The following is a 57,671-nucleotide window of genomic DNA, read 5'->3' as shown; positions in this document are numbered from 1 at the left end:
GACCCAACCAATCCTTTCTGCGGGGGGAAGCTCTCTAAAAGGTTTTAAATAGTTCATTAGAATTTTCTTAAATTCTTCTTTTCCTAAAAATAATAAGGACTGATCAAAATTCCCTTGAATCATTCTACTTTCGGTTTTAAAAATTTCTCTTAAATTCCATCTATGATCAAATCCAAAACCTGCAAGTGTGGTAATTTCTCGAATCATCTCAAAATGTATAGATGAAGTTCCTCTTCCATAATATCCGACCTTCCCAGGATAAAAATCGGACAAGGTTTTTATTCCCGGAATCACGATCTCTCTAAAAAGTTCAGGTGAAAGATCTCCTCCCGCGGTATCAAAGATTAAAATTAACTCTGCCCCACCTTCCAGTTGGATAGAAATATTTTCCTTTAAGAATTGGATTATCTTTTCTAAAAATTCTTTTCTTACTTCGGTCAAGGTTTTAGGAAGAAATAAATTTCCTTCGTGTTTTCCACAAACAGCGTATGTGAACAAAGTCCAAGGACCACCCACAAAACCAATCAGTGATTTTTCTTTTGGTAATTTTTCTAGAGTCCGTTGTATCGCCTTCTTTTGAAACTGCATAAAAGAAATTGAATCTTCTACTGACTTCAATTTGTTTAAATCCTCTTTAGAACGAATTTCTAAATCCAACACTGGACCTGAATCCGTATAACGAAGTCCCATTCCCAAGGCTTCTAAAGGAAAAAGTATATCAGAAAAAAGAATTGCCACGTCAAAGTCAAATTCGTCTACGGGACCGTAGGCGACTTCTGCGGCCAAATCTGGATTTTTACATAGTTCTTCGAAAGAATATTTTGTTCTGAGAGTCTGGTAGTGTTTATGATAACGACCTGCTTGTCTCATCATCCACACCGGAGGAATTTTTTGTGCGATTCCATTTAAAACGTTCGTATATCTCTCATTCGGCATTTTTGATTTCTCCGGTCCATTGATAACCAACTCCTCTCACGGATCGGATCACTTTTTCCCCTTCCTCACTGAAAGCTTGTCTGAGTCTTACAATCGAATTGTCTATCGTTCGATTGGTAGGAAAACTTTCTTCTCCCCAGAGTTTATCTAAAATTTCCGCACGGCTGACCGTTCTATTTCTTTCGCTTACTAAAAAATGAAGTAGGGCACAGTCTCTTTTAGAAAGAGGGAATTCTTCACCTCCTCTTTTGATTTGAAATCCTTGAAAGTCCAACATAAAATCCTTATATATAAATCTGGTTTCTTCCACGGAATGTTTATGAGATTCTAATACGTGTTTAACTCTTAGAAGTAACTCTTTGAGATGAAACGGTTTTGGTATAAATTCTTCGGCGCCTAACTCAAATCCCCTGAGTCTTTCTGGAGCGCCCGCCTGTGCGGTCAAAAATAAAAATGGAGGACAGTCTTTACTTTCTTTCAGCTCTTCTGCAAGAGCGAAACCATCTCCATCCGGTAAACGTACATCTAAAAGAATCAGATGAGGTCTTTCGTCCTTGACCAATTTTTTCGCAGAAACCGCAGAGACAGTCCAAAGAACCTCGTATCCTTCTTTTTCTAAACGTTCCTGCAGTGTTTCTCCAAGAGAACGGTCATCTTCGACTAACAAAAGTTTGGCTCTCATCTAACAGGCTCCTCCGGAAGAATCAAATCTACTCTAAATCCGGAATTTTGTGGTACGATTTGCATAGAACCATTCATCTTACTCATTAACTTTTTTATAATATATAAACCAATTCCGGTCCCGCTTGTACTTCCATGTTTTTGAAATGGAATTCCCAAATTTTTATACTTTCCGTCAAAACCGGTTCCATTATCCGTAATCGTTATTAAAATTTGATTTGATATTTGTTTTTTCGAAATCACTTTTAAAACGTTCGCCTTTCCGTGTTTTAAAGAATTTTCCGCGAGATTTTTAAAAATACTTTCCAATGCCTTTCTATCTGCAGGAACAAACACATCCTCCAGATGGGAAAGATCGATTTTTAATTCCGGAAAATCCTCACCTACAGAAAGAAACACAGAACGTACATTCGTTTTTTCTATATAAAGAATTTCTGATCTTGTTAGGCTCGCAAGATACATCGCACGATTCATTTGAGATTCGATTCTTACTGAGTCTTTAAGCAATCTATGAATAAGCTTATTCTCGTGATGATTTGGTAACTCTTCCTGTAAACTTTCCGCCTGAAGTCTAAGACTGGCTAAAGGAGTTTTCATTTCGTGTGTTACAGTAGAAAAAAAATCATGGATCATTTTGTTTCTACGAATGTCTCGATAGGATAACCAAATTAGTGTTATACCACCTAACAAAAGCATGGAGAGGAAAAAAGTACCTTCCATTTTGATCATTCTACTCTGTCTTTCTAAAACCAAAAGACTTTCGGAAGCCGCGGACGCGTCTAGTTTTGCACTGAGACCAGCCACCGTGTTTGTAAGTTTAAGACCGAGCAAAAACCACCATATTCCCAAAGAAACCGTGATCAAAAGCCAGATAATCGCAAAAAAGATCCTAGAATTTTTCCAAAGATAAAACATTAGAACGTTTTGAGAGCCTTATCCGCTATCTCTAAAGTTTTTGCTATAATTTCATCATCATGTGCCCAAGATAAAAACCCTACTTCGTAACCGGAAGGAGCAAGATAAATTCCGTTTTTTAGAAAAGTATGAAATACTTTTGCAAAACTTTCCTTATGTCCTTCTGGAATCAGATCAATTCTACGTATGGGTTGTTGTGTTTTTTTCCGAAACCAAAATAAAGAAGAATGAATTACGGCTTCCCATTCTTGATTCGATTTTTTGTTTAGAAGTTTGGTCATTGTATCCGTAAAAATTTTGGTCCTATCATCTAACACTGAATAAATGGAGTCTCTTTGTGCTTTTTTTAAAGTGGCAAGACCGGCCCTCATTCCAAACGGATTTGCGCTTAAGGTACCTGCTTGGTAAACTGGACCAGAAGGAGCAACCAGATCCAAAAGGTCTTTTTTACCCGCATAACAACCTACAGGAAATCCTCCGCCTATAATTTTACCATACGTCACCAAATCAGGCCAAATACCGAGTAAACCAGACATTCCTTGAAAGCCGACCCTAAATCCGGAAATCACCTCATCAAATACGACTAACGTCCCATATTTTCTGGCAGTTTCTACGATCTTTAAAAGAAACTCTTTTCTTTGAATCAACAAACCATAATTAGCCGGAAGAGGCTCTATAATCAAAGCGGCTATATTTTTTCCTTCTGTTTCAAAAACTCTTTCTACAGAAGCCTCATCATCCAAAGGCAACACTAAAGTATTTGCGATTGATGTTGCGGAAATCCCAGCGCTATCAGAAGAAGATTCTCCTGCAAGTCCGGAACCAGCCTTTACAAGAAGAGAGTCTAAATGACCGTGATAACATCCGTCAAATTTTAGAATTTTTTCCCTTCCAGTAGCGGCTCGTGCAACACGAAGCGCACTCATCACTGCTTCCGTTCCTGAATTTACAAAACGAACCTTCTCCGCCCAAGGAACTCGACTTGAAATCAATTCCGCCAATTCGAGAGAGTAGGGTTCTGCAGCCCCAAAACTCCAGGCAATTTCAGTGGTTTCACGAACCACTTCTTCTATTTCTGGATCTCTGTGACCCAAAATCAAAGGGCCAAAACTCAGACAATAATCAATATATTCTTTACCAGATATGTCGGTTAACGTAGCCCCTTTTGCAGAAGCAAAAAATACGGGCGTCCCCCCCACTGAGCGAAAAGAACGAACTGGAGAATGAACACCTCCGGGAGAAACTTTTTTTGCTCTTTCAAAAAGTTCTTCAGAGGTTTTCCCTTTCCAAAAATCGGAAATCAATTTAGAAGTTGGTTTGTTCTGGTTCAAGATAAAATCTCCTTACCTCTTCTGGCGGCATACGTAATTAGATAAGAAGCCCCCGCTCTGGAAAAAATCTGCCAAGTTTCGGATAACGCAGAATCAAAGTCACAAAAACCGTTTTGTGAAAGATAATGGATCGAAGCGTATTCTCCACTAACTTGATAAACTCCCGTGGGGAGTCCCGTTTTTTCACGGATCGGACCAATAAGATCAATGGAAGTCATTCCTGGTTTAACCATCAGAAAGTCCGCACCTTCTTCTTTATCACGTATAGAAGAAAGAACAGCGTCCTCCCGATTTCGAACGTCTATTTGGTACGAAGAACGATCCCCTTGAGCCGGAGCAGAATCGGCAGCCGCACGAAACGGCCCATAAAAGTTACTTTTAAATTTAGTAGAATAACTTAAAATTGGAATATTCGAAAATCCGTTTAGATCTAAAATTGAACGGTGGCTTTTAATTCTTCCGTCCATCATATCGCTTGGTGCAATCCCATCGGCACCGGATTGCGCGTAAACCAAAGCAATATCCGAAAGATGTTTTACAGAAGTGTGGTTATCGATACTTCCATCCGGATGCAAAAGCCCGCAGTGACCGTGAGTGGTAAGAGAACACATACAAGTATCTATCCATAAAAAGGATTCTGGAAATTTCTTCTTTAAAGAAGAAATAGAACGTTCATAAAAGGATTTAGGAATCTCCGAATTGGATTTAAGTTCCGGGATAAGAAAAAGTATAAAATGAGTCACTCCTGCCTTGAGATCCAATTCTACCTGCTTAAAAACAGAAGACTCCGTATCTCTAAAAACCCCAGGAAGAGAATCCATTTTTTCTTTTTCTTTTAAACCCTCCACGATAAAAATAGGCTGTATTAGTTTTTTTGAATTTAAACTTTCCGAAGACGCAAGATTTCTAAGTCCAGCGTTAAGGCGAATTCTTCTCTGTTTGGTTTCCAATTTTTTTTCCTTTAAATTCTTCCAATCCCAGACTTGCAAGCCAGGACTCGTAACGTATAAAGATAGATAAATTTGCAGATTCTCCCAGAACTTTTCGGATATGAGAGTAAGTAATTCCAGGGCCACAAGCATGAAACCCATTGCAGATTTGAGGAAAAATAGAAAGTGCCTTATCAAACTGAGACGCGCTCATCCAAAAAAAATGAGTTTTTTCGGAAAGATCCGGATGATCTTCCATCGCTTGAGTTTGATACGTAAGAACTCTTCCCAAGCCGGAAGCGATCTCAGTAGAACCTACATGAGTACATTTTATAAAGTCCAAAGGCTTTCCAAAAATGGAATGTTTTGGAAGTTCATCTTCCCCAAGAGCGTCCAAAGAACCATGAACCCAAATATCTCTTTGAGCAAGTTGGAACCAAGTTTTTAAACCGGAAGTCCAAATAAGACCAGTATGTTCCAAAGCGGGGCTTAAATTGGGAAACGCGTTGCCTCTAGTAACGAGCCAATCTTTTAAAATTAACTCTGTTGGAAAAATTGTTTTATTATTCTGGCCGTCTTCGGAAAATATCAATCCATTAGAAGAATCTAATGGAGTTCTTTTTTGTTTGACCGCTTCTCCAGGAACTGGATACACCTTAGACACAGAATCCGCAGGCGGAGCAAAAATTTCAGAAAACTGTTCCTCAACTTCTAAAACTTCACCAGAATCAGAAAGTCCCCTTTGATATAAAATTTTTCCATAAGCTTTTTGAAGAATAGAAACTCCTATCTTTTGATGGCAACCACCTCCAAAACGTTTTAGGATTTTTCTTTCTTCTTCTACAGCTAAAACAACTTCCGATTTACTCAAAGTTCGAATCCTATCTAAAACCCAATTATCTTCGGTCCGCACTTCCGCAGCAATCGCACCTTGCCCAGGAGCGGTAGGGTTCAAAGAAAGAGGAAAAATCTGATAGACGGATTCATCCATAGAATCTTTTAAAAACTTTCGTATTTCTTGATATTCTAATTCGTCCGAATTAAAAAAGTCTTCCGACAAAAGACGATCCAAGGCAGCCTTGGCGAGAACTAGACCGTCTGAATCCGATTCTTTCCATTTGCGAATTCTGGTCTGAATATTCCCTCGGATGGGCAAAAAAACAAGGGAAGAATTGGTATAACGAGAAGGTAAAGAAAAACTTAAGAATTTCCTTAAGTTATATTCTCTTCTCGGAGAAGAAGTATGAATTTTTAAAACCGAAGGAGAATATTTAGAAAGTGAAGATTTTTTCCAAAGAAGAACGTCTCTTTGATCTGCACGATCTAAAACTCCAATGATCGTAGTATCCGGATGCCCTTCTAAATCCAAGTCCTTCCAAGAATGAATGACTATATCTACTTTTTTTTCTACAAGATCCGCAGTAAGGTCTTGTGTAAAAACTCCTTTGGTTCCCATTTTCCAAAGAGGAGTTTGTAAGTCCTGATCCCCAGAGGCTTCTCGGAAAAAAAGTTCCACTTGGATTTCAGGAAACTTTTTTTTTAAGGCTCCGAGTACAAGATACGTTTGAAGTTTCGCAAGTGCGCTTTTACGGGAACCAATCTTTAAAATGCGGGACAAGTCAGTTCTTCCCAACCGAAAATGAATTGCTGAGCTTCTAACTCTCTTTCTTTTACAAGTTCGTCCAAAAACGGCTGAAGCATTTTTCGAATCTGCCAAGTTCTTTCTTCGGTTTCACGAATAGAATCCAACATTTCGGCGAATGATATATATGAAATCGCATTAGACCAATTTTTTTCCAAAGGAACTTCTCTAAAATCTACTACAACCGTACCACTTGTAATCGAATTCATATAACCACTAAGATTGATAGGAGCCGCGATCACGATCGCCCCCTTGGTAGGATTCCAATCATTTAACAATTTTATAGTCACGTTGAATTGTTTAGAAAGTTCTAATAGACGTTTTTGATTTCGACCCACAAGAAGTATGTTTCGATGTTTTAACCAAGGAAGCACTTTTTCCGCAAGTTGTCCCGTTCCTAAAACAGAAACGAAATCGTGATCCTTGAGATATTTATTTGCAAGTCCTCCATAAGATTGTTCTCCTATATTTTGAAGATAACGAGAACGGATACTTCTCGAATCTTGAATGAGAGAATCTCTGAGTCTTGCAAGATATTCTCCAAAAGCAGAGGAGGGGAGAACTTTAAACTTATTTCTAAATTGAGCAAGAACTTCCGTCTCGCCTAAAAGTTTAGAATGAAGACCGGAGATAACCTCTAGAACAAAACGGTATCCTTGATAACCGGAATATTTTTCTAAAGTAACTGGAAGATTGGAAGGTTCACGATGAATTCTACTGTCAGTGATCCAAATCGTACGCATACAAGTAGACCAAAAATAAGAACCCGGAATTTTTAAATTTTCCCGGTCTTTTTGAATCGAATGATAAACTCTCAGAGTGGACCACATATCAATAAAAGAACTATACCAGTTTTAAAGCGTTGATTGTCAAAGAAGTGTCATTCTTATAAAAAAGTTTCTGTTGACTTTATTGAGACTAATTTTCAATTTAGGCTTATGCACCTAAGTCTGCAAATACAAGATTGGATCGTATATGGAATCGTTAGCCTAACGGTAATTCGGCTTTTTTTTCCATTATTGTCCGTTTTTCGAGAACTGGTCGGCAAACCGACCAATTCCAAAGAAGAAGACTTTGGTTGTTATAACGGAGCGTGTAAAAGTTGCAACGCCGCACCGTCTTCTACTTCAAAAAATAACGACCCTATTTTCCACTAAAGCCAGGGCGACTCCATCTTCTTCATTGCTATATCGCGTAACGTGTTTTGTGGAATTTTTGATTTCAGGAATCGCGTTTTTCATCGCAAAACCGACACCGGAATGAAGAATCATTTCAAGATCATTCCTTTCGTCTCCAAAAGAAATCACACCTTTTCCATCCAAACCTTTTAAGGAAAGAAATTTGGAAATTCCAGACCACTTAGATACAGAGACATTGATGATTTCTACACAATAAGAAACTCCAGGAATTTTAGTGAGAATACATCTAAGTTCACAGGACTCCGGGAGAGAATGGATTTTACAAATAAGAGAATCCAAATCTTTTTTATGAAGAGAAAGAAAACAGATGATTAAAATTTTTTCGAGATCTGTGGAGAAAAAATCTCCGATTTCCTTTGTTCTGGAATGATCTCCACCGGAATAATTATGATACATCCGATCAGTAATTGGAATTTCGGTAAGCATATCCACACCTTCTTCAAATTGATCCACGTGCAAGATAGGAGGTGTATGAAATTCTTTTCCTATTTGAAGAATTTTCTGAACGACTTCTAACCCCAGATAACTTTCGGAAATTCTTTCTGCACTCGGAGACTTACGTAAGATCTGCCCGTTGTTGGACACTACATGAAGTTCTCCTTTGAATTCTTTTGCAAAACCAAAAGTAGAGTAAAATCTTCTCCCAGTAGCGATCACTAAATTTTTTCCTTGGTCAATCGCCTTTTGAAGGACTGCGTGAGTTAAAGAAGAAATTTTACTTTTAGAATTGAGAAGGGTTCCGTCTAAATCGACTGCAATGGTATGAATTTGAGTAGGGTCAAAAGACATGGATTTTTTCAATTCACCAGAATCTAAAAATTTAGAGAATGATTTTTTTCTCCAAAAATCCAGGAGTTATAGTTAAGATTAACCCAGGTTTCTTTTTTAACGTCCTAGTAGTAAGCGCAAAATGCTAGTTCCTTTGTTATATAGTTATCAATAAAAAGCCTGATTTTAAAAACAGCGAAATTCCCACATGAACCCTACTTTGAAGTTTTAAATTAAAATCTTCCCTAAAAAAGTCGTATGTGGGAACTACCACATTTTACAAAAAGTTCATCTGTAAAATAATTGTAAGAAGATACTTTCTTTTTAAGACAAAAAATTTAAACTTAGTAAAAACATTATGGAATTCAGTTTAGCCTATTCTCCTTGTCCAAACGATACATTTTTATTCTACCACCTAACAACAGGCAAGGCGACAAAACAGTTTCAAGTTCAGGAAGAACTTCACGACGTAGAACGATTAAACCGAGCAGCTCTACAAGGGAAATACCAAGTAACAAAACTTTCTTTCGCAGCGTACTTTTCAGTAATGAATCAGTATTCCATATTAGATTCGGGTTCTGCACTAGGCAGAAATTGTGGGCCTATACTCGTTTATAAAAAAGAAAAAAAAATAGGAAACCCCAAGGGGAAAAAAATTCTCATTCCAGGGGAATTGACAACTGCGAATCTTCTTTTAAAACTTTTTCTAAATAACGATTTCCATCCGGTTCCGGTTCGTTACGATAAAATCATTCCACTTCTTTTATCAGGAGAATCAGACTTAGGAGTTTTGATTCATGAAGAAAGGTTTACTTATGAAAAACAAGGCCTATCCAAATTACAAGACTTAGGCGAATGGTGGGAAGAAACAACAGGCAAACATATTCCGTTAGGCGCTATTGCATTCCAAAGAGAGATAGAAAAAGAATGGAAGGAAAGTTTTGATTCCGCTTTAAAGTTAAGTCTGGACCTTGCTTATAAAAATCGAGAAGACACTTACGAATACATACTCAAACATTCTCAAGACACTACACGAGAAGTTGTAGACTCACATATCGATCTTTATGTGAACCAATTCACTCGTTCCCTTGGAACCGAAGGTAGAGACGCAATTCTCGCATTGTATCAGAAAGGTGTAAACGCAGGTTTTTTACCACCTGGAAAAGAAAAAGAACTCTTTTAAATCAAACAAAACCAGTCATTTTCAACAGTAGATTTCTCCTCCATTAACGTAGAACTATTGAAAAATCTACAAACGATTTTATCCATTTGCTTCAATGAAAAAACGAAAGAAAACTAACTTTAAATAACTCTCATATATTTTAACGTGAATTCAATGTAAGGAATCCGTTTTATCCTAGGTCAATTTCTTTCGTAAAAAATAGACGTGGGGACTCTCACAAATCGTGGGTTTACAGTTAAACTTTGAAAATTGTCGGAACTACTAAATACAAAAGAATTATCGTCCAATCTGATTTTTGCACAAAACCTCTGTTTTGCGAACATCAAAATTTAAATCCTATTTTAACGTGAGTCCGACCTAAGAAAAAATTTTCTAAAAGTAGCAGTTCGTAAAATTGTGGTTTGTGGGAGCTCCCACATCCTAGGCTTTAAGATAGTCTGGCCTAATCCTACTTCCAAAACAAAAACTCGTATCAAAATTTATAATAGAGTTATTGAAAAATTCCATAACCTATAGCAGCAATTAACAAAACTACTTCAATCGATCATTTCATGAAACAGAAGCAAGACCGAAAATTAATTTTTAAGCAACTCTAATGTTCAATTCTATAACAAAAGGGAACAACACAGGATACAAACCTCTAAGCAGATTCACCTTTGAGTTCCCTTACGATGTCGTAACTAGCGTGTGATTGATTGAGAGTATAAAGATGAATTCCTGGAACTCCCATCGCCAATAACTCTCTACATTGTTTTACAGAAAAGTTTAAACTTCTTCTGTAAAATTCTTCGGGACGATGTTCTACTTCTTGCAAGTCTTGGATGAGAGAAGAGGGGAATTCACAACCGGCCATAGAACGAAATCTATCAATCTGAGAAAAAGAAGTGATTGGCATAATCCCTGGAATAACAGGAACTTGAATTCCGACCTTTCTAACTAAATTCAAAAAGTTTTCAAAAATAGAATTCACAAAAAAAAGTTGAGACACTAAAAAGTCAGTCCCTGCATCCACTTTCAGCTTTAAATTTTCTACATCCTCTTCTAAAGTTTTTGCATTCGGATGTTTTTCGGGATAACAACCACCTCCAATGCAAAAGTCTAACTTCTCAGAACGAATAAAAGAAACGAGCTCCGTTGCATTCCCAAAACCATTTTCTACTTTTTTAAATTCTCCTTCTCCTTTTGGCGGATCTCCACGCAATGCCATCAGGTTTAGAATCCCGGATGATCGAATCCCTTTCAAAGTTTCAAGAATCTGATTTTTGTTAGCTCCTACACAGGTAAAATGAGAAACCGTAGGGAAAGAATAATCCTTAGAAATTTGAGACAAAATCTGTACGGTTTTGTCTCTTGTAGAGCCTCCAGCTCCATATGTAACCGTAACAAAATCAGGATTGAGTAAAGACAATTCTTTCACGGTCTCCATCAATTTTGAATCTCCTTCCGGAGTTTTTGGAGGAAAGAACTCAAACGAATACACTGGCCCCTTTGCGGAACCGTAAATTTCAGATACCTTTTTCATAAACTCCCGATTATTGAAAACAAAGAAGAATTTGGATTTGTCCTCGGCCACTACGAAGAGAAGTTAGAGCTTTTCCAAAAAGTGAACCTGGACGTAAAGATTCCGCCGAAATTCGAACAGCATGTCCACCGGTCAAACCAGTCACCAATAAATTTCCAGGTTGAATCGGGTAAGCAGATGCATCCGCATTTACGGTTGCAACTCCTGAAACCGCAACTAACCAATGAGGTCCATCAGAAGAAGAGGGTTGACTACCAAATAGAAGAGCCGCCGATTTCACAGCTACTCCGATCGTATGTGTTGCGTTAGCCGATTTTGCTTTTTGCAACCTACCATCTTCTCCCATCACTAAAATATCCCCTTCAGAAATTACATCCGATGGATTTACAGGAAAAAATCTTGCGATACAATCCGTATTTTTTCCTGTCGAAATTCGAACAGTACCTAAAAACTCAGATTCGCCTTCTGCTACCAGAGCCTTCCCGGATCCAGTTTCTCCCAAAGAAGGAATTCCTTTGCCTGACGCCAAAAGGGCAACTCCTGATCTAGAATGAAAAATTCCACCAAACCCACGTTTGGCGAGACCGATAACACCTGCGGAATCTTTATCTACAGAAGAAGAATCTCCTCGAACCCCAAACTTTTCGCCATAACCAATTAACCCCGTGTTCCGTGCAACACCTACAACACCAGCTCCTTTTTCACTTTCATTTCTTCCGTAAATTGGAGAATGATTTTCTGGAGGAGGAGAAATATTTGTATAAGCCGCTTCGGTATTTCCCTTTACTTTCAGTAGACCAGTATGAGAACTAAAATCATGGCCGATAGGTGCATAATCGTGAGTATGAGGTTTAGGATCTCTTTTATCAGATAATCTAGGGTCGTCTGCAGAAACAACTTTCCCAGGTACTGAATTGCCAAGAGTTGCAAATTCTACAATTCCAGGATAAGAGGTAGTGGCATTCCGAAGTCGTTTATCATTTCCTTGAACCACAACTCCTTCTTTAGATTCCCCTGATTGCGCCAATTGAACAATTCCATATGTTTCGGTTGTGGCGTGTTTTAGTCGTTTATCATTTCCTTGAACTGCAGCCTCTGAAGATTCTTCTCCATTTTTTGCAAAACGCACAATCCCAGGAAATTCAGTAGTGGCATTTCTCAATCTAGGATCATCTGCAGTAACTGCCTTTCCCGGTTCAGCTGCACCTGGTTCCGAAAGAATTGCCAATCCATATTTTTTAGACGTGGCAATTTTCAATCGATCGTCGTTTCCTTGAACTACAACTCCCTCTTTTGTTTCTCCATTCTCTGCCAGCTCTACAATCCCAAGACTGGATACAGTAGCTGTCCGCAAACGGTCATCATTTCCTTGCACAACCCGTTCTGCCCGATTTTCGCCATTGGAAGCCAGCCGGACCAAGCCGTAAGCCAGCTCAGTGGCGTGTTTTAGTCGTTTGTCATTTCCCTGTACAACTAATCCTTCTTTTTCTTCTCCGTCTCCGGCAAGTTCTACAATTCCTTTATATTCAGTAGAAGCATCTCTAAGTCTTCGATCGTTTGATTGAACCGCAGCACCTTCTGAATTTTCCCCATCTACTGCAAGACGAACCAGACCAGACCTCAGAACCGTGGCGTAGGGTAGAGGCTCTGCGGTGGGCTTGTTTGTCAAATCGTTGAGATCTGGCGTCGCATACAATTCTAACTCTACAATTTTGGTCTGGTAAAATTCCTGATTTTTTTTCTCTTTTTGCCGAGCAACTAACTTCAAATAACGTACGTTAGTTGGCAAAAATCTCCATTGATACCAAACTCCTGGCTCCGACAAGAATTGGTTTTCTTCCAATAATTGATTCCAAGAAAGATCATCTTCACTGTAATAAACCGTAAAACTTTCCGGAAAAAAAGTTGGGTCGAGGTTTGGAGTCAGGAGGCGTAATTCGTTGACTCGACTGATAGACCCTAAATCGATCAGTAAAAATTCTTCCCCCGGTTTTGAAGTTTCTTTAGATGACCAACCATAGTCAGGTCTTTGATCTATTAGATTTTCTTTTACCCAAAATCGATCTTGTTCAGAACTGACTTGAATCTTAACGATTCCTGAAATTCCAACTTCCAATTGACCGAGAGAAATTTTGTATTTCCCTGAATTATCTTTTTCGGAGACTTGACTGATTAATTTCAAGTATTTTGCTTGAACGAGTGAAAAGTTCCATTGCCCTGTTTTTTGATTTAAGCGTTTGAATCCTGTCTCTTGCAAAATTGGTTCCCAAACAATTCCGTCCATGGAAATTTCAAATCGAAACGTATCTGGAAAAAAAGCAATTTCTTGAGAATTTGAATGAAGACGGATTTGATTGAGACTGGAGACACTATCGAAATGAAGTGTTAATGAAGAGATCCCTGGTGAATTTTTAATTTCGGAGTAGCGGAGTAATTTTCCATCTTTTAGGTCATAAGTTCCTGTCGATTTGATTTCGCGGATTTTGATCAAATCGGGGTGGCTGATTCGAATTGATTCAGAATTCATTCAAGATTTTCCCTGGTTTTTCTTTTTTAGTGTTTTGTGGAAGTAATTCGATTTTCTTCGTTTTTCGCGGAAAATATAACCAATATCGGAGGACGGATTTCCTCTGTGAAGTACTTTGCTATAATCATCCGTAAGGATTCTGTAACTGGATCTAAGATACAAAGTGTTCTTCCATCTGGTTCGACCCTAATTTTTTCCAGGGTCTCTATACTGGACTTGGTCAATCGATCTTTTGACCAACGCAAAAAACCATTCCAAGTTGTTTCTTTTTCATAAGGTTCTCCTTGGTTTTGATTAAATTCCGGCACAAGGCTCTCATTTGTTTTTGTTAAATTCTTACATATTCCTTTTACATACCTTAGATTCGTTTCCATTCCACGTCCTTTGGCTATAGCGAGCGCTTCTGTTAGAGTTGCCGGTCCGTATTCTTTTCCTAATTCATCTAAACTTACTTGTTTTTTTGTTTTTTCTGGTTCTTGGTGCTGGTTATTTGTAATTGTTATATTTATATGGTTTGGGGTTACTTCTCCAGACCCCTGAGAGCCATTTTTCCCCACCCCCTGGGTTTCTTTTTCCCCACCCCCTGGGTTTCCAAAATTATACCCCTGAGGTGGAATTTTGGATCCGGGGTAGTTAAAGCAAAAATAATAACGTGAACTTGTATGTCCGGTTCCTGGAGTAACTTGAAGTAGTCCCGCTTGAATCAGATCTCTTTTTCCCTGTATGATTGATTTTTTAGTTTTAAAGCCCGTTAATCTTAATAGTACTTCTGTGCTCGGCCAGACTGGTTTAAAATGCTGATCACTAAATTTAAGCAATACTAAATAGAGTGTTTTAGCTGCTGACGATAAATTGGCCCAGGCCCCAGATTCTATAATATCTGCAAAAATTTTTATGTATGGATAATGCTCACCCATCGGCTTTCGGAATCCTTCCTTATTAGAAAGTACATTAATTTTAAGCAAAAATCCCGAAGATAGTTGACATTATCCGACATAATGATAGTTATGTCTCATCCAACAACATTCCTTCGGGAGAATCCGGCCCCTGGTTCAGGCCAGGGGAATTTTTTTGTCCGGATTTTAATAACGTAAGTTCGATTTCAGCTGAGTTTTAAAATTTCTCAGTCTATTAGTGGATTTGATGATTCTCGGTTAATTTTGTTTGTGATTTCCACATTCATTTTTTATCGAACTCACGCTAAAATAATATCTTTAAACCTCTCTCGCTGGAGAAAGGTACTATATTTCCGTTTACTATATTATGTCACATTAAACATTTTAAGAGTGGGTTTGTCAACCCATTGGTTTATTTTTCTCTTGTTTTTAGTTTTTCTTTTACTAAGTACTTGTATGTACTTTAATGTCGCTTAATCATTTTGTTAAGCGACATCAGATTTACGTGTCCCCGAATTTTTTGCGAATTTCTTTTTTTATCAATTTTAAAATCTCGCCTAACAATGCTTCGTCGTGAGAAGTAATTTGAATGAGGCCTTGTTTTTTGGTAATTTTATATTCTGTTAGTTTTGAATTTGATGTTTTAGAATTTGTGTTGGTTGCAATTTTAGGTGTAAATAAGTTTTCTTCTTCCCGGTTAAAAGATTTTGCATCTTTTACGGTTTTTAACGCACCTGTCTGAAATAAATTTAAGAATTCGAAAAAAGTCCCTTTTCGAGATGCGGCAACCGCTTGGATTAGTAAATTTTTACCTTCAATTCCCGCTTCTTTGCAGGATCTAAGTTCTTCTTTGCTTAAGCTGGAAATTCCAAGGAGTTCTGTCATGTAACTTCTGCTTTTTCCAAAAAGAGTTCCTAATTCTTGATCCGTATATTTGAAACTTGTCTTTAAATGTGACATGGCCTCTATTTCTTCATAGGGTGATAAGTTTTCTCTTTGGAGGTTTTCTATGATAGCAAGTCGGAATGTTTCTTTTTCGTCTCGGTCTAAAATTTTACATTCTACTTCTGTCCAGTCTAATTGTTTTGCTGCGTGATATCTTCTTTCTCCAGCTACAATTCTATAGTTTTCATCTTCTGGATTTTGTTTTGTTACGATAATTGGTTGTAAAAGCCCATCTTTTTCCAAACTTCTTGCAAGGTCGTCTACACCTTTTTTTCGGTCTTGCCTAGGTTGGTTTTCCGACGGAAGTATTTTATCAAGTCGAATTTTTCGAACGGTTCCTTCAAGTTTTTCTGCTTGGAAAACATCTGCGAGAGAACCAAGTCGTTTACTTTTTGAGCTCATTTAAAAACTCCTCTATAAATCCTTCATATTCTTGGGCTTGTTTGCTCGTTTTGTTATATTCAAATACAGATTTTTTAGCTAGATGGGATTCTCCGACTGCTACTCCGTCTGAAATGCTCGTTTCAAAAATTCGAAAATATTTTGTCAAAACGGGAACAATTGTTTTTGTCAGTAAGGTCTGGGGTTTGAGTTGTGTAACTAAGGCACCTAAAATTTCTAGATTTGGGTTTATTCTTTTTTTTATGCTAGTGATTGTTTGTTGGAGTCCTACAATTCCATCGACCGAAAATTTTTCAGCTTGAAGTGGGATAAGTACATAATTAGAGCCAACAAGTGCGTTGATCGTAAAAATGGATAAACTAGGCGGGCAGTCGATGATGCAAAAATCAATTCCTTCCAATCCTTGTAGTGAGTCTCTTAGGATATAAGGCGCGTCTACTGAGCTTCCGGAAAGTGTTTCTACTTCGGCAAGATTCATTTTAGAAGGTGCCAAAAAAAGATCAGGTTGTCTCGTTTCTATCATGATTTCTTTGATTGTCATTCTTGAGTTAAAAACTCCGTGCATAGATTTCTCTAAATTTTCCGGATTGGTAAAAATGCCGGTTGAATTTGCTTGGGGATCTATGTCGACGAGTAGGGTTTTTTTTCCTCTTCTCGCCAGCCCCATGGATAAATTAAGAGAAGTTGTAGTTTTACCTTCTCCGCCTTTTTGATTTGCTATAGATACGACTATCATGAATTCTACCTTATGTTCTATTGTCGGATATCCGACATTGAATCCTTATCTTTGCCGGATTTGATTTGCAGAAATTTTGTTTTAAGAATTAAATAAACCGTCTTGTCTCGATCTTATTTCCAAATGGGAACATGCTTTTTTTATATTCAATCATTTATCTAAAATTGATATTTTTTCCTACAATTTCTTGTAATTTATTTAAAGTGTCGGATGTCCGACATGGCCTCTGTACTTAGTTGACAAGATGCTTAATTTTAAACATCTTTCTTTTGTGCACCCGTCTTTATTCAATCTATTCTTTTCGGAATATTCTTCCTCTAAAAGTAAAAAGGAAGATTTTTCCAATGCTTTAGATGAATGGATTCGTATTTCCAACGGAGTTTGTGGAGTTCTTACTCTGAGTTTTGACGGAGGTAAATCTTTGGAAGAAATTTCCAGCGTTGGTTATGGCGAAGACGGCTTTTTTTATTCTTTTTTATCTAGGCCTACTGGAAATTTGGATAGGCTTAATTCGAGTCCTGATTTTTTTCCATTTTGGTTTTCTTCTACTGAACATGATCTTTTTCATCCGAACTCTGTTGGTTGTTTAGTTGGTGCTATTCGAGGAGATTCTTTTTTAGAAGGTTTTTTTCTAGTCGAATTTTTAGAAAAACCTTCTGACGCAATTATTACACTTTGGGCTTTGCTTTCAAAGATAATGTCTGAGGGTCCGCGATCAAATATTTCTGTTTTGCGTGCTCATTCTTCGTCTTCGATTCGTACCGATTTTAAGAAAGAAGGTATTGGGGAGTTTTTGGCCGAGGCGTGTGGGATTTTGTCTTTACCTGATTGGCTCAAAAGTAAAAATTCTTGGGTTAGGATTTCGGGTCCTTCTGGTTCTGGAAAAAAAACTTTGGGCAAATGGTTGCATCGAAGTCTGAGTCCGGAAAAAGGAATTTTAGTCATTGGCTTTTTACCAGAACAAATTTCTAAATTGGAAAAGTCTTTAGACGAATGGATCCGTATGACCGATTCCGGTTCAATTTTAATTGAAGGTACTGAAAAATTTTCTTCCATTCATCAGAAGTTTTTTTTCAAACTTCTTTCCGAAGGTACTGTTGATTCTAGGTTGATTTTTACGGAAACTCAGGGCGTTGAATCTTTTGAAATTTTCAAACCTTTTCGGGAATTTTTGCTGCAGAGGACGATTTTTATTCCTAGTTTGGACTCATTTCATTCTCCACAAATAAATTCTTTGGTTCAATTGATTTTGGAAGAATTGAAAGAATCTATGGGCCGTGAAGATCTTCGATTATCGGAGAAAAATTTGCAAAAGATTCTTACGATGAATTTTGATAAAAATCTTTCTAGCTTGCGTAATCTTTTAGAAGAATCTATTTTGAGTTCTTCCGGTTCAGAAATTGAAATTTTAGATCGAAAAGAAATTCGAGATCGGGTTTTAACGATTCCGGATTCTGAGGATCTTGACCTCCGAACGGCGGTGGAAGCTGTCGAAAGGCAGAAAATTCTTCTGGCTCAAAAATTATTCGGTGGAAATCAGATTCGAATGGCTCGTGCCCTTGGTATTTCCAGAGGGTCTTTGCAGTACAAACTTAAACAATTGGAGATTGGTTAACGTGGATCTCGATTCTCTCTATGAAGAACGAAAAACTCCTGGCGGATTTTTAGTCAAAGTTCGTCTTGCAAAAATGACCTATGTCGTTTTTACCCAAAAAGGACCAGAGGTTCCTCGCGGTTCCAAAAATAATTCGATTGTAGTTTCGGTTCCTAGGATCGCTTTTTTGGGGTCTCAATTTAATCTTTCTCATTTTCGTTTAGGCGAATTGAGTTTCGTAAATGTAAAACAAAGTAAGCTCGTAATCCCATATCAACATTCTAATTCCGGAAACGAAGTTAGAACTATTTTTTTAAATAGTGGGAGTGATTGTGACGTTCTTCCAGTTGTGGTATATCATTTTCAAAATAGTGAAGGGTTGATTCGATCTAAAGATGAGGGTATAGAAATGCATCATCTTGTTTTGGATGAGTCTTATCCACGTCAAGATCTGATCGCGCTGAAAATTAGGTTTCCTTCTTTGAACATGTTGATCGTTCGGAAAAAAGTAGTTTCTCATAAAACTCCTGAAACTTCCACCGAACCGGATAAAGGGAAAGAATCTGGAATTGTGGATTTTAACAAAGTTCGAGCTGCAGACATTATGGATTCTGGAAATTTAAATATTCATTCCGGAAATCCTGTTTTTTTAGCTCGGATCCATTTAAGAAGAATGGATCTCGAAAAAGTAAAACAATTACTTTTAGATTTTCAATTAAAGCCGGAAGAGGTTTCTTTTATTCGAACTTTTTTTGCGGTGATGATTCGAAACGAGTTTGAAAAAGACGAGTTAAAACAAGTAAAACAAAAGCTTCTCAATTTGGACGAAGGTTTTCGTCTTGCGGAGTTAATTCTTGAAATGAAAATTCACGAATTTGAAGTGGAGCTTGAAAAAAACTTTGGACCTGAAATTGCAAGTATGTGTTATGCGCTTCTTGAAAAAGAACAGGATCGTGCACAAGAAGAAGAAAAGGGGATTATCCTTTGGGAATGGAAACTCCGGGTAAAGCGTCTTTTTCGCAAAAGCGCCTGAAATGATTTCTTAAAAAACTTTCAAAAAATACTAAAAAAAGCTTCCTTTTTCTTGAAAAACAGGCAAATTATAGAAAATTGCTATGTTTTTTAGAATCAAAACATCATTTTTGGCACGATTTTTGCTCTTATTTTTGGGGCTCGGTTTGTTCCATACATTGTACGCTTCTAAAAATGATGTTTTAGAAATTTCGGATGTTCTTGTTCATCAAACAGAAGTGAATCGTGTTTTATCGATTTCTGTTTCCGATTCACTTGTAGCTTTAGACCAAGAAGATTTCCTTGTTTTGAATTCAGATACTGTTGTCGTAACAAAAAGTAATCATTCATCGAATTCGGCTCACAGAAAAGTTTCTCCTTTGGATTTAAAAGATCAAAGATCTCCAATTTTGATTGAAAATAGGTTTTTACATTTATACGGTTTTAATTTTGGTATTCCCTTTTTCTTTTACGGGAGTTCACAAAATTTTATTTCTCCAGTGGCAGTTTTAACAAAGAATTTAGTTTCAATCTTAGAAAAAACCGATGTTTGTCTTTTTATCTTAGATAGAGGTCAGCCTTTTGATTCAAAAAACTGTATGGCCGTATTTTTATTCCAGAAAGATCCATTTAGTCCAAAACTATTTCTAACATTTGAGGATTCTCTTTTACATTCCATTGAATTAGAAAAAAAATATATAGCACATAGCAAATTTTGTTTAGTTCAAGACCAAAGATTTTGGACCAATTCTCGCCAAAATATTGTAAAAGTAGAGAGGCTGAAATTTCTGCCAAGGCTTGAAGAAAAATTTTCTACTGCAGATTGGAAACGGGAGAATGATCCATCTGTGTTTTGGCAGACCTGGGGAAGGGGTTACAACCTTGTCGATCGTTTGTCTTGGAAATTAAGAAGTGATGGGATTGTATTGGCAATAATATCCGAACCAAAGGGTCTTTCTATTAAAATTGAAATTCTTTCTTTCAATGTTCAATCATCATCTATTAATGAATCTACTCGTTTTCAAAGTCCCGCTTTTCAATTCAATAATTTCTTCTATCAGAATTCTGTTGTCGGATAAAATTCTAAATTTGTTTGTTTTTCAAGCCGCAGTTGAAAATCTTTGTTTATGGCTTCTAAAGTGAAACGGTCATCTTTTCAAAAATTGCTAAACGCGATGAAAAAGATGTCTCTTGAAGTAAACGATTATGAGATTTGCAGACGTTTAGAAACAATTATGATGACGAGTAAAGAGGATCTAAGCCAAGTTGTTGTAAAATCTCTTTTAGACAATCCGTTGGACTTTGATCCCAAAACTTTACCCGAGCCTTACGGGCAGTATATTCGACATTTTGTATATATGGTTAAAAGAAATAAAAAACAAGGTATTGATACAAATTTTGATTCGCCAATAAATAATCTTAAGCCTCCTGAAAAACAAACACAGACAACTGAGATATTAAAAATGCCTTTCAAAAAAGAAGGATCTAAAAAAGCCCCAAAACGTTAAAAAAGCCCTGTGCTGACTACAGGACAAAAAATAAAAATTTAAATGCCGGATAATCGTCATTAAGTGACGAAAAAGCTTACCAAAAAAGGGAAGGTGTTACAAGCGAGGGCTTGGGTGGGCAAATAAATAAATGTCCAAAAATAAGCATGCAATATAGACGGCATATAAAAGAAGAATACTGCGTTTGAAGACATAAAAATTAAATCAGTATTAGGAGAATTTTCCTGTAAAATTAGTATAAAAATATAAGAACTTCTATTTGTTTCTAATGCTTTTATAATTGGTGTCTCAAACAAATAGAAAAGAAAAGGAAGTATATCTTAAAATAAGTGACCAAAAATAAGCAAATGTAAATAGAGTGATTCAAATTCTTAAAAATCCTTACGGATTAGAATTTTAAAACAAACAAACTGAGAAAACTTATAAACTTTGAATAAAATAAAAATTAAAAAGACCTGTTTATTTATAGGCATTTCATTTCTATATTTTTGGGGCGTATAAGCTATCTTGTAGCAAGTAAGGCTGATTTTAAACTCACAATAGAGTGTGCACGAAACTATGCCAATTTGTCATGAGTAGTCGAAATCCATGGGGATGCAAAAGTGACAGAAAAAGGTTTACGAACTATTTGAATCTACGAAAATAGAAGCTAAAAAGTTATGGCTGAAGTAATTAAATTGCGGGTAAAATGCCACGCTTGTTCTTATATGATAGAAGGTTCTGCTAAATATGGGGCGGGACATTATGTGCCTGAAGGGGTAAATTTTGAATTTGTAGCAATCGGGAAAATAGAAACAGCAAAAGGTCGAAGAGTAAAAGCTGAAATTTCAGCAATTTGCCCTAATTGTGGAGTCGCAAATAAATGGACAATATAAGTAATCTCAAATAATTAATTAAAAATAATCTTTAATTAGCATACTCAATGATATTGGAAAGTATTATATTTTGAACTAAAATTAATCATAAAAAATTGCTTAAATTGTATATAATCAAGTTTGACGAGTATTTTACCTTAAATTAAAAGTGATATTTCGAGAAAATCATACGAATTACCATTTAAGACTAAAGTGAAAATATTAAATATAAGTTCGGCTGAATAAAGATTTTCTAAAAGTAATAGCGCATCCAATTTTAAAATTTGTTAGTAAAATCGTGACTTACGACAATTCTCACCATAAATTAATCTGTAAAATTCAAGTCCAATTTTTAGAACCATAGGTTTCTTTGTATCAGGCTCACGTTATTTTAGAAAAAACTACATAAACTCAATAAAATTTATGATTTAATTTAATCATAAAAATAAATCATAAAATATAGATTAAAAATAATCTTAAATAATAAATTAAAAATAGTTGATTTTTTGATTGCGGCACATATTCGGTACTTTGGTGAAATATTAAATAACGTGAGTTCGGCGTATGATTCATTTTTCTGAAAAAAATCAGTAACCATCGATTTTGTAAAAATGTAAGAAGTCTGTATAACTTTGAATCTAAGCCAGAAATTTATGGTTTTTTGAATGAAGATTCACATTCTAACTTTTAGAAAAAAACTTATACCCAAAATTATATGACAAAAGTGCCTATTATTTTACACTCAAATAGGCCTTGTGATAAAGGTTTGAGGAACTTAATTTTGTAGAATCGGTAGTATTATTTCATGTGATCGAATCGTAGATGCCGGAATTGTTGAAAAACGGCTGAAGAATTTTTGTTTTACCCGGATTTTGGATACGATTCAAATGAATTTTACTACTCCGCAATACTTTCTTTTTTTTGTAATCGTTTGTTGTATTCGATGGATTCTTACTTGGGTCTTTCCCAAAAAAAAATCTATCCTTCTTTATTTTTTACTTTGTGTTAGTTATTTCTTTTATTTCTCTTGGGACTACCGATTTGGAATTTTGATTCTTTTTACTACGGTTTTAGATTATTCCGTGGGAATGGCTTTGAATTTTCAAGAAACACTTTCAAAGCGAAAACTTCTTCTTATACTTTCCTTATTTGGAAATCTTTCCGTTTTAGGTTTTTTTAAATACTTTCATTTTTTTACGGATTCGTTTTTGACTTTATTTCATTCTTTAGGTTGGGAGTTTTCTGCACCGAGTTTGAAGGTGATTTTGCCGGTTGGGGTTTCATTTTATACGTTTCAATCGTTGAGTTATTCTATAGACGTTTATAGAAAACAAATTCAGGCGGAAAAAAATTTTTTCCAATATGCGTTGTTTCTTTCCTTTTTTCCTCAACTTGTCGCCGGTCCGATTGTGTCCGCGAGAATCCTTTTGCCTGCCTTACAAAATATGTTCTCTTGGAAATACATTCCTATTCGGGAAGGACTTTGGCTAATTCTTTCGGGTCTCGTAAAAAAAGCCGTGATTGCGGATAGAATCTCTACTATTTCTGACTTCGTTTATCAATTTCCAGAATCAGTTTCGACCTTTTTTGCTTGGATGGGAGTTATCTCTTATTCGATTCAGATTTACTGCGATTTTTCTGGTTATGCGGACATCGCGATTGGCTCGGCTCTTCTTTTAGGCGTTCGTTTACCTGAAAATTTTAGACTTCCTTACACAGCTACGAGTTTTTCGGATTTTTGGAAGAGATGGCATATTTCTCTTTCTGGTTGGCTTAGGGAATATCTTTATATTCCTCTCGGAGGAAATCGTATTTCGAATCTTATCACATATCGAAATCTTTTGATTACTATGATTTTGGGCGGACTTTGGCACGGAGCGAGTTGGAATTTTATCGTATGGGGTTTTTTACATGGAATTTTTCTTGTTTTGGAAAAATATGTGCAAGATTCGATTGATCTTCCTTGGAAAGAAAATTCTTTTTTAAAACGCGGTATCAACTTAGTATATCAAGTTTTTGTAATTCTTTCCATTTGTTTGATTTGGGTTTTTTTTAGATCGAGAACTTTTTCTGGATCGATTGAGCTTTTAAAAACTCTATTTTCATTTCATGGGGGGATTGAGCCGACTTATACAATGCAAAGTCAATTTTTAATGATTTTTTTCTTTGTGTTTTTGGCTACTTGGATTGGAAAAAAAGAGGAGTTATACGGGGCCTTCTCTCGTTTTAGAGAGAATCTCCCTTTGGTTTTATTCGCTTTTATAAGCGTTTTAGGTTTTATAATCGCTGTGGTTTTAACTGCAGAATCAAAACCGTTTCTTTATTTTGTTTTTTAAAAAAGGTCTGCGTAGGATCTCTTTAATTTTTTGATGATCCTTATAGAGATAAAGTTTTTTTTCTCCACATTTGGTTATAGAGAATGGTGTTCCATAAATTTCCAATACACGATCCTCTCCTAAGCCTTCCGTAAAAACCGCGATGATCCCCGGAGCATCTTTAAAATACCACTCTCTATTTGAAATCGTATGAGAACCTTCTAATGTTCCATACGAAACATGAATCGACTGAATTTTTTCTTTAGAAAAGACTCGAATCTTTTTTGAGGTCCAAAAATCGGAAATAACAATAGAAATAGGGCTTTTTCTTGTTATTTGGTCCATACACAACGCTTCCTGTGGTATCGTCCGGAAAAGTTTAAAAAACGCATTTTCGACGTTTGTTATCTTTTTTGATCCAATTATGTATAAGAAGGTAATAAAAATCAAAGGTGTTAGTATTCGTTTTGGAAATCCGGCTAAAAAAATCAAAAAAAACGGAGCTAATATTAAAGATGGTGTCGCATAACGGAGGCTATATTCATCTATATAAGATCCGGTTAGGATTGGAGAAAAAAATAGTATCGCTAAAAAGAAAAATAAAAAAGAAATCGTTTTTGTTTTTTGAATTTTTATGAAACCGACTATCAAAGAGATTAGTAGAATCAAAATTAGAATCGCGGCTATTGGTATGTTTTCTTGAAATCCGGAAAGTATCCAGGTTTGTGCTTGGGTTAAAAAAAGAGTAACGTCTTTTGTTGCCTGCATTATGGAAGTTTGGATCGAAATTCTTCCCGGTTTTTCTATAAACAAAAAAGATTTTAAAATCCTATGTAAAATTAAACCAGCAATTCCGGATATAAATAAGATCTTTGAACTTTCCGGTAAAAAGCGTTTCCATTTAGAGTCGGTTCTTGTTTCAGTAGTGAATGAAAATTGCGGTTGTAAAAATCCCGCTAATATTCCTGGAATGATCAATTCTACGATTAGAATTTGATCGGATGCGGTCGTAAAAGTGATCCATAAAGATAAAATCCATATTTTACGTTTTTGGAATGTTTTATGTATTGTCGGCCAGGCATATAACGAAGTCAAGAAAGCGCTTGAATGTATGGAAGGTAAAAATAGGATATAAAGAGCTGGAAATTTTTTTGTCATCAAAAGTATAAAAGACACTAAGACCAATACCCAAGATTTGATCTGTCTTGTTTCTTTTAGATTCAATGATTTTTGTTTTATTTCTTCTTCCGCAAAAATCCAAAATCGTTCTATTAAAATCAAGAACAAGACCGTTTGTATAAATGCGAATGCAACTAACGCTTTTTGTGCGTTTTCGAAGATCAGTAATAAAGCGGAAATGATCGGAAGGTCTGGAAAGAAATAAGGGGAAGGCGTGAAAGACCATGAAAAAAAGTCGCCTCCGTCTCTAAATACGTCCAACACAAGAGTTGGAAGATAAAGTATGTCTGAATTGAGGTATATTTTTTCCGGACTGAAGGCTAAAGAAAAAAAGAGAGAAACTAAAAATAAAACCAGACTGAGTGTATATTGTAACATTCTGTTAAAAAAGTAATACTCGATTTGTAAAACGAATCTCTTTTTGAGTCCAGTTCAAGTCAAGGGTAAAGCTAAAAAGAAGTTCCTGGACATTAAGTTTAATTCTAATAATTTGTTGTTTTGCTGATCTTTATAAAATTAAGGACTGTGAATTTTTCACTCAAACTTTGTTTGAATGAAAATGTTAGATACTCTTTATATAGTTCCAAATAGTAAAATTTTATAAAGTGACTCGGGGCCGATGTGAAAACGACTGAATATTTAAGCTAAGTAGAACATTCGATCTGTTGTGTTTGACACTACTAAAATTGTTGAAAAATTCCTTAGCAGCGATTAGCAGAATTACTTCAATCGACCATTTCATGAAACAGAAACAAGATGGAAAATTCATTTTTCAACAATTCTATTATTTGTAATAACTCACCAAGCAGAATGTCTCTTTGTGAGTCGATATTTCAGGAAATTACGTTTTCACTTTATGATGAAGGTCGCCAAACAACACTTTTACGTAGAGATTTATAGGATTTTTTATAAAAAGGAAATTATACTTTGGCTCAAATAAAAAATACGATTTTTAAAACGACTTCCAAACGAACCAATCATGGATTTATTTTAATCGTTGGGATTTTAATTTTATTTCTTTTGGATTTTTCTTTCTTCCGAGTTTTGATTTGGAAAGTTCCGAACGAATCTCCTTGGAGTTCTAATCACTTCTATAATTTTTTATACGAATATTTTTCTCTTCAAGAAAAACAAAAGAAAAATTATAGAATCCTAATCGTAGGTTCTAGCATTGCTCACTATTCTTTTGATCGAGAAGCCTTTGGGAAAGAGATTCTTGAAAGAATCGGTAAGAATGTGGAAGTAGAATTTCTTTCTTACGCGGGAATGACTCCTTTGGATGCTTGGCTTTGTCGTCAGAAAATCGTGGAGTTAAAACCAGATTTTGTAATTTTTCCGATTAACTTTATCGATTGGAGGTTACATCGTGCATATTCTCTAAATCCAGAGTATAAAAACGAAACGATTGATTCGAAAATTCTGCTTTTGGACGCGCTCGATTTTTTTGAAGCTCCTCAATCTAGATTTATCTTTCCTTTAGAAACTACGATAGAATTTTTTGCGGAACTTGGTTTTGCAAAAACCAGTGAATACATTTCTGCTTTTCTTTTTGGTTTTTATCGTTACAAAGATATTTTTTGGAAAAATCTTCGTTCTCTCTATGATCATCGTTACGGTAGAAATATTAGTTATCACGGATACAATGGAGTTCAAATTCCAGAAAGAGTAACTTCTTTGGGTTGGACTGGTAAAAATTTCTCTTTTATTCTTACAGAAAAAATGAAAACGGAAGGTTTTTTAGTTCAAATCGTACCTGAAATTCTTGCATCCGGTCCTCTCAAAATCACATTCAAAAAAAAGAATAAAGTTCAGTCCTTTTCTTTTATAGAACCCGGTTGGAAGAAAATCCTTTTGGACAACTCCTTTATGGTCGAAGATCCAAGTTTGCTAATTACTGCGGAACTTTCCTCCTCCTGGATTCCCTTTTTTGCGGTAGGAGAAAACAAGGACTGGAATTACGACCGGTTAGGGGTTCGGCTTCAACAAACCTTTGGAACCGAGATTCCTAAAAACGGTATGCAATATACTAGAGAGGAAAGGCTTGAAGATATTCGTTATTTATATATGAGTGATCTAGAATATTCTAAATATTTTAATTTTAGATTACTCGAAGATTTTGATCAAAGACCCGGGATAGGTTACTTGATTGCACTCAAGGATGCGAAACTTAGAATTCGGGAAGAAAAATTTGTTCCAGTTTTACACTTTCAATATTTGCGAAAGTTTTCTAGTTTTTTAAAAGAAAAAAAAGTCCCTCTTTGGATCATAAACAATCCTGAAAATCCGATTAGTTTAGATTGGTATGTAAAGTCAAATTGGTATAAAGATCATCTTTTATTTTTAAAAGAACTTTCGGGAGATTTAGTTTTCTTTAGTGATTTAAAAGATTCTTTGTCTATGCAGGATTTTAGTGACTATCATCATTTTACATTTCCGGGTATGATGAAAATGAGTCCAATTTACGCGAACGAATTTGTTAAAATTTCTGAAAGACAGAGTAAGAATCTTTTAAAACCATGATCTATAGCCGTATTTGGTGAATTACAGTTTGAGAGGCGTTTCATTTTATTTATGAGTAGGGTCAAAGTTGCCGTTTTAGGCGCCACTGGTTCCGTTGGTCAGAGGTTCATTCAATTGTTGGATCATCATCCTTTTTTCGAAATTACGCATCTTTGCGCTTCTGAGAATAGTGCCGGTAAAACATACGGTGAAGTAATGAAAACCCGGTGGAAAATTTCTTCCGATATTCCTGCTTATGCTAAAAATTTAGTAATCACTACTCCTGATCCTGCTAAAACGAAAGACGTTGTATTAGCCTTTTCTGGTTTAGATTCGAATGTCGCCGGTGAAGTGGAAAAAAATTATGCAAACGCCGGTATTCATATCATTTCTAATTCTAAAAATCATAGAATGGATCCGACGGTTCCGATTCTTTCTGCGGAGGTGAATTCTTCTCATTTGGAAGTTCTGACTTCTCAAAAAACGAAAGGTAAGATTATTACCAATTCGAACTGTACGATCATGGGTGTTACAATTTCTCTCAAACCTCTTTTGGATCGTTTTGGAATTGAGTCCGTTATGCTCTTTTCTATGCAGGCGATCAGCGGCGCTGGTTATCCTGGAGTTCCAACGATGGATATTTTAGGAAACGTAATTCCTCATATCGGAGGTGAAGAAGAAAAAGCGGAGATAGAACCTCTTAAATGTTTGGGTAAAGTCGAGAATGGAAAAATTTTACACGCCGATTTTTCAATTTCCGCACATTGTAACCGTGTTCCCGTTTTTGACGGTCATACGGTTTGTGTTTCCGTTAAGTTTAAAAAGAAACCTTCTAGGGAAGAAATTATTTCCTCTTGGAAAGATTTTTCCGGAGAACCACAGACGTTAGGTCTTCCTTTAGCACCAAATCCGGTTATCCTTTTTAGAGAAGAAGAAGATAGGCCGCAACCTAGGTTAGATTTAGATACCGGCAAAGGAATGACTACGGTGATAGGTCGTCTCAGGCCAGATCCTATTTTAGATTGGAAATATGTCGTTTTAAGCCATAATACAATTCGAGGAGCGGCGGGTGCTGCATTATTAAATGCAGAACTTCTTTACAAAAAAAAATTCTTGGGATAATAATGTCATTCCATGCTGGAACCTCAATCCCCTGAACTCAAAGTGGCGGATTACAATACCGCACTACAATTGACTCAGTCGCTTGAGGCCAGAAATGACTTTCAATATAAGAAAATTCATAAGCTCTTACTTATCATCTCTGATTGGACAGATAAGTTCGTAGCAAATAAAGTGCTTCCTAATGTGGATCAATTATCCAAGGAATTGGGTCTTGAGAAAGACAAGACGTTGCAATTTCTGAAAGAACTTTGTACAAAATACAACCCCCCGATCATTAAAAAAATCTGCATGGTGGATTTGAATCCTAACGGGGATATATCTGACGGTACGATCGAATCTTGTCTCAAAATGAATCCGGTATTCGCCAGGCCACAGTTGGCAGATACTTCTACAAGCCATCGTTACGTAGACGGTGTAAATCAACTTACATTCAATTCGATTTCGCGTTGGATTCGTGAAAATAGAACTTCTTTAGGTAAAAATGAATTTATTAAATGGATTCATTCCGCAATTTCGGAAAATAAACTTTCTAGTACGTACGCTTCGACGGAAATCGGTAATCTTTTTAAAGATCCATTCGACGTCAGTCCCGAATTAAAACAAATCACGATCAATATACATCTTAAACCCGTTCTGAAAAAATTGGTGGAACAAAAAGTTCTGTTCTTTTTTAGGAACGAGCAAGCGGTTAATCCAGGAAATCGTTCCGTATTTTATTATAATATTCATACAGAGATTTTAAATAGGATTGAAGCGTATAAGGTTTTTCTAATGGATCGTATCGTTCCAGAGTTACAAAAGATTGGTGCGATAGGCGTTTTATCTGACGAGGAAAAAGAAAATACTCGTTCTCTTGTCAATTCTATCATGCCATATCTAAGTCCGGCGTATGGGGATCAAAAAACAGCGGTAGAAGAATTGATGGTTCTACTTCATGTTGAAGAAGAAGATAAGGAAAAAAAAGAAAAAGAAGAGAAGAAAGTTAAGTTAGTAGAAATCGTGGATTACATTAAGTCTGCCAATCGCCTCGTGGATTTAAACTTTTTACGCTTTCGAGGCCAACAGATTGAAGAAGAAATTCGAACTTTAGTCGCCAATCACGATCAGATTCTTCATACAGAGTTTGCGGATAAAAGTACTCTTTATCATTACGTTCTTCATAAACTTGCTATTTCTGGCGCCATCGAGGCGGCGAGAAAAACCTTTGCTTCCACCGGAAACGATAACGAAATTCGAATTTTGGATCGAATGAGGATAAGGGACTTTATCGAAGATAAAGAATTAGTGACATCCTTTGATAAATTAGAAATTTCTAGTCTATTTAAATATCTTCCTTTTTTTACGAGACTTTGGAGAAATATTTTCGGAAACGTTACAGTTCATAAATCCGAAGTCGATCAAATCAAGGCTCATAATACGATCGAGTTGAATAAAAAGATCGTGGAAGTTAGGAGTAAAAAAATTCAAGAAGATGCGACTAAGCTCGCCGAGAAAAGACTAAAAGAAAAAGATGCTAAGGAACTTGCGGAAAAAAACGTTCGTAAACAGCAAGCTGCAAATCTAAAACAAGAAAAAACTCAAACTACTCCTAAGGAAATAGATCCACAAGGTGCAAAACTTCTAGAAAGAATTTTAGATATTTTAGACGACTATTGGTCCAATCAACAATATCCGGATAGAAACATTCTTTTGTATGAGATGGATGGGGAAATAGACGAAGACGGTTTGATCAATTTTCTTAAAAAATTCGGGAAAAATGATATTTATTCTTTTATGGTAAGAAATCAGGAAGATAAATATACATTTCCGATTTTGATTACGAAACGTTATTTAAAGAAAAAAGGAAGGGAGCTTTTGGAAAAAGCTTCTTCGGTCATAGACGAACAAAAAAACGCGAGTATGCCCGATCAAGACTTGTTTGACTTTTGTATTTCTCTCGAAGCCTTTCTGCGTAAAACCCTACCTAAAATCTGAATTGTCCTAAGTTGCGCTTTCCCGAATAAAGGTATTTCATGAAGAGCGAATCCTCCGTTTTTAGAAAAACCAAAATCATCTGTACGATTGGTCCTGCGACCTCAGATAAAAAAATGATTCAGGCTCTTGCCGAAGCCGGAATGAACGTGGCACGATTAAACATGTCTCACGGAAACCACGATTTTCATAGAAGTATCATTCGTAATATTAAGTCCCTCAATAAGGACGTGTTGAAAAATCCGATTGCGATTTTACTCGATACACAAGGACCGGAAATTCGAACTGGAGATCTTCAAGTAGATCATCTGGATTTAAAAGTAGGTGAGACCTTTACCTTTCATATCATTCCGGGGGAAGAATCTGAAGAACAATCCGTATTTGTAAACTATAAGGATATAGTTAAAGATTTAAAAGTAGGCGATCCAGTAACCGTAGATAACGGTTTAATCAATCTTGTAGTAGAGGAAATCAATGATTCTGCTCTTAAGTGTAAGGTGTTAGACGGTGGAAGACTAGGTTCTAGAAAACACATTAATCTTCCAGGAATTCGGGTTAATCTTCCCTCGATCACTCCAAAGGATCATAAGGATATTCTATTCGGATTAGAAGAAGATGTAGATTTTATTGCACTTTCTTTTGTTCGTTCTGTGGAAGACATTAATCAATTAAAACAAATTATAGAAGAGAACGATGGACACGCGCAGATCATCGCTAAGATAGAAGATCAAGAAGCGGTGCGTAATATGAAAGAAATCGTGGAAGCCGCAGACGGTGTGATGGTTGCGAGAGGGGATTTGGGGGTTGAAGTTCCAATTGAAGAATTGCCGATCTTGCAAAGAGCTATCATTAAAGAATGTGCTCTCAAAGGAAAAAGGGTGATCGTAGCAACCCATCTTTTAGAATCTATGATTCATAATCCTTCGCCTACGAGGGCGGAGGTGACCGACGTCGCTAACGCGATTTATGAAGAAGCGGACGCGATTATGCTTTCTGGAGAAACCGCGGCCGGTAAATTTCCGATTCGTTGTGTGGAAATGATGGATAAGATCGCACAACGTGTAGAAAAGACTGGCGGTGTAGATTACGTTAAGGATAAAATTCCACAGGATAAAAAAGAGCAGATGGCAAGGGCGGCTGCAAAACTTGCAGATTCTTTAAAGTGTCCGGCGATTATAGTAATTACAAGAAGAGGGACCACCGCGTTGAACGTGGCGGGTTTTCATCCTCATTATCCTTTGATTTATGCGTTTACGAATATGACAACTGTTAGGCGAAAGCTCTGGTTGACTCGAGGAGTGATTCCGCATAGAATCGATTTTTCCAAAGATCCGGAAAAGACGATTCGACTCGCGATCGAAACTTTGAAGAAAACGGGAAGGATCGAGGATGGGGATCAAGTTGTGATTCTGTCAGACATCATCGCGGGCGAAGATCGTGTGGAAACGATTCAGATTCGAGAAGTAAAAACGTATTTTAATGTGGAAGTGGAAAAACTTTGAAATTAAGAATTCCTTTAATTTTATCTTCCTCATTTTTAAGCTGTTGTCTGTAAAAATCGAAAACCTTTTGATTTTTAATATGCTAATACCAAATCAGTAATAGAGTTTTTGAAAAATTCCCTATTTCCGATTAACAAAACTGCTTCAATTGCCCGTTTCCATAAAATAGAAACAGATGGAGAATTAATTTTTCAACAATTCTAATGAAGTACAATATCCTACACACTAAATTTTATTTTGTAGAGTTCGATTTTTGAAAAAACTTTTTCTAGTGATGCTGATCTTAATAGTCGGTTCTCCGTTCGTGAGTCGAGCTGAAAATACAATATTATTAACCTGCGTCGGCCTCATCGGTAAAGAAAATCGGATCGTTGTACTTGAAAATATAAATTCTACATTGCAAATGCAGGTTAAAATAGATTCAACAACGGTCTATGTGAAAAATGTTACTCGTTCTACTTTGCCGGATCGAATTGTTTTTGAATCAGAGAGTTTCAAGAATTTAAGAAACGCACCTTCTGGTCTATTTCTTCAGGTATGGAAAAGTGATATGGGAGGATTCACCGGAGAGTTTTCGGAAATCTCTTACCTCCCTCAAATTGAGATGGGTAGCGTTGTTGTCTGTAGATAAATCGAACAAGCAAAGAAGTACGGTTGTCTCATGTCATACTTGCGTAAGTTATCCCGGAGAGTAATTCCCATTATTTTCTTAAAGAAATCGTTGAACGTCGACTTGACTTCAAATATAAAGGTTTGATTTTCCGATTCGTTGTGTGTAATGGATTCAGATTCGAGAAGTAAAAACGTATTTTAATGTGGAAGTGGAAAAACTTTGAAATTAAGAATTCCTTTAATTTTATCTTCTTCATTTTTAAGCTGTTGTCTGTAAAAATCGAAAACCTTTTGATTTTCAACATGCTAATATCAAATCAGTAATATTTCGTAATCATCAATTTGAATTTCGTAAAAGTTTAAAAACGGAATCTGAGATTACAGAATTTAAAAGCCAATTGATGTTTCTTGAGAGGGTTACTGGAATTCCTCAAAATTATGGGGAGAATTGGACACACAAGATTGACATTGAAGCAGTAGACGACGATCGCAGAGTTTATAGTGGTAGATAGCTTTATGATTCTCGTGAAGGTAATTTTGCATATCTTAATTATCAATTAGAGCCACGGTTTAAGCTGAAAAACTATAAAGAATTTAATGAATATTTAATTCAAATAGGCGTTGTCCCATAAAAATCCCTGCGCTTTGAGTATATTAAAAAAACATAATGTCATTTTTTATATCAGAACCCGTCGAGCGCCCATAGAAGCGAGGCGCCTGAGTTACCAGCTTGATCTTTCTGGCAAAGTAAAAAGAAACTAAAGTGTCTCGCTCGAAATGTTTTGGGACACATTGTAAATCATTTCATGATTTCTTAAATTTATAACTGAGTTTAAAGCCATTTACAATGGTTATCAGTAAAGTTCGTTTGATCAATTGGAAAAATTTCCTATAAGTTGGTTGTGTATATATGTGCTTTTAAAATTGTAAATGTGTAATTAAATAAAAATCAAATTAAAGTTGGGATCTGAACTTTACAGATCGATTCTTTCAATGTGGGAACTACCACAGTTTATAAAAATTGAATCTGTCGTATTCAAGTGTGCGAAACTACCAACAAAACTTAGGTTGTCTCTAAAAATGATGTGGGAACTCTCACAAATCATGATTTTACGAACAAATTCTAAAATTCTAGGAACTCATACTTTTAGAAAATTTTTCTTACGTCGAACTCAGATTAAAATGGGATTTAAATTTTGGTGATGGTCATAAAGCAGCGGTTTTATACAAAAATCTGATAGGATGATGTGTTCTTTTTGTACTTTATAGTAGTTCATACAATTTCAAAGTTTAACTGGTAAATCCACGATTTGTGAGAGTTCCCACATTTATTTTTTTACGAAAGAATTGACGTAAGATAAACAGATTTCTTACGTCTAACTCACGTTAGTTTACTATTCTATGAACTAAATTTGGGGCATTTACTTGTCTTGATAAACTGATTTGTTAAGTTTTTCTAAAATCATCTTTAAAAGCTTCAGTATTTGAATTCACATTTTTATCAGAACTTATACCGATTTCAGGATAATTACCACTCAGGCGCATGAAAATGGCACCAGAAATTAACCGTCGATTTTATAAAAATGCAGAAGTCCTCAAAAATTACATCTAATCTGAAATTATTGGCCTTTTTTAAAGTAAGTTGTATATTCTAAATTTTGAAACAAGCTCATGGTAGTATTATTTTCATTTGTCCGAATCGTAAAATCCACATAGTCTTAGATTGTGACTGGTTCTCGTATTAATGCGTTCCGTTTAATTGTCTTTCCCTCACATTTATTTCTAAAATATATTCCAATAATTTAAAATTCAATTGAAACAAATGCGAGGAAAAACGGGAATCATCTCCAGTAAGAAAGAATCATCGCAACTGCTTGAAGAGCGATTAAGTTGTAACCAGCACCGATGAAAAAAAATCTCCAGGATCTGCCTTCGAAAGCGACCATATTGAGAAAAACGGGAAGATAGAATCCGATCCAAGTATAAATTCCGGAATAGAATCCGTATACCCAGGCGGCTTGGTCTTCTCCCGCGTTCCAAGAAGAGGCCCTCCATACGTTCGTAGTGTAAAACAAAACATAGGCGGTGAAAAACGAACCGATTACCATAATTCCCATCGCTTTGAACACTTCCTTTTGTTCGGGTTTGAAATCTAAAGGAATATTCATCTCCTTTCTCCAAGCCTTACCGAAGATCGGTCCGTACCAAAGAGATCCTATGATGAAGTTGACAATAACCGCGACTAATACCGCTAAAAAGTTGATATGTAATTCTGGATGCATAATTATTTTTCCTTTTTAAGGAAATATTCGTAAAATGGAATGAAGCTGGTGTCAAGTTCTTCTTTCGAAGAATTCAAATCAAAAATTTTCTTAGTTATTAATTTTCTAATAATTATCTTTTCAGAAATCATAAAGTTTTTTAATTTAGAGCTTTTCCTAAAACTTCGAAAGACATAAAAATAATCCTTTAGAAGTTTTTAATAAAGTGTGGTAGTTCCCACGTCTTTCGCAGTTTCAAATAAACTTTATTGTTTTAAATTCACCTAGGGCTTTCTACATCCTTGTGAAACTCAATAAACATCTTTCTACAGGGCGGTGGAGACTCAGCGTCTAGCTTCTATGGGTGCTCGACAGGTTTGGGGATAGATTCTTAAAAAAATTCAAATACTTTTGTTTAGAAAATTAAAATTATCTAATGCTTTTGGCCATAGTTTATAGGATATGATTTAAATTTACATCGAAAAATCTTAATTGTCCTTTGCAAGGAATCGGAAAAAACAGTATTGGATCTTGCAAAGCATAACCATATTGCCAATGAAAAATTTTGACTTAGATTCCGCTATACAGCTGGAAAGGATTGTATGTTCAATAACACATCTTCGATCAAAATTTTCAATTACAAAGACCAGAGTTTGCTGAATTAACTTTAAACCTTTATGATCAAATTTGAGACTTACATGAATTAGAGTTGTTGAAAATTCAATAATGAAGATTAACAAAACTACTTTAACGTGAATTTGGTATAACAAATGCGAAAGCGATTATTATGCTGCGATTTGTAGAAAAGCAGCATTGAGTTTTCCCTATTTTTAGGTGGGGGACGGAGGTGGTAAGGTTCGGAAAATTTTTCTCTATCAGAAAAACATACTTTTTGCAAGTAAAAAGACTCATTCTTGTCGGAACACTTGAATGTGCCTTCTGATTCTAAAATCCTATTCAATTTGTGGGTTGGTTATGGCTCTCTACGGATTGTGTTTGAAACTCAGTAAAACGCTTTCCTATGGGTCGCGTTTTAGGTCGTGAGCCATTTAAACTATGAAACCCGCAGCTGTTGCGATGCAACTCAGCGAATGCCTCTCTAAGGATCGGCATTCAGGGAGTCGTTACATTGAGTTTTTATTCACCCAGATTTCCTTACGCCGAACTCACGTTACTTCAATTGTCCATTTCAATGAAACCGAAACAAACAGAGAATTTATTTTTCAATAATTTTCTTAATAATCGTCCTCGGAAATTAATTTTCGAAAACTGCTTCAGAAATATGGCGCAAACATATTATGCTTGTTTTAAGCGTTTTTTATAATAGATTAAAAAAAGAAATATCGCGATACCATAACAAGGAATAGCCCAAGCAATCCATAACAATCTTAAATGCCACATTTGGATTCCATCGAACAAATAACCTCCGCATTCATAATCGACATATAGATTATGAAAGGGTATAACAGGAACAAAATAAGTCAGCACATCGGCAGCATGATAAAATCGTTCCCTTAAAAAAATATACCACAAGGAATTTCCTAACGCGCCAATTATGAAAAGCAAAAGTAAAAATTGGAAAATACTTTGTAATTTAGACATTAAATTAACTCTACTCCAGTGAAACAGAAAGGCAAATCCTGTTATGGTAAGGGAACTTACTATAAAAACGACTGCGAAGGAAATTCCTCCAAAAATGATATAAAAAAATAATTCTATGAACTGTTGCAAAAGAGTATCAATTAAAGTATTCATATAAAGCATTTAATAAGTTGATTGAATCTTATACAATTAATTGGCGTCATGAATTTCCAAACTTTGTATTTTCATTATATAATCTCAAATACTTATCCGGAATCGTATTAAAGTTATTGAAATTTATTTTCTTCCGTTGAATTTACGTTATCCGAAACTTTCAAGAAAGATTGAAGAAATTCTCCCATCCCTAACTTTTCGAGTGCATCTAAAACCATACCAGTATAGTTGATTGAAGATTGGAACTTTTCGAACTCCAAACGCACTCTAAGTTTCTGGATATGTAGATAGAGTTTCAATTCTTCTAAGCTCATATCGGAAGGACTTTTTCCAAGAAATTGATCGCTTCCTTCAAATGGATTAAGATCCGGAAATTCTTTCATAACCGATCCTTTATCTTAAAAGAAGAGGCTGCGAGCCAAAGAAAAAAGAGAGAGAGGAAAAAACTCACAACCCCAACTCCTAAGCTGGAGAGTAAAAGATCTCCTCCTGAGATTCTATGTAAAAAAACAAAAAAGGCTCCTAAAAAGCCTAAAGAACCAAATGCAAGAAAAAGGAATCCGATCTTCAAAAAAATGTAAGCTTGAATTCCCGCTTGAAATCTTTTCGTTAAGAATTTTTGTCCGTAGAGAAGAAGGGTTTGGAAGTATTCCAAAATGGAATCTACCAAAGCGAGAAAGTGCGATTTGAGATCGTTTCCTCTTTTCGTATATTCGTCGTTATACGATTCCTTTGTGGAATCTGATTTTCTTTTTTTTGCCATTGGTTGAAACGATATTTTATTTTCTGCGGATGAGCATTCCTACAAGCAGTCCGATACCAAGTCCTACTCCTAGTCCGATCAACGCCGCTTTTTGTGGATTTTCTTTGATATAAGCTCCGGTCTCGTCAATGATTTGTTTAGCCCTTTCGGAAGTGTCACCGGAGATTTGTTTGATTTTTTCTTTAAAATCAGATACGTGTTCCAAATATTCTTCGCGGGCTTTTCCGGTGATTTTTTTTGCTTTGTCTTTTAAAGACTCTACTTCCTCGTTAAAATCTTCCGTTTTGGATGCCATTGTTTGATTCCTCCCGATTCTTTTTCTAAGTTTTCCGTTGAGGAATCAACTACTTTCGTCGTTTTGGAGGTAGGTTTTTCTCTCGAATTTTGAGGTCTAATAAAAAGGATGGAAAAATTCATCTAAGAAAAAACGAAATGTCTCTAATGATTGAATCCTAAAAGAGTTTCTATCAGATGGAAACGTTTCAAGGTGAAAAATTTTTTGCAAAAAATCATCCTAAAATCGGGACAAGCGTATGAATTGGATTATGAAATTGATTCGTCTGAGAAGACGTCAAAAACAAAGAATCTTCAATAAAGCCTACAGACAAGCGTTGAAGTTAATGAAAAAAGAATTTAAGGCAGAGAGAGATCGTCATCTACAAGCCGAAAAAGAACTGGAAAAGTATTATAGAAAAGACGTGGACAGCGAGGCTAAAAAAACCAGAAAGAAAATTCAAGAATTAGATAATTTTAAACTCTTATTGGAAAGAAGAGAAATGGAGTTAGATTCTAAAATCGTATTTTTAAACGAACAACTCCAAAAAATAGAAGAATTAAAAGCTAGAATGGATGGAGCGGTCAATCTGATGGCAAGAGCCGGTTCTCTTTCTAATGGTGCTATAGACGACGCTGAAAAAATCAAACAAACTCTCAAAAAAGTTTTTTAAGTTAGACGAAATCTTTGCTGATTGAAACAAATTTATCATTTTGATTTTAGAGTGAAATGGATCTTAAAGATCGATGTTTTATTTTAATGCTTCAGAATGGAAAGCAACGAATGAGTCGGAAAGCACAAAAAGGAGTTTTAATCGTCAGCATCATACTTTTTGTCGTGTCCTTGTTTACTCCTTCGCTTGAAGAACTTAATTTCGGTACCCATCGCGAGATAATGCCTGGTTATTTAGTACTCGCCTGGGGATGGAATGCTATGATCTTTTTTCATCCTGCGTGGTGCGCTAATATCACCTGGGCCGTTGGCAACATTCTTTTCTTCAAGGAAAAGTATCGCGCCAGCTTTTACCTGAGCATACTGACGTCGTTACTTTCGTTAGACAGTTATGCGTATCCCGCCAAAATATACCTTGGTTTTTATCTATGGAATGTTGCGGTAAATATACCTTTGGCGGTCGCCCTTGCTGCTAACCGACTGAAACCAAAACCTGGCGACTGAACTCTCAATGAAATTTATACTTCCGATCATTTGCCTTTCACTCCTGGTGTTTTGTTCCTGCAGTTCGGGCAAAAATGAAATTCAGTCTGCGGAAAACACCACGGCAATTTCGGCAATAGCCGTCGGGGAATTATTGTTAGATTGGTATATTAAAATAACGTGAGTTCAACGTAACAAAATCGGGCGAATCCGGCAGCCATAGGCAGCCGGACCGGGCTCTCCGCTCTGGTCAAGTTATTGTGAAATTCCAAAACCAGATTAAATTTTTATAAAATACCAATAACTTAACCTTACAACGCGCCTCATAGGAAGCGTTGTGCTGAGTTCATTCATCGATCCCTTTCGCGTTATGCTGAATGAACTTTCCGAATTCTAAAAGTATTTTAAATGACGAACTTGTGGATCAAAGAATCGAATCCTTCATAAGAAATACCTGATCAATGATCCAACGGCAAGTATTCAGATCTTCCGTTTGTGCTACTAACGCGTCAAGTTCGCTGGACCATCGAATTCTTTTTCGATTTCTGCGGGCCGCCAGTTTGAGTTTGTCCTCTATTATCTCGTTATCCAAGCTTTCTTGATCCAAAATTTCGTCGGATACGTTAGACGCGATTTGAAAGTATGTTTTTTCTAAAGTTGTAATTTGTAGTATGTCGATTCCACGATAGATCTCTTCCAGTTTGACGTGTTTCGTTTTCGACGAAACGGATTCCCGTCGAATGAATCTGCATCCTATGAAAGGATTCTCAACCGCAAATCGGATCCAAACATCCCGATATTCCAGATCACCTGGAATAGTGAAACGTTTTAGAGACCGAAGCGGTTTTAGGAAATCCGGACCGAATGGTCGCGCGTTCAAAATCGTAAGCGATTCTAGAGTATTCGCGCGCGCAGAAAGTAATTCGCCGAATTTTTCGTCGATATGTATATTAGAAACATATAATTCTCGGATCGGCGCGTCTTGAATTGCGGCCAATCCAGCATTTGAAGAGGTGATTTCATATCGGGTTTGAATTGGCTGGTAAGAGACCGAAAATCATCTCGAGGCGCCGACATCGCCGCGCGCCAACGAGAGACCTTTGGGTATTCCAATCGATAAAGCGCATAATATTCCTCGAACGTCGCGTCCGCAATCGCTTCTGCGCTTAAAGGCAAACCTCCATAAGTCGTTTCGTGATATTTGGTCGGATCGACGGTTTTGGATATGATTTCATGTATATACGATTCCTCTCCCGTCTGATTTGATTATCTATAAAAAAATATAAACCGACATATTTTATTACGCGAAATCCGCTTGTCTTTGTTATAAGCGGTTTCTTGTTTTGATAAGAATGGAGCGACGCGTCGCAATTATCATAGCTTGATTTTTGAAGGAAGTTAAGATAAATCTTAAGGTAAAACTGAGTAAGGCAATTTTATCTAAGAAAAAATTTTCGTCTTTAATGGTAATGGACGCAATTTTTGTTTTAAAATTTTGCCGATTTTACGCCGATTGATTCCATTGTTATTGAATTACGATCCCTCTCGGATTTTATTTATAGATTGCATCCTAGTCGAAAATAAAACGACAACACTTTGCGGGAGATCTTTTATGAGTGATTTAAATAACGCAGACTTAGAGCTTTTCAAACAAAAAGGCTGGGAAATCAAATTTCGAACAGAAATACCGTTATTATCTAAAACTTTTCTCTTTCCAACTTATTTGAGCGGGTTGGAGTTTGTAAATTCGCTTGCACATATTGCTGAAAGATTGGACCATCATCCGGATCTTTTTCTAAGTTATCGAAAAGTCACTGTGGAAATTTTTACACATTCTAAAAATACAATCACCGATTTGGATCTTCGTTTTGCGGAAGAAACCGAAACAATAATACGCCAGGGCTAAAAATGTTACAATTTTTGAATACGATTGAAGTTAATCCCTATGACTATTCTGAAAAAGAGTATGATATACCGGATACAACTAAAATTGAAAATCCGGAAGAATGGAATGAATTTTGGCTTCAGTGTATCTCCGATCGGAATTTAGGAAATTTAAAGTCGATTTATCAAGGTTCTTATTTAGTGGATATAAGAACAATCGACGACTTAGAATTAGAAACCATTTTAAAAACGGAACTAGAAGAAGTTAAATTTGACGAATGTGAAGATCAAGTTGGAAGTTTGGACGGAGGAATTGTTATAAAAAGTGAAAATTCAATTATCATAACTCCTATGTGTTGTGGAGATATTGGGAATCTTAGAGAATGGGAGAAAATTTTAGAATCACAAAACAACATTTGGAAACAATTGTGGATCGGACATCCTTGGATATTTTACAGAAGAGCGAATGGATTTATAGAAATTTCAAATTATACAGAATCCAATCTTGACGATTTTAATGATATTCAAGTGGAATATAAATTAACCGAAGAAGAATTTTTTTTAGAATTAAAAAAGATAAGAGAACAACAGGATGAGTTCTAAAACCGAATCTATCGAATATTAGATAAGATGAAAATTAACAAAGCAAAAGAAATTTCAAAATTGTTGACTGGAAACCTATAATTACAATAAAACTATGTCTTTATTGTAATTTCGCTTTTTCAATTGAGCCGTTAATTTACTCAGTGGTTTAGAGGCATTTCGTTTTTTCCAAAAGAACATTTTTAAAAGTCTGAAATCAAATGTTTATCTATTCTTTACTTAGACCGAATTCACATTAGATTTTACTTATAGAAAGTTCTATAACTTACCAATTGACATCAGAGACAAAACGTATATCGTAAAAAAAATACACTCATTTTTGATAAATCACGTGAGTTCGGGAATTTATGGTTCATTTTTCTAAAAAAGTTGTGATTTCGATTTCTAAAACGTGGGAACTTGCAAAAATCACGATTTGACGAATATGTAGGAGCTCATACTTTTAGAAAATTCTTCTCGTTTTTTTATATCTAACTCACGTTATTTAGTCTTCCTTGAAAAATGTCCAAAAGGTGAATAATACAAATAGGTTCAAATTCATCTTTCTAATAAAAGCAGAAAGAATATAACTCTAATTTATAAAAAAAGCCCGGATGAATCCGGGCTTTTACATTTCAAAAAGTACGGGAGAACTTTTTGAAATAAAATTTAATCTGGAATTACGATGTTATCGTAATTATCAGTAAATCTATAACCAATTCCCCAAATCGTTTCGATCCATTCTGGTTGAGCGGAATTTTTTTCCAGTTTAGAACGAATTCTTTTAACATGAGAATCGATCATTCTTTCAAAACCATCCCATTCCATTCCCCAGACCGCTTCTAAGATCATTTCTCTGGAAAAAACTTTTCCAGGAGAAGCCGCCATCAGTTGCAGAATATCGAATTCTTTTCTGGAAATATTTACTATATTGTCTTTAAGAGTTACTCTTCTGCGGACTGGATCAATTTTCAAAGCGCCTCGAATGATTTCTCCGCTGGCGCCTACGTTCGGTTTGATTCCTGCTTTTTTATCCCATCTGCGAAAGAATACATCTACTCTCGTCTTGAGTTCTCGAACGGAAAATGGTTTTGTGATATAATCATCCGCTCCTAGCTCAAGTCCCATAATTCTATCGATTTCTTCGTTTCTTGCCGTTACGATAAAAATAGGAGTATTTTCGTCATTTCGTCTAACGGTTCTACAAACTTCGATTCCATCTATGTCCGGAAGAGAAAGATCTAAGATAACCATGTCAGGATGATTTGCTTTGTAGAATTTAAGACCTTCTTCTCCGCTTGTTTGCAGAGTGGTTGAATAATGAGCCGAATCTAAGGATTTTCGAATTAAATTTCCAATATCCGGATCATCTTCTATAACTAAAATTGTTTTCATTACCAAACTCCCGTGAAATAATTAGAGGATAAAATTACCTTATCTGCAACAGATAAAACCAATGAAATGTTAATAAAGGAATTTTTTTTGTTAGCCATATTTTTACTGAATCTCTTGTCTATTTTCGATTTTAAAGATCATAGTTTCTTTGAATAACTGTGGTAAAATCATAGATTGTGTTAAATTAATATCAAATATCATTAAAGTTCGAAAGTGTGTAAAAAAACTATGAGTAATCCGCTTACTTGGGCAATTCTTTCCGTAAACGAAGATGACCTTGATTCCGAATCGGTGACCCGTGAATTAGGTCTTGAACCGGACTTCAGTACTCCGATAGACGTCACCGATAAGGAAGGAAAACCTCTCGGTTTCGGTCATTGGCAATTACATTCTACTTTGAGTGCCGAAGAACCTTTAGAAGAGCATATCTTACAGATATTGGAAAAGGTATTACCTTCGCGTCATAAGGTGAAGGAATTCGGGACCAAACATTCCCTTTGTTTATACGTTTCCGTAGAGTTTTCAGATTTCTCAAAACAAGAAACGGAAATTTCTTCTCGTATTCTTTTGCTTTTGGGAAATTTAGGAATTAAATTGGTCTTTCAGCCTTGGCAAAAAGAATAGACGTTTTGATAAGTTTCCATTCGTAAAATGAATGTTAGTTGTCTCAGAATTTAATTATATTAAAATACTATAAAATACCTTACATGGGTTTATATAGGAAATTAAAAAAGTAAATTTATAAGTAAGTATTAGAAATTGTAATTTTAAGTAATTTCCAGGCATTTTTGCAGAATTTAATAGAGTTTTGAAAAATTCCAGAGTGGAGATGAGCAAAATTGCTTCAATTGTCTCTTTAATACAACGGAAACAGATAGGGAATTAATCTTCCAACAACTCTTACTGAGAATATAAGAGATGGTTCATATTTTTGAAAAAAAGTTTAAGAAAGGACTAAAATGACTTTATCCATTCTATAGAATTGAATCAATTTTTTCAACGAAACACTTGCTCCCGATATGACTAACGTTCTATTTTTAAGTCTGAGATCGAATGCAAAAGAAATTAGTTTCATTGCGGCTGGAAGAGGTAAGACTTTAATTTCGTGCAGATTAATTTTCACATGAAGATTAGACTGATAAAATAAAAGAGCGAGCACGGATTTTAATTCATCTAAAGTAACTTCATCAAAGGATGAGATTAGAGGAGTTACTTCCGTACTTTGACGGTTTCTTTTAATTTCAAAACGTTCGTATCTTTGGATCGGATTCATGTCGGATCTTTTAAAAAATTTTAAATATCAAATCTTTGATTTAAAGAAAGAGTTGTCTCAAAAAATGAAAATTCAACGACAATTTTTTAAACAGATTCTTTAGTTTTTAAAGAAAATGTGGGAACTACTTATTATTAAATGAATTGGTTTTTTTAGGAAAAGAAGTTTTTTCGTATTTGTAAGAGTTCCTACATCTGAAAATTTTGATTGCTCTTTTAAATCGTAGAAAATCGACAAAAAGTAAAATGAATGAATTGAGCCAAGAAGTTTTAATCCAGAGAGCCAAGTTTTTATCCGTTCTCCGAAAATTTTTTGAAAAAAGAAATTATTTAGAAATGGATACTCCTTGTCTAAAACCCGTTCCTTCCATGGAACCTTATTTAGATCCTTTTTTAGTAAGATCTCCTTCTAAAAAAGAAAAAGGATATTTGATTACTTCTCCCGAATATTCTCTTAAGGAAATATTGTCCAAAGGATTAGAAAAAATTTACGAAATTACACATACGTTTCGTTCCGGAGAAGAAGGAAGTCCGTTTCATAGCGCCGAGTTTTTAATGCTCGAATTTTATACCGTCGGAATTACACTCGAAGGTTTGATGGATTTTTGTACGGATCTTTTAGAAGTACTGGATCAAGAATTTTATTCTTATGGATTTAACCGAGAACAGGTTCAAAGGATGTCCGTAGAAGAATCTCTTAAGAGATACGCTTTTTGCGGAATTTCTAAATCGGAACTAGACAGGGTAATCACGGAACATACGTTAAGCGAAATACCTGCGGAAAAAAGAGCTTATGAAGATTCATTTTTTATTGTGTTCTTAAATCTTGTAGAAAAACATTTACCAAAAGGATTTACTTTTTTATACGATTATCCTCCGGAGTTAGCCGCTCTTTCTAAAATTCGATCCGGTTTCGCAAAACGTTTTGAACTCTATTTCGGAAATTTAGAATTGGGAAATGCATTTGAGGAATTGACGGATCCGATCGAACAGATTTCACGGTTTCGTTCCGAAAGAGAACTGAGAAAAAATTTAGGAAAGGAAGTCTATGCAATTGATTCCGGTTTAGAACGAGCTCTTAAGGAAGGGATTCCGGATTCCTGTGGAATTTCAATTGGTTTGGATAGGCTCCTTCTTTGTATTTTAGGGGGAAGTTCTTTGAGAGAAGTTAGTCCTTATTATGGTAAGTTTTTGAATTTTCAGATCGGATCGGAAGATTGACCTACAAAATTTGACAGAACGCTTTTATGGATTTCATTAACTTAGCAAAACACTTTCTATGAATGATCGCGTTTTAGTTCAATTTTTGAATGATTGGTACCGAATTTATAAAAAGAAAAAAAACTTTAGTTGCAGGGAATAAATTCTTCTCTAAATTTTGGTGCGGTAAAAGATTATGGCGAAGAAAGAAAACTACTATATTACTATCAAAGGTAGAAAATATGATCGTAAGTTGATCCAGCTCGCGGAAGAGTTCACTTCCGGTAAACGGGACGGTAAGATTTCGATCAACGACGCAAAACGTCTTTTAAAAATTGTCAAGGATAACAACGCTTATACGGATATAGAAAAACATACGATCGAATACATTCGTGAAAACTATAAGTTTACCGAAAAATCGGACGAATGGTTCCGTTCAGAAATCCGTAAATGGGCCGCTAAAAAAGTGCAAGAAGCAAAAAAGAAAAGTGATGTGGAATCCATCCTAGTCGATGATTCTGAAGCGCCGGAAATAAATTTTCCTTCCAGTTGGGGAGAAGACAAAACCGAAGTTGTTGAAATTACACAAACCTCTAAAATAGATTGGAGAGAAAATTCAAATTTTTCATCCGCAACGTCTCACTCTAAAAAAAATAAAAAGATCATTCCAACTTTAATTTTTCTTTCTGGTTTTTTGATTCTTGTAGGTTTAGTTTATTTTTTTCGAACCTTATTTTATAAGGAAGACTTGGAACAAGTAGTAAAAACGAATTCTGAGATTGTCTCTAATTCAAAAGAAAAACAATCCGACGTTTCGATAGAAAAAGCAGAATCTACAAAGGAAGTTCGAAAGAAAAACGTAAGATCTAAAAAAGAAGAATCGGAAATTCCAAAAAATGCTCTTACAATTCTAAAACCTCAAACCGGAAAGAAGTTAGAATCTAAATCCTTATTCTCTTCGTTGACAAATCAAAATTCCACAGAAGAATTTTCTTCCAATCCTCAATTTAGAGAAATTGAATCCAATGTAATTCGTTTTGAAAAAAACAGCATTCAAATTCATAAAGAATCGAGACCAAGTCTCAACCGTTTGGCTCGCTGGATGAAACAGGATTCTTCGATCCGAGTCAAAGTTATCGGTCATACTTCTTTAGAGGGTAGCGAAGACGCCAATCAAAAAGTTTCTCTTCTTCGTGCACAAACGGTTCGAAATTATATCGCCGGGAATGGCATTTCCAAAGATCGTTTTGAGATTATTCCCAAAGGCGCAAGCGTTCCTATTGGCGATAATTCTAAAGAAGAGGGGAAGGAAATGAATCGTAGAGTGGAACTTAGAATCTATAATTGATTGTCGATTTTAACTTAGGTTTAATATAAAAAAGTTTGGTGAGAATTCAGGCCGTGTTTGAGGCCTGATTGCTTTTGCGATTTTAAGTAGGTAGTTGTAAAATTCTTTCCTAAGCTTTCAAATCCTATTTTTCAATCTTCCTCTGAAAAATCCTATACAAACTAAATGCTTGCATCAGCATGAATTTGTAACTTGTCCTATTCTGTCGATGAACTGGAAGGACAACTCGTAGAAGGGCAGGTTCACTCATTCATCTACGGAGAAAACAATGGCATTCGATATAGAAATGATTCGCGCCCGATACGATAAGATCGGGGTTCTTGTTACAAAAGCAAGAAACGTCGTTGGAAGACCTCTTACTCTTACCGAAAAAATTCTTTATTCCCATCTCTGGGAAGGCGAACCGAAGACGGCTTACGAAAAAGGAAAGTCTTATGTGGATTTTGCGCCGGACAGAGTTGCGATGCAGGACGCTACGGCTCAGATGGCTCTTTTGCAGTTTATGTCTGCGGGTAGAAGTAAGGTAGCAGTTCCGTCCACCGTTCACTGTGATCACCTAATCCAAGCGAAAGACGGTGCGACAGAAGACTTAAAAACGGCAAACACAGTAAACAAGGAAGTTTATGATTTTCTTTCCTCCGTTTCTAATAAATACGGAATCGGCTTTTGGAAGCCGGGTGCTGGAATTATTCATCAAGTAGTTTTAGAAAATTACGCCTTCCCTGGTGGAATGATGATCGGAACCGATTCTCACACTGTAAACGCGGGTGGTTTAGGTATGATCGCAATCGGAGTCGGTGGGGCCGATGCTGTAGACGTTATGGCTGGCATGGCTTGGGAATTAAAATTTCCAAAACTCATCGGCGTAAAACTCACAGGTAAGCTTTCCGGTTGGGCTTCTGCAAAAGATATTATTTTAAAAGTTGCTGGGATTCTTACCGTAAAAGGTGGGACCGGTGCGATCGTGGAATATTTTGGAGAAGGAGCAGATAGTCTTTCTTGTACTGGCAAAGGAACGATCTGTAATATGGGCGCGGAAATAGGAGCCACTACTTCTGTGTTCGGTTATGATCGGAACATGAGAGAATACCTTTTAAAAACAAATCGTAAAGAAGTCGCTGATCTGGCAGATAAAATCGCAGAGCATTTGACTGGAGATAAGGAGGTATATGCCAATCCTTCTCAATATTTTGATCAGGTTATAGAGATCAATTTGTCGGAACTTGAACCTTATATTAACGGACCTTTTACTCCTGACCTTGCGACTCCTCTTTCTAAGTTTAAGGAAGCGGTTCAACAAAACGGTTGGCCTACCAACTTGGAAGTAGGTTTGATCGGTTCTTGCACGAATTCTTCTTATGAAGATATTACTCGTGCCGCTTCTGTAGCAAAACAAGCGGCGGATAAAAATTTAGAAGTAAAAGCGGAATACACTGTGACTCCCGGTTCAGAGATGATACGTTATACGATCGAAAGAGATGGTCTGATAAAAACATTCTCTGATATAGGAGGAGTGGTTCTTGCAAACGCTTGTGGTCCTTGTATCGGTCAGTGGAGTCGTCATACAAAAGATCCGGAAAGAAAAAATTCGATCATTACTTCGTTTAACAGAAATTTTGCGAAACGTAACGACGGTCTTGCGGGGACTCACGCGTTTGTTGCGTCACCCGAAATCGTGACCGCTTTTGCAATTGCTGGTAAATTGGATTTTAATCCGATTACAGATTCCTTAAAAACCAAGGATGGAAAAGAAGTAAAACTAGATCCACCAACTGGTCTTGATTTCCCTCCGAACGGTTTTGACGTAAAAGACGCTGGTTTTATCGCACCTGCTGCGGACGGTTCTAAAGTGACCGTTGCGGTAGATCCTAAATCGGATCGTCTTCAACTTCTTTCTCCGTTTATTCCTTGGGAAAAAACGGACTTAAAAGGTTTGAAACTTCTCATTAAGGCCAAAGGCAAATGTACTACGGATCATATTTCTATGGCGGGTCCTTGGTTAAAATATAGAGGGCATTTAGATAATATTTCTAATAACCTTTTGATTGGAGCGGTGAATTCGTTTAACGATAAGACCAACGAAGTTAAAAATCAACTTTCAGGAGCTTACGAACCAGTTCCTCAAACAGCAAGGGCTTACAAAGCCAAAGGAATCGGGTCTATCGTAGTCGGAGACGAGAATTATGGAGAAGGTTCTTCTAGAGAGCACGCGGCGATGGAACCTAGGCATCTTGGAGTAAGGGCGGTGATTGTAAAATCGTTTGCTAGAATTCATGAAACAAATTTGAAAAAACAAGGAATGCTCGCTCTTACATTTGCGGATAAGTCAGACTATGATAAAATTCAAGAAGAGGATTCTATTGATATTTTGGGTCTGACTTCTTTTCAAGAGGGAGTTCCTTTGACTCTCGTATTACACCACAAAGACGGTTCTTCTCAAGAAATTAAGGCCAACCATACTTTCAACTCACAACAGATTGCTTGGTTCAAAGCGGGTAGTGCGCTCAATTTAATCAGCGAAGAACAAAATAAAAAAGGATAAACTCGAAAGATTTGTTCGTGTGAATTCTTAAGTTTTCCTTTCGAATTTCTCAAGAAGTTTCGAAAGGAAAACTTTTATCTCTAAAATCATACAATTGTAGAGAACCGAAGAACTTTCAAAAAGAATAATAAACCTAAATTGGGACAAAATTTGTAGGAACTATTACAAATCCGAGATTTTACAGTAAAACTCTAAAAATGTGGGAACTCCCGCGAATCATGATTTTACGAACAATTTCTAAAATTGTAGGGACTCATACTTTTAGAGAATCCTTTCTCATTTTCTAACGCCGAACTCACGTTAATTTTTAGTGGTCAGTAAAAATTAACGGTATTCAATTTGAGAGGGATAGTTCGGCCTAGAAAAATTTGGGCGAATAAGAGACTTAATATTAAGCTCGATCTACTTATCCAACTCACGTATTTTGTGCTGAAACGAAATCTAGATATACAATTTAGAATCCAGTTTGAGAAATCAGATTTTATAATATAGATTTCAATAGCAAATTTATAAATCACGCTGAAAATGATTTTGTCCCATTCTGAATTCAGGATTTGGTTAGGTATATTAAAATATTTTACTTTTTTAAAGTGTAGGAATTGCTATTTGTAAAAAAGTTCTATTGAATATATATTCAATTCACGTTATTTAGATCTTTTTTTAACTGATTCCGGTTCTAAACCTTTTCTAAAAATTCTTGCAGTTTCTTTAATGGCGGCTTGTATTTCTGTAGGGGGCATTTTATACACACACTGACCCATAAAACCTAAAGCAAAAGTAAGAGAAGAGATTGCATAGGCGACCGATTTTAAGTCTGCCTTAGAGTCGATCTTACCCATTTTTTTAAATTTTTCTAACTCTCCCATAAATTCAGGAATAATTTTTGTATAAATTTTCCTTTGAATGATTCGACTGACTTCGGAATCTAAAATGACCTGACTTACTGCAACTTTCATAAAGTCTTCGGCTTCTTTAAAGTCTTTACACTTACGACTAATCATACGTTGAAGACTTGCTTCTATGTCTATATAACTTTCTGAATTTTTAGAAATGCGGCGAGAATTTTCTTTTTTGATTTTTTCCGATCTAGTAAGAATTGCTTCTAAAAGTCCTTTTTTATTTCCAAAGTATCTGAAGATCAAAGCTTCGTTTGCATTTGCAACCTTGGCTATGTCTTTAGTGTTGGCTCCATCGTAGCCTTTTTTTGCAAAAACTTGAATGGCCGCTAAAAGAATAGCCGTTTCAGTAGCGGCGCGATCTCTTTTGCGAATCATCGCTTCAGAGATAACGTTATCCTTCGTTCTGACGTTTACCTTTGATTTAAGCGATTTCATTTTGCTCCCTATAAAAGTTAAAACGGTAGATAGTGTCACTCACTATTTCGAAAAAGTAACTGAATCTATTTTAAATTGCTTATGGGATCTAAATTGAACGTGATAAAAATCATTAGACTACATACATACTTGAATTTCTAAAAAGTATAGAAACTATCATACAATCCATAGATATGAAAAAGAAATTTTTCAATTGAAGCTATTCATGTCTGAATTTATAAAAAACGACATTCTATTTAGATTATTTTACAAAGAAAAGTTTAATACGATTGAATGGAAAGAGATTCGTTTGGGTTTTAAAATAATTGTAAAATTCGAAGAGGATGTTTTGTCTTTCATAAAATAAGACCAATCAATTATTAAGTTTATTTTAAAATTAGAATATACGATTATTTAAAATTTTAGAAAAGATTATAAATTTTTTATTCAGTATTCGAAGAATAAAACTTTTTTACTTTTTCCACGTAATTACGAGTTTCTTTGTAGGGAGGAATTCCCGCATAACGATCTACGGCGCTGGGGCCTGCATTGTAAGCAGCCAGAGCGTGATCTAAATTCTTATATTTGTTCAAAAGGTTGCTTAAAAATTTAGTTCCTCCCGCTACGTTTTCTGCAGGATCAAAAGGGTCTTCGACTCCAAGTAAATTTGCAGTGGAAGGCATTAACTGCATCAGACCAATTGCACCTTTGGGAGAAACTGCATCTGTTTTAAAATCAGATTCTGCTTTGATAACGCTCTGAACCAGTCTAGGATCAAGATTGTTTTTTTCGGATTCCTGGTGGATAATTTTGGCGAGACTCGGTTCTATGTTTTTCAGATCTTTGCCGAAATTTTTTTCCTTTTCAAGACTAGAGATGGATTTTTCCTGTTCCGATTTTAAAATAGAATCGAACGAATTCTTTGTCTGTTCTTTCGATTGAGTTGGAGCTTCTTTTACGAAACGATTTTCGATCTCCTGGATTCTACTTAAGACTAACTGCACGTTTGGAATTTCTTCGATTCTCATATTATGTCTCTCGGAATATTCTCTCAAAATCATGATCTTTTTTTGACTTTTTTAAGGGATTCTTGATAAATCAGCAGCTTAGGAAATATTGTCTTTTGTGATTGAAATTGCCGTCACATCCAGAATATCTGCGTTCCCGATTTTATACGCTAAATCTAGAGGTTTTTTCGAAAAAGAAGGAATTCAGGTCCAGATTCGAGTTTTAGAAAATTACGACGCGATTTTAGCTTTTTTAAGTTCAGGAAAAATAGAAGCGGGAGAGATTCCGTTTACTACTTGGCTGGATCTTCATCTGAAAAAAACCATACCGAACAAATCCATCTTTCGAGGGATGATTCTCTCGAGAATGATTCATTCATTTTATTCCAGATACAATTCAAGTACGGATTCCATCTTAGAAGGAACTTCATATCTAATACCCGCATTACAGAATACTTCGTTGGATAAGTTATTGGCTCGAGAGTTTATGAATTCTAGCCGATTTCGTAAAAAAATTTCTTATAGATTTGTTTATTCTAGATCTTATCTTTTAGAATATGAATTTGCTCAGACTACAACTCTTGGACTTATCGGTTCAGTTCAAGAGTTTCACTTTTTGAATAACGGATTTAGAATTTCAGAAGGTAGAGATTTACCTCCGTATCGTCTTCCAGTCAACATGCTTGCGTTTAACGGAAAGTTTGCGAAAACATATCCGGATAGAATCAATAAGGTTCAGGCCGCTTTGTGTCGTGCAATTGAAGCTTTGATCGAAAATACAAGCGATTCTACGGAACACGTGATTCAAGAAAACGTACCTGGTTTCAAAGTGGAATTGGAACAACTTCACTATTTTTATAAACAACCTTCTCAGGATCTGAAAGAGATTCTTTCTCCGGTTGCAACACTCGAAGAGTTAGAGTATTTAGGAAGTATCTATTGGAGAGCTATTGAACATCTAACGGATCCTCCGTCGGTTCTTTTAGAGGCTCTTGATTTAGCGGCTAAAGATCCAATTCCTACATATCCCGAAGCCTTGAAAGCAAAGAAGACCGTACTGATGGAAGAACACTTTCGCAGAGAAGACGAATCCAATCGAATCCTAGAAAGAACTGGAGATCGAAGAGAATTAGGAGATTTAGTTTCAGATATTCATAATTTGGTTTTGAACATCTACAATTCTAAAAAAGGGGTACGTTTACCTATATTACCTCTCAAAGGAACTGCGTCTGCAATCAGAACTGGGATTAATTCCATATTAGATTTTTTATTTCAAGATATTCGAGCTCAAGAGGTTCGATCTTCTGCAATTGAAAACGTTTTGATGATGCAGGGACTTGAGATGGATAAAAGAAATATAGAACTTCAATTCTCGGATGATCGTTTTAATTATTTATTCGAATTCTCTCCCATTCCGGTAATTTTACTGGATTCTGTTTCCGGAACGTTGATTGCAGGAAATTATAATTTCCGAAGTCTTACTGGCTATAGTAAAGATAACGTGCATAATTTGAAATTGGAAGATCTGTTTCCTGGTATCAAAGAGATGGGGGATTGGTCAACTCCGACTAAATCTTTGGAAACGATGCTTCGTGTGGATCAAGCAAGAATGAAGCTGAGGGATAAGTCTGAGATGGACGTTTCCTTGAGTATCACAGCTTTGTTTGAAAGAGCCAGAAAGATATATCAGGTTCATATTTTATATGATTCTGAAAAGAAAGAAACGGAACAGGCTAAACACGAATTTATTTCTAATATCAGTCATGAACTACGTTCTCCTATGACGAACATACAAGGTTACTTTGAACTTCTAAGAACTGAGATCAACACTTCTTTATCTAAAGATCAAAGTGGTATGTTGGATGTAATTGAGAAGAACATCAAACGTCTCAATCACCTGATAGAAAATCTTTTAAAATTTGAGGAAGTTCGTGGAGAAGATAATTCTGGTTTGATTGAAAACTTTGATCCTGCGTTGGTGATTGAGGAAGTATTATATTCAAATGAACCTTCCGCAAAAGAAAAAGGTTTGGTCGTAGAACTTGATCTAATCAAAGGACTGAAGGTTCGTGGGATTCGTTTCGAATTTTCTCAGGTGATTACCAACCTTTTCGTAAACGCGATCAAATATACAGAAAAGGGAAAAATCGAAATCAAAATGATGAAATCTACCGGTGGAGATAAATTGGAAATCAATATCAAGGACACAGGAGTGGGAATCGATCCTAAATATATCGAAAAAGTGTTCGAAAGATTTTTTCGAATTCCAAACGATCGAAACAAAAGAGTCGGGGGCACGGGATTGGGGCTTTCGATTTCTAGAACCATTCTCCACAAAATGAATGGAGAAATTACTTTAGAATCCAGAGTGAATGGAGGAAGTAATTTTAGAGTTTTATTACCTTTACAGTTTTCTAATTTATAGATGAGCAAGAAAATACTATATTCAATTTTATTAATTTTCTTATGTTCTTCTGTGGTGTTTATGTTCTTCTTGGAAGAAGAGAAAATTCTCAAAAATGATTCTTCTGAAAATGTAAGTCTGTCAAACGGGCTCAGTCGAAGTACAGTAATTAGAAGAGAGGATTCTTTATTTGAATCCGGAAATTTTTTGAACTTTACTGAATCGGAAGATTTACCCATTACAAATATTTCTTCGACAAATACGCCGAAAAATGAATATTCTACTTTGTCTTCCGAAGAAAAAGATAGAATTCGAAAAGAAGTAATTCAAAGAGTAAAATCACTTGCGGATCGTTTTCCGGATAATTCGTTGATTCCTAGAGAGTTGACCAAAACACAAGAAGACAAACGTAAAAAAGACGAAGAAAGAATATCGGAAGTTCGAATAGCATTATTGGAAGGAAGGGAAGTTATAAAGCCCGAAATGGAATTTTATTTGGATTCTAAAATTAAAAAGACGAAAGATATGGTTGAGATTTTAGAATATAGTATGAAATTTTTTCAAGATTCACGTAAAAATGATCAGGATTCTTCTTTAAAACTTATAGAAGAACGTTTGGTTTCTCTTCAAAAAAGTAGAGAAGAATTGGTTTTGGCGAAAAAGAAATTAGACATACCTTAAAAATAAAATCTAACCAAAATATCACCAAATCATTGTTTAGCGGTTTTAATTTGTGAATTTTAATTTTCTGATTCTCTTTTTAGAAGGTTTGAGTTCAGAAATTCTGTTTTTTATATGAGATTATCGTTTTATATCATTACAAAAATTAAAACCATTTTGCATTTTGTAAAAATTTTCTAACGTTAAAAGGTTGAGACTGTTTTTGGTTCTAACGAATATTTATAAAAATTTCTATTCTGTCTGACACGTAAGTTTGATACAAGAGAATTCTATTCTTGAACTTTGATTGTGAAATGTGGTAGTTTCCACGTTTTCAAAGTTTTGCCGTAAAATCGTGATTTGTAAGAGTTCCTACATATTAAGTCACATTACGGATTTTAAACGTTCATTTTTCGTGATTGAGCTTTGTATGAGTTCCTACGTTTTTTAAAATATAACTGTACAACATAAATTTGTGGTAGTTCCCACATATTAAGTCTCTTAAAATAGATCCCTATCTATTATCAGAGGCTTTTGGTTAGAGTTCCTACATTTTATTTTTACAGAAATCGGGTTTTATAAAACGAAGAAGCTTTTGCGCTGGACGTGAGTTCTATATAAGAAATCTGTTTCCTAAAATTTCGTTTTACAGTGAAAAATGGATGTGGGGACTCTTACAAAATCTTGAAATTGCCGTAAACACTAAGAGCTTGTTCTAAAACCGTCCAGTGTGGGAATTACTACGAAAATTTAACAACATTAGAACTATTCGAAAATTCATAAATTGCCAAATGCGACTTAATCTGTAGGAACTACTGCATTTTATTAAAAATTTCTAAGGAATTATCGTGTAAAATTTTTTGAAGTTTGGGACAAGCTCAAAATGTGGGAACTACCACTTTTAGAAAATTCTTTCTCATTTTCTAACGCCGAATTCACGTTAAATTAGGGTGGAGTTTCCACATTTCAAAAAAATTAAAATTTTCTAATATTTTTCTTCCAAGGGGAAGAAGTTTTCTTTTGTGATTGTTTGGGAATTTTTTTAGAAACTTTTTTTTGTTTTTTTCCGGACGTGGACAAACCTGGAAGTTTCATTCCGGAAATTGTATATGCAAGTTCGATTAATTCTTCTAGACCTAACACGTCCATGATATGAATGTTTTTTTCAAAACCAAGGGTTCTTAAAAAGACTAAGAGGTTTTGAACACCAAACGCTTTGATCAATTTGGGAATATCTCCGATTCCTCTTTTGCGAACCCAAGCCCCGGATTGTTTAGGAGTCAATTCTCGAACGATAGGAATCAATTCAATGGTAGGGACTTTCAAAGAAAGTTCGATGAAGTTCTGAATTCCAACTTCGTTTAATAATTCGATAGATTTTTGTGTTCCTATATTTTTTAAAAGTTCGGTAGCAGATTCTTTACCGGTTTTCAGGGACATTTCCGCAATAAACTTAGCAGGAATCGAGGTGGACAATAAGACAAGATCGTCCATAGGAATACTATTTGCAAAATACGTAATGTCTTCCGGAGGAACTTTAGAAATAAGATCAACTAATGTTTCTTCTGGGATACGATTTAAAAATTCTATAATCGTTTGTTCATCCAAATTCTGGCTGATATAAAGAAGATTCTTATGATCCACTTTTTCGGAAAGAGAGTATAACTTTTCGTAACCTAAAGAACGAAATAGTTGAAAGGATTTACCAGTACCTAGTTTATCCAGATATTCTAAAGCCTTACCGATTTGATTGATTACTTTTTTCATCCAAGTACGTCCTCTAAAAGACCGGCAACCAGTTCAGTCAGAGGTTTTTGTTTATGAATGGCGAGAATATTTTCGGCGGTGGTTTTAGAAACGGAATCTCTAAAAAGAATATATTCTTTTTCAGAATAACCTAAAAATTCTTTTAGAGTTTCTCCTCTATATTCATTTAGAATTGTGTCTCTGAAACTTTCGTAGAGTTTTTCCAAATTCTTTTCTAAAATAGGATCTTTAGAAATCGCTTCTTTGAGTTTTTCCAAATGTTTTCTAAAGTCGGAAGATTCTAAATGACCTAAATCAGAAAAGCCGGTCTGAAAAAGAATTTTCAACGTGTTAGAAATAAAAATTTTACCAGTTTCACTTTCGGAAGAATTGTGAATTAACTCTGCGATCTTTTCGGTAAAACCTGGAAGTAGGGTGGAAAGAAAACCTGAGATTTGTTTTTCAAAGCCAGCGGCTTGAAACATGCTCGCCAGAGGATTGAGTTTTTTATTAAATTCTAATAATATTTTTTCTAAACCTAAAGAAAACATCTCTTGAATGGGAGATTGATTTAAAATTTTCATCAGAAAAAATTTGGACGGAGCTGCTACGGTTCCAGTGGCGAATTTTAAAATTGCTTCTTGAGTTTCCAAACTCATAACATCTGAAGCAGAATGGAAAGGAAAAGTTTCTGTAATATTAATTTCTTTTAATATAGTTTTAATCTTATCTTCTGGAATTTTAATACCATTTAAGGATTCTAAAGAGAAGAAAATTTTCTCGGGCATTAATTCTTTGAGAGTAGAATCAAAGAGTAGGTCAAAGATCCGATGGATACTTTTCTGTAATTTTTCAGGATCTTCGATCCAGATTTTTGCCGCGGATCGATATTCTCTTTTTGAGGAAAATAACCGCTTCCAAAAATTCATTCTAATTTCGTATCCTTGATTTAAGTTAAAGAAATAAAAATTTTATCCAGCTCAGGTTTATGATAAGTAAGCTGATTTGAATGATACAAAAGTATATTTCTTTTTTTTAAATTTCTAATATCATTTCCTTCCTGCTGAATCAGTTTTTCGGTTCCAAGAATCTCTCCATTTCCGTTCAGTTTTAGAAGTTTACTTTCCAACCCTTTTTTTAAAATGTTTTGAAATGTATCTTCCAAATGGGAAGAAAATAACTTTCCAGAAACGTGAATTTCTTTTCCTCTTTTTTTGATTTCTGTAGCAAAGTTTTGTAACCGTTTAAAAAGTACTTCTTTTCCGATCGCAGCTTCGGTACTCAGTCGCATTAAAATCATAGAAAGAAGATTGCCGGGAGTAACTACATAA

The 57,671-nt window shown here is 35.6% G+C and carries 50 protein-coding genes and 1 pseudogene (2 of these 51 cut by a window edge); 24 read left to right on the top strand and 27 right to left on the bottom strand.

Annotated elements, in window-relative coordinates:
- The 7 genes in view from BW942_RS01535 to BW942_RS01505 are tightly spaced (each overlapping or abutting the next) and all read right to left on the bottom strand, a layout consistent with a single transcriptional unit that may run on beyond the window.
- On the bottom strand, window positions 1-936 hold the 5' portion of the coding sequence (locus BW942_RS01535) for a uroporphyrinogen decarboxylase (RefSeq protein ID WP_001132417.1). The gene continues 87 nt to the left of window position 1, outside the view; the window shows 936 of its 1,023 coding nt (coding positions 1-936); its start codon is at window positions 934-936; its stop codon lies off the left edge, out of view.
- On the bottom strand, window positions 926-1,618 hold the full coding sequence (locus BW942_RS01530) for a response regulator transcription factor (protein WP_001201862.1): 693 nt from the start codon (window positions 1,616-1,618) through the stop codon (window positions 926-928). The genes BW942_RS01535 and BW942_RS01530 overlap by 11 nt, the downstream gene beginning before the upstream one ends.
- Window positions 1,615-2,532: a sensor histidine kinase gene (locus BW942_RS01525; protein ID WP_000499591.1), complete on the bottom strand. Its 918-nt coding sequence runs from the start codon at window positions 2,530-2,532 to the stop codon at window positions 1,615-1,617. Before BW942_RS01525 ends, BW942_RS01530 begins: the two co-directional genes overlap by 4 nt.
- Entirely contained in the window at window positions 2,532-3,863 is a 1,332-nt protein-coding gene (hemL, locus tag BW942_RS01520) for a glutamate-1-semialdehyde 2,1-aminomutase (RefSeq protein ID WP_001075132.1), read from the bottom strand. The genes BW942_RS01525 and hemL overlap by 1 nt, the downstream gene beginning before the upstream one ends.
- The gene (hemB, locus tag BW942_RS01515; protein WP_000448656.1) at window positions 3,860-4,813 is read right to left on the bottom strand and encodes a porphobilinogen synthase; all 954 of its coding nucleotides are present in this window, start codon (window positions 4,811-4,813) and stop codon (window positions 3,860-3,862) included. The genes hemL and hemB overlap by 4 nt, the downstream gene beginning before the upstream one ends.
- Window positions 4,782-6,410, bottom strand: a complete 1,629-nt coding sequence (locus BW942_RS01510) for a type 2 periplasmic-binding domain-containing protein (protein WP_000086813.1) — start codon at window positions 6,408-6,410, stop codon at window positions 4,782-4,784. Before BW942_RS01510 ends, hemB begins: the two co-directional genes overlap by 32 nt.
- On the bottom strand, window positions 6,395-7,264 hold the full coding sequence (locus tag BW942_RS01505; protein WP_000269773.1) for a hypothetical protein: 870 nt from the start codon (window positions 7,262-7,264) through the stop codon (window positions 6,395-6,397). The genes BW942_RS01510 and BW942_RS01505 overlap by 16 nt, the downstream gene beginning before the upstream one ends.
- Window positions 7,265-7,372: 108 nt before the next feature.
- Here BW942_RS01505 and BW942_RS01500 point away from each other — a divergent pair, with 108 nt between their 5' ends.
- Window positions 7,373-7,591: a hypothetical protein gene (locus BW942_RS01500; protein WP_000550727.1), complete on the top strand. Its 219-nt coding sequence runs from the start codon at window positions 7,373-7,375 to the stop codon at window positions 7,589-7,591.
- Here the strand turns inward: BW942_RS01500 and BW942_RS01495 are convergent.
- Window positions 7,562-8,422 (bottom strand): Cof-type HAD-IIB family hydrolase, encoded by an 861-nt coding sequence (locus BW942_RS01495; RefSeq protein WP_000007034.1) that lies wholly within the window; start codon window positions 8,420-8,422, stop codon window positions 7,562-7,564. The genes BW942_RS01500 and BW942_RS01495 overlap by 30 nt on opposite strands.
- Window positions 8,423-8,759: 337 nt before the next feature.
- Between BW942_RS01495 and BW942_RS01490 the strand changes: the two genes are divergently transcribed.
- On the top strand, window positions 8,760-9,584 hold the full coding sequence (locus tag BW942_RS01490) for a 1,4-dihydroxy-6-naphtoate synthase (RefSeq protein WP_000395994.1): 825 nt from the start codon (window positions 8,760-8,762) through the stop codon (window positions 9,582-9,584).
- Window positions 9,585-10,224: 640 nt separating this feature from the next.
- On the opposite strand, the gene metF is transcribed toward BW942_RS01490, so the two are convergent.
- The 5 genes from metF to BW942_RS01460 all read right to left on the bottom strand — a co-directional run bounded on the left by metF (window position 10,225) and on the right by BW942_RS01460 (window position 16,612).
- Window positions 10,225-11,106 carry a methylenetetrahydrofolate reductase [NAD(P)H] gene (gene metF / locus BW942_RS01485; RefSeq protein ID WP_000757856.1) on the bottom strand — a complete coding sequence of 294 codons (882 nt, stop codon included), beginning with the start codon at window positions 11,104-11,106 and terminating at the stop codon, window positions 10,225-10,227.
- Between the two features lie 10 nt (window positions 11,107-11,116).
- Entirely contained in the window at window positions 11,117-13,633 is a 2,517-nt protein-coding gene (locus BW942_RS01480) for a discoidin domain-containing protein (RefSeq protein WP_001083720.1), read from the bottom strand.
- Window positions 13,634-13,659: 26 nt separating this feature from the next.
- The gene (locus BW942_RS01475; RefSeq protein ID WP_002094852.1) at window positions 13,660-14,550 is read right to left on the bottom strand and encodes a helix-turn-helix domain-containing protein; all 891 of its coding nucleotides are present in this window, start codon (window positions 14,548-14,550) and stop codon (window positions 13,660-13,662) included.
- Window positions 14,551-15,030: 480 nt separating this feature from the next.
- Window positions 15,031-15,876, bottom strand: coding sequence for a ParB/RepB/Spo0J family partition protein (locus tag BW942_RS01465; RefSeq protein WP_000095801.1), 846 nt, complete (start codon window positions 15,874-15,876; stop codon window positions 15,031-15,033).
- Window positions 15,860-16,612 (bottom strand): ParA family protein, encoded by a 753-nt coding sequence (locus tag BW942_RS01460; RefSeq protein ID WP_000637632.1) that lies wholly within the window; start codon window positions 16,610-16,612, stop codon window positions 15,860-15,862. Before BW942_RS01460 ends, BW942_RS01465 begins: the two co-directional genes overlap by 17 nt.
- Window positions 16,613-16,856: 244 nt before the next feature.
- On the opposite strand from BW942_RS01460, the gene BW942_RS01455 reads away from it, so the two are divergent.
- The 6 genes from BW942_RS01455 to BW942_RS01425 all read left to right on the top strand — a co-directional run bounded on the left by BW942_RS01455 (window position 16,857) and on the right by BW942_RS01425 (window position 23,915).
- Window positions 16,857-18,227 carry a helix-turn-helix domain-containing protein gene (locus BW942_RS01455; RefSeq protein ID WP_000931504.1) on the top strand — a complete coding sequence of 457 codons (1,371 nt, stop codon included), beginning with the start codon at window positions 16,857-16,859 and terminating at the stop codon, window positions 18,225-18,227.
- Between the two features lies 1 nt (window position 18,228).
- A complete protein-coding gene (locus BW942_RS01450) occupies window positions 18,229-19,239 on the top strand; it encodes a hypothetical protein (RefSeq protein ID WP_001968786.1) in 1,011 nt (336 codons plus the stop codon).
- Window positions 19,240-19,321: 82 nt separating this feature from the next.
- Window positions 19,322-20,296 carry a hypothetical protein gene (locus tag BW942_RS01440; RefSeq protein ID WP_000466085.1) on the top strand — a complete coding sequence of 325 codons (975 nt, stop codon included), beginning with the start codon at window positions 19,322-19,324 and terminating at the stop codon, window positions 20,294-20,296.
- 48 nt (window positions 20,297-20,344) lie between these two features.
- The gene (locus BW942_RS01435) at window positions 20,345-20,725 is read left to right on the top strand and encodes a phosphatidylinositol phospholipase (RefSeq protein ID WP_000157338.1); all 381 of its coding nucleotides are present in this window, start codon (window positions 20,345-20,347) and stop codon (window positions 20,723-20,725) included.
- A 659-nt stretch (window positions 20,726-21,384) separates the two neighbouring features.
- A complete protein-coding gene (locus tag BW942_RS01430) occupies window positions 21,385-21,600 on the top strand; it encodes a hypothetical protein (RefSeq protein ID WP_000852544.1) in 216 nt (71 codons plus the stop codon).
- Window positions 21,601-22,466: 866 nt separating this feature from the next.
- Window positions 22,467-23,915, top strand: a complete 1,449-nt coding sequence (locus BW942_RS01425; RefSeq protein ID WP_029783297.1) for an MBOAT family O-acyltransferase — start codon at window positions 22,467-22,469, stop codon at window positions 23,913-23,915.
- Here BW942_RS01425 and BW942_RS01420 read toward each other — a convergent pair.
- A complete protein-coding gene (locus BW942_RS01420; RefSeq protein ID WP_000942520.1) occupies window positions 23,886-25,451 on the bottom strand; it encodes a hypothetical protein in 1,566 nt (521 codons plus the stop codon). The genes BW942_RS01425 and BW942_RS01420 overlap by 30 nt on opposite strands.
- A 549-nt stretch (window positions 25,452-26,000) precedes the next feature.
- Here BW942_RS01420 and BW942_RS01415 point away from each other — a divergent pair.
- The 6 genes and pseudogenes from BW942_RS01415 (at window position 26,001) to BW942_RS21645 (ending at window position 33,411) form a co-directional block, all read left to right on the top strand.
- The gene (locus tag BW942_RS01415; protein WP_000057258.1) at window positions 26,001-27,593 is read left to right on the top strand and encodes a hypothetical protein; all 1,593 of its coding nucleotides are present in this window, start codon (window positions 26,001-26,003) and stop codon (window positions 27,591-27,593) included.
- Between the two features lie 51 nt (window positions 27,594-27,644).
- Window positions 27,645-28,694, top strand: coding sequence for an aspartate-semialdehyde dehydrogenase (gene asd / locus BW942_RS01410; protein ID WP_000092003.1), 1,050 nt, complete (start codon window positions 27,645-27,647; stop codon window positions 28,692-28,694).
- 12 nt (window positions 28,695-28,706) lie between these two features.
- A complete protein-coding gene (locus tag BW942_RS01405) occupies window positions 28,707-30,668 on the top strand; it encodes a hypothetical protein (RefSeq protein WP_000892881.1) in 1,962 nt (653 codons plus the stop codon).
- Window positions 30,669-30,706: 38 nt separating this feature from the next.
- On the top strand, window positions 30,707-32,167 hold the full coding sequence (gene pyk, locus BW942_RS01400) for a pyruvate kinase (RefSeq protein WP_000834388.1): 1,461 nt from the start codon (window positions 30,707-30,709) through the stop codon (window positions 32,165-32,167).
- A 274-nt stretch (window positions 32,168-32,441) separates the two neighbouring features.
- Complete coding sequence (locus BW942_RS01395; RefSeq protein WP_000906216.1) at window positions 32,442-32,798, top strand: hypothetical protein; 357 nt, start codon at window positions 32,442-32,444, stop codon at window positions 32,796-32,798.
- A 201-nt stretch (window positions 32,799-32,999) separates the two neighbouring features.
- Window positions 33,000-33,411, top strand: a pseudogene (locus tag BW942_RS21645) (hypothetical protein).
- A 1,209-nt stretch (window positions 33,412-34,620) separates the two neighbouring features.
- Here the strand turns inward: BW942_RS21645 and BW942_RS01385 are convergent.
- From BW942_RS01385 to BW942_RS01360, 5 genes are all read right to left on the bottom strand, one after another.
- Window positions 34,621-35,061 (bottom strand): DUF1761 domain-containing protein, encoded by a 441-nt coding sequence (locus tag BW942_RS01385; protein WP_000553168.1) that lies wholly within the window; start codon window positions 35,059-35,061, stop codon window positions 34,621-34,623.
- A gap of 1,275 nt (window positions 35,062-36,336) precedes the next feature.
- Window positions 36,337-36,804, bottom strand: coding sequence for a cytochrome oxidase (locus BW942_RS01375; RefSeq protein WP_000966580.1), 468 nt, complete (start codon window positions 36,802-36,804; stop codon window positions 36,337-36,339).
- Between the two features lie 104 nt (window positions 36,805-36,908).
- The gene (locus tag BW942_RS01370; RefSeq protein ID WP_000657755.1) at window positions 36,909-37,178 is read right to left on the bottom strand and encodes a hypothetical protein; all 270 of its coding nucleotides are present in this window, start codon (window positions 37,176-37,178) and stop codon (window positions 36,909-36,911) included.
- Window positions 37,175-37,558, bottom strand: a complete 384-nt coding sequence (locus BW942_RS01365) for an LBF_4227 family protein (RefSeq protein ID WP_001085583.1) — start codon at window positions 37,556-37,558, stop codon at window positions 37,175-37,177. Before BW942_RS01365 ends, BW942_RS01370 begins: the two co-directional genes overlap by 4 nt.
- Before the next feature lie 16 nt (window positions 37,559-37,574).
- On the bottom strand, window positions 37,575-37,853 hold the full coding sequence (locus BW942_RS01360; RefSeq protein WP_000157329.1) for a DUF883 family protein: 279 nt from the start codon (window positions 37,851-37,853) through the stop codon (window positions 37,575-37,577).
- Window positions 37,854-38,091: 238 nt separating this feature from the next.
- Between BW942_RS01360 and BW942_RS01355 the strand changes: the two genes are divergently transcribed.
- Both BW942_RS01355 and BW942_RS01350 read left to right on the top strand, forming a co-directional pair.
- A complete protein-coding gene (locus BW942_RS01355) occupies window positions 38,092-38,505 on the top strand; it encodes a hypothetical protein (protein WP_001104042.1) in 414 nt (137 codons plus the stop codon).
- Between the two features lie 56 nt (window positions 38,506-38,561).
- On the top strand, window positions 38,562-39,008 hold the full coding sequence (locus BW942_RS01350; protein ID WP_000364367.1) for a hypothetical protein: 447 nt from the start codon (window positions 38,562-38,564) through the stop codon (window positions 39,006-39,008).
- Window positions 39,009-39,411: 403 nt separating this feature from the next.
- On the opposite strand, the gene BW942_RS21355 is transcribed toward BW942_RS01350, so the two are convergent.
- A complete protein-coding gene (locus BW942_RS21355; protein WP_000719028.1) occupies window positions 39,412-39,984 on the bottom strand; it encodes a hypothetical protein in 573 nt (190 codons plus the stop codon).
- 615 nt (window positions 39,985-40,599) lie between these two features.
- Between BW942_RS21355 and BW942_RS01335 the strand changes: the two genes are divergently transcribed.
- Together BW942_RS01335 and BW942_RS01330 are read left to right on the top strand one after the other, a co-directional pair.
- Window positions 40,600-40,893 carry a 4a-hydroxytetrahydrobiopterin dehydratase gene (locus tag BW942_RS01335; RefSeq protein WP_001281681.1) on the top strand — a complete coding sequence of 98 codons (294 nt, stop codon included), beginning with the start codon at window positions 40,600-40,602 and terminating at the stop codon, window positions 40,891-40,893.
- 2 nt (window positions 40,894-40,895) lie between these two features.
- Window positions 40,896-41,474, top strand: coding sequence for a hypothetical protein (locus BW942_RS01330; RefSeq protein ID WP_000938871.1), 579 nt, complete (start codon window positions 40,896-40,898; stop codon window positions 41,472-41,474).
- Between the two features lie 648 nt (window positions 41,475-42,122).
- Here BW942_RS01330 and BW942_RS01325 read toward each other — a convergent pair.
- The gene (locus BW942_RS01325) at window positions 42,123-42,848 is read right to left on the bottom strand and encodes a response regulator transcription factor (protein ID WP_000849259.1); all 726 of its coding nucleotides are present in this window, start codon (window positions 42,846-42,848) and stop codon (window positions 42,123-42,125) included.
- Window positions 42,849-43,076: 228 nt separating this feature from the next.
- On the opposite strand from BW942_RS01325, the gene BW942_RS01320 reads away from it, so the two are divergent.
- Entirely contained in the window at window positions 43,077-43,472 is a 396-nt protein-coding gene (locus tag BW942_RS01320; protein ID WP_000070243.1) for a DUF4279 domain-containing protein, read from the top strand.
- A 319-nt stretch (window positions 43,473-43,791) separates the two neighbouring features.
- On the opposite strand, the gene BW942_RS01315 is transcribed toward BW942_RS01320, so the two are convergent.
- Window positions 43,792-44,121: a hypothetical protein gene (locus tag BW942_RS01315; protein ID WP_001068299.1), complete on the bottom strand. Its 330-nt coding sequence runs from the start codon at window positions 44,119-44,121 to the stop codon at window positions 43,792-43,794.
- Between the two features lie 245 nt (window positions 44,122-44,366).
- Between BW942_RS01315 and epmA the strand changes: the two genes are divergently transcribed.
- The 3 genes from epmA (at window position 44,367) to BW942_RS01300 (ending at window position 49,210) form a co-directional block, all read left to right on the top strand.
- Window positions 44,367-45,341, top strand: a complete 975-nt coding sequence (epmA, locus tag BW942_RS01310; protein ID WP_002142465.1) for an EF-P lysine aminoacylase EpmA — start codon at window positions 44,367-44,369, stop codon at window positions 45,339-45,341.
- Between the two features lie 175 nt (window positions 45,342-45,516).
- On the top strand, window positions 45,517-46,668 hold the full coding sequence (locus BW942_RS01305; protein WP_001074459.1) for an OmpA family protein: 1,152 nt from the start codon (window positions 45,517-45,519) through the stop codon (window positions 46,666-46,668).
- A gap of 268 nt (window positions 46,669-46,936) precedes the next feature.
- Complete coding sequence (locus BW942_RS01300; RefSeq protein WP_000863312.1) at window positions 46,937-49,210, top strand: aconitate hydratase; 2,274 nt, start codon at window positions 46,937-46,939, stop codon at window positions 49,208-49,210.
- 644 nt (window positions 49,211-49,854) lie between these two features.
- Here BW942_RS01300 and BW942_RS01295 read toward each other — a convergent pair.
- The gene (locus tag BW942_RS01295) at window positions 49,855-50,544 is read right to left on the bottom strand and encodes a TetR/AcrR family transcriptional regulator (protein ID WP_000838605.1); all 690 of its coding nucleotides are present in this window, start codon (window positions 50,542-50,544) and stop codon (window positions 49,855-49,857) included.
- A 422-nt stretch (window positions 50,545-50,966) separates the two neighbouring features.
- The gene (locus tag BW942_RS01290) at window positions 50,967-51,584 is read right to left on the bottom strand and encodes a lytic transglycosylase domain-containing protein (RefSeq protein ID WP_000603280.1); all 618 of its coding nucleotides are present in this window, start codon (window positions 51,582-51,584) and stop codon (window positions 50,967-50,969) included.
- A 55-nt stretch (window positions 51,585-51,639) separates the two neighbouring features.
- On the opposite strand from BW942_RS01290, the gene BW942_RS01285 reads away from it, so the two are divergent.
- Window positions 51,640-53,955 carry an ATP-binding protein gene (locus BW942_RS01285; RefSeq protein WP_000011406.1) on the top strand — a complete coding sequence of 772 codons (2,316 nt, stop codon included), beginning with the start codon at window positions 51,640-51,642 and terminating at the stop codon, window positions 53,953-53,955.
- Window positions 53,956-54,615 (top strand): LIC_20245 family lipoprotein, encoded by a 660-nt coding sequence (locus BW942_RS01280; protein WP_000037749.1) that lies wholly within the window; start codon window positions 53,956-53,958, stop codon window positions 54,613-54,615.
- 954 nt (window positions 54,616-55,569) lie between these two features.
- On the opposite strand, the gene BW942_RS01275 is transcribed toward BW942_RS01280, so the two are convergent.
- The 3 genes in view from BW942_RS01275 to BW942_RS01265 are tightly spaced (at most 20 nt apart) and all read right to left on the bottom strand, a layout consistent with a single transcriptional unit that may run on beyond the window.
- On the bottom strand, window positions 55,570-56,361 hold the full coding sequence (locus tag BW942_RS01275) for a magnesium and cobalt transport protein CorA (RefSeq protein ID WP_000755935.1): 792 nt from the start codon (window positions 56,359-56,361) through the stop codon (window positions 55,570-55,572).
- The gene (locus BW942_RS01270; protein ID WP_001012308.1) at window positions 56,358-57,269 is read right to left on the bottom strand and encodes a hypothetical protein; all 912 of its coding nucleotides are present in this window, start codon (window positions 57,267-57,269) and stop codon (window positions 56,358-56,360) included. The genes BW942_RS01275 and BW942_RS01270 overlap by 4 nt, the downstream gene beginning before the upstream one ends.
- A gap of 20 nt (window positions 57,270-57,289) precedes the next feature.
- A protein-coding gene (locus BW942_RS01265) for a 1-acyl-sn-glycerol-3-phosphate acyltransferase (protein ID WP_001157561.1) crosses the window boundary here: on the bottom strand, window positions 57,290-57,671 show its 3' portion. 764 nt of this gene lie beyond the right edge of the window; only the last 382 of its 1,146 coding nucleotides appear in the window; its start codon lies off the right edge, out of view; it ends in the stop codon at window positions 57,290-57,292.

The organism is Leptospira interrogans, from assembly GCF_900156205.1.
GTDB lineage: Bacteria > Spirochaetota > Leptospiria > Leptospirales > Leptospiraceae > Leptospira > Leptospira interrogans.
Note: the sequence above shows the minus strand (reverse complement) of the source record. Positions and strands in the feature narration are given on the sequence as shown.

What these genes read in the sequence shown, in the direction of transcription:
- BW942_RS01530 (WP_001201862.1), bottom strand. Translation starts at nt 1,618, where the DNA reads ATGAGAGCCAAACTTTTGTTAGTCGAAGATGACCGTTCTCTTGGAGAA.
- BW942_RS01525 (WP_000499591.1), bottom strand. Translation starts at nt 2,532, where the DNA reads ATGTTTTATCTTTGGAAAAATTCTAGGATCTTTTTTGCGATTATCTGG.
- BW942_RS01505 (WP_000269773.1), bottom strand. Translation starts at nt 7,264, where the DNA reads ATGTGGTCCACTCTGAGAGTTTATCATTCGATTCAAAAAGACCGGGAA.
- BW942_RS01500 (WP_000550727.1), top strand. Translation starts at nt 7,373, where the DNA reads ATGCACCTAAGTCTGCAAATACAAGATTGGATCGTATATGGAATCGTT.
- BW942_RS01495 (WP_000007034.1), bottom strand. Translation starts at nt 8,422, where the DNA reads ATGTCTTTTGACCCTACTCAAATTCATACCATTGCAGTCGATTTAGAC.
- BW942_RS01490 (WP_000395994.1), top strand. Translation starts at nt 8,760, where the DNA reads ATGGAATTCAGTTTAGCCTATTCTCCTTGTCCAAACGATACATTTTTA.
- metF (WP_000757856.1), bottom strand. Translation starts at nt 11,106, where the DNA reads ATGAAAAAGGTATCTGAAATTTACGGTTCCGCAAAGGGGCCAGTGTAT.
- BW942_RS01480 (WP_001083720.1), bottom strand. Translation starts at nt 13,633, where the DNA reads ATGAATTCTGAATCAATTCGAATCAGCCACCCCGATTTGATCAAAATC.
- BW942_RS01475 (WP_002094852.1), bottom strand. Translation starts at nt 14,550, where the DNA reads ATGGGTGAGCATTATCCATACATAAAAATTTTTGCAGATATTATAGAA.
- BW942_RS01465 (WP_000095801.1), bottom strand. Translation starts at nt 15,876, where the DNA reads ATGAGCTCAAAAAGTAAACGACTTGGTTCTCTCGCAGATGTTTTCCAA.
- BW942_RS01460 (WP_000637632.1), bottom strand. Translation starts at nt 16,612, where the DNA reads ATGATAGTCGTATCTATAGCAAATCAAAAAGGCGGAGAAGGTAAAACT.
- BW942_RS01455 (WP_000931504.1), top strand. Translation starts at nt 16,857, where the DNA reads ATGCTTAATTTTAAACATCTTTCTTTTGTGCACCCGTCTTTATTCAAT.
- BW942_RS01440 (WP_000466085.1), top strand. Translation starts at nt 19,322, where the DNA reads ATGTTTTTTAGAATCAAAACATCATTTTTGGCACGATTTTTGCTCTTA.
- BW942_RS01435 (WP_000157338.1), top strand. Translation starts at nt 20,345, where the DNA reads ATGGCTTCTAAAGTGAAACGGTCATCTTTTCAAAAATTGCTAAACGCG.
- BW942_RS01430 (WP_000852544.1), top strand. Translation starts at nt 21,385, where the DNA reads ATGGCTGAAGTAATTAAATTGCGGGTAAAATGCCACGCTTGTTCTTAT.
- BW942_RS01425 (WP_029783297.1), top strand. Translation starts at nt 22,467, where the DNA reads ATGAATTTTACTACTCCGCAATACTTTCTTTTTTTTGTAATCGTTTGT.
- BW942_RS01420 (WP_000942520.1), bottom strand. Translation starts at nt 25,451, where the DNA reads ATGTTACAATATACACTCAGTCTGGTTTTATTTTTAGTTTCTCTCTTT.
- asd (WP_000092003.1), top strand. Translation starts at nt 27,645, where the DNA reads ATGAGTAGGGTCAAAGTTGCCGTTTTAGGCGCCACTGGTTCCGTTGGT.
- BW942_RS01405 (WP_000892881.1), top strand. Translation starts at nt 28,707, where the DNA reads ATGCTGGAACCTCAATCCCCTGAACTCAAAGTGGCGGATTACAATACC.
- pyk (WP_000834388.1), top strand. Translation starts at nt 30,707, where the DNA reads ATGAAGAGCGAATCCTCCGTTTTTAGAAAAACCAAAATCATCTGTACG.
- BW942_RS01395 (WP_000906216.1), top strand. Translation starts at nt 32,442, where the DNA reads ATGCTGATCTTAATAGTCGGTTCTCCGTTCGTGAGTCGAGCTGAAAAT.
- BW942_RS01385 (WP_000553168.1), bottom strand. Translation starts at nt 35,061, where the DNA reads ATGCATCCAGAATTACATATCAACTTTTTAGCGGTATTAGTCGCGGTT.
- BW942_RS01375 (WP_000966580.1), bottom strand. Translation starts at nt 36,804, where the DNA reads ATGCTTTATATGAATACTTTAATTGATACTCTTTTGCAACAGTTCATA.
- BW942_RS01370 (WP_000657755.1), bottom strand. Translation starts at nt 37,178, where the DNA reads ATGAAAGAATTTCCGGATCTTAATCCATTTGAAGGAAGCGATCAATTT.
- BW942_RS01365 (WP_001085583.1), bottom strand. Translation starts at nt 37,558, where the DNA reads ATGGCAAAAAAAAGAAAATCAGATTCCACAAAGGAATCGTATAACGAC.
- BW942_RS01360 (WP_000157329.1), bottom strand. Translation starts at nt 37,853, where the DNA reads ATGGCATCCAAAACGGAAGATTTTAACGAGGAAGTAGAGTCTTTAAAA.
- BW942_RS01355 (WP_001104042.1), top strand. Translation starts at nt 38,092, where the DNA reads ATGAATTGGATTATGAAATTGATTCGTCTGAGAAGACGTCAAAAACAA.
- BW942_RS01350 (WP_000364367.1), top strand. Translation starts at nt 38,562, where the DNA reads ATGGATCTTAAAGATCGATGTTTTATTTTAATGCTTCAGAATGGAAAG.
- BW942_RS01335 (WP_001281681.1), top strand. Translation starts at nt 40,600, where the DNA reads ATGAGTGATTTAAATAACGCAGACTTAGAGCTTTTCAAACAAAAAGGC.
- BW942_RS01330 (WP_000938871.1), top strand. Translation starts at nt 40,896, where the DNA reads ATGTTACAATTTTTGAATACGATTGAAGTTAATCCCTATGACTATTCT.
- BW942_RS01325 (WP_000849259.1), bottom strand. Translation starts at nt 42,848, where the DNA reads ATGAAAACAATTTTAGTTATAGAAGATGATCCGGATATTGGAAATTTA.
- BW942_RS01320 (WP_000070243.1), top strand. Translation starts at nt 43,077, where the DNA reads ATGAGTAATCCGCTTACTTGGGCAATTCTTTCCGTAAACGAAGATGAC.
- BW942_RS01315 (WP_001068299.1), bottom strand. Translation starts at nt 44,121, where the DNA reads ATGAATCCGATCCAAAGATACGAACGTTTTGAAATTAAAAGAAACCGT.
- epmA (WP_002142465.1), top strand. Translation starts at nt 44,367, where the DNA reads ATGAATGAATTGAGCCAAGAAGTTTTAATCCAGAGAGCCAAGTTTTTA.
- BW942_RS01305 (WP_001074459.1), top strand. Translation starts at nt 45,517, where the DNA reads ATGGCGAAGAAAGAAAACTACTATATTACTATCAAAGGTAGAAAATAT.
- BW942_RS01300 (WP_000863312.1), top strand. Translation starts at nt 46,937, where the DNA reads ATGGCATTCGATATAGAAATGATTCGCGCCCGATACGATAAGATCGGG.
- BW942_RS01295 (WP_000838605.1), bottom strand. Translation starts at nt 50,544, where the DNA reads ATGAAATCGCTTAAATCAAAGGTAAACGTCAGAACGAAGGATAACGTT.
- BW942_RS01290 (WP_000603280.1), bottom strand. Translation starts at nt 51,584, where the DNA reads ATGATTTTGAGAGAATATTCCGAGAGACATAATATGAGAATCGAAGAA.
- BW942_RS01280 (WP_000037749.1), top strand. Translation starts at nt 53,956, where the DNA reads ATGAGCAAGAAAATACTATATTCAATTTTATTAATTTTCTTATGTTCT.
- BW942_RS01275 (WP_000755935.1), bottom strand. Translation starts at nt 56,361, where the DNA reads ATGAAAAAAGTAATCAATCAAATCGGTAAGGCTTTAGAATATCTGGAT.
- BW942_RS01270 (WP_001012308.1), bottom strand. Translation starts at nt 57,269, where the DNA reads ATGAATTTTTGGAAGCGGTTATTTTCCTCAAAAAGAGAATATCGATCC.